60 protein-coding genes, 9 tRNA genes and 3 pseudogenes (1 of these 72 running past the window's edge) are annotated in these 56,987 nt (G+C 44.7%); 63 read left to right on the forward strand and 9 right to left on the reverse strand.

Features of this window, described 5'->3' with window-relative positions; all coding sequences use genetic code 11:
* The first annotated feature begins 66 nt into the window (after positions 1 to 66).
* From ABHN01_RS06045 to rocF, 10 genes are all read left to right on the forward strand, one after another.
* A tRNA-Asn gene (locus ABHN01_RS06045) sits at positions 67 to 141 on the forward strand.
* A 1-nt stretch (position 142) separates the two neighbouring features.
* A tRNA-Thr gene (locus ABHN01_RS06050) sits at positions 143 to 218 on the forward strand.
* 3 nt (positions 219 to 221) lie between these two features.
* Positions 222 to 296, forward strand: a tRNA-Glu gene (locus tag ABHN01_RS06055).
* 10 nt (positions 297 to 306) lie between these two features.
* A tRNA-Val gene (locus ABHN01_RS06060) sits at positions 307 to 382 on the forward strand.
* A gap of 20 nt (positions 383 to 402) precedes the next feature.
* Positions 403 to 478 (forward strand) — tRNA-Thr (locus ABHN01_RS06065).
* A gap of 38 nt (positions 479 to 516) precedes the next feature.
* Positions 517 to 600, forward strand: a tRNA-Tyr gene (locus tag ABHN01_RS06070).
* Between the two features lie 141 nt (positions 601 to 741).
* A tRNA-Lys gene (locus ABHN01_RS06075) sits at positions 742 to 817 on the forward strand.
* 58 nt (positions 818 to 875) lie between these two features.
* Positions 876 to 949, forward strand: a tRNA-Gly gene (locus ABHN01_RS06080).
* A gap of 4 nt (positions 950 to 953) precedes the next feature.
* A tRNA-Ala gene (locus ABHN01_RS06085) sits at positions 954 to 1,029 on the forward strand.
* Positions 1,030 to 1,274: 245 nt separating this feature from the next.
* Positions 1,275 to 2,177: an arginase gene (rocF, locus tag ABHN01_RS06090; RefSeq protein ID WP_429874820.1), complete on the forward strand. Its 903-nt coding sequence runs from the start codon at positions 1,275 to 1,277 to the stop codon at positions 2,175 to 2,177.
* A gap of 30 nt (positions 2,178 to 2,207) precedes the next feature.
* On the opposite strand, the gene ABHN01_RS06095 is transcribed toward rocF, so the two are convergent.
* On the reverse strand, positions 2,208 to 2,375 hold the full coding sequence (locus ABHN01_RS06095) for an aspartyl-phosphate phosphatase Spo0E family protein (RefSeq protein ID WP_290402192.1): 168 nt from the start codon (positions 2,373 to 2,375) through the stop codon (positions 2,208 to 2,210).
* Between the two features lie 211 nt (positions 2,376 to 2,586).
* Here ABHN01_RS06095 and sigW point away from each other — a divergent pair, with 211 nt between their 5' ends.
* From sigW to glmS, 6 genes are all read left to right on the forward strand, one after another.
* Positions 2,587 to 3,162, forward strand: coding sequence for an RNA polymerase sigma factor SigW (sigW, locus tag ABHN01_RS06100; protein ID WP_429874821.1), 576 nt, complete (start codon positions 2,587 to 2,589; stop codon positions 3,160 to 3,162).
* Between the two features lie 6 nt (positions 3,163 to 3,168).
* The gene (locus tag ABHN01_RS06105) at positions 3,169 to 3,786 is read left to right on the forward strand and encodes an anti-sigma factor family protein (protein WP_429874822.1); all 618 of its coding nucleotides are present in this window, start codon (positions 3,169 to 3,171) and stop codon (positions 3,784 to 3,786) included.
* Between the two features lie 227 nt (positions 3,787 to 4,013).
* Positions 4,014 to 4,844 carry a diadenylate cyclase CdaA gene (gene cdaA, locus ABHN01_RS06110; protein ID WP_429874868.1) on the forward strand — a complete coding sequence of 277 codons (831 nt, stop codon included), beginning with the start codon at positions 4,014 to 4,016 and terminating at the stop codon, positions 4,842 to 4,844.
* Positions 4,828 to 6,249 carry a CdaR family protein gene (locus ABHN01_RS06115; RefSeq protein ID WP_429874823.1) on the forward strand — a complete coding sequence of 474 codons (1,422 nt, stop codon included), beginning with the start codon at positions 4,828 to 4,830 and terminating at the stop codon, positions 6,247 to 6,249. The genes cdaA and ABHN01_RS06115 overlap by 17 nt, the downstream gene beginning before the upstream one ends.
* 3 nt (positions 6,250 to 6,252) lie before the next feature.
* Positions 6,253 to 7,593 (forward strand): phosphoglucosamine mutase, encoded by a 1,341-nt coding sequence (glmM, locus tag ABHN01_RS06120; protein ID WP_429874824.1) that lies wholly within the window; start codon positions 6,253 to 6,255, stop codon positions 7,591 to 7,593.
* Positions 7,594 to 8,056: 463 nt separating this feature from the next.
* Positions 8,057 to 9,859, forward strand: a complete 1,803-nt coding sequence (gene glmS, locus ABHN01_RS06125) for a glutamine--fructose-6-phosphate transaminase (isomerizing) (protein WP_429874825.1) — start codon at positions 8,057 to 8,059, stop codon at positions 9,857 to 9,859.
* A gap of 175 nt (positions 9,860 to 10,034) precedes the next feature.
* Here glmS and ABHN01_RS06130 read toward each other — a convergent pair whose 3' ends face one another.
* Positions 10,035 to 10,235, reverse strand: a complete 201-nt coding sequence (locus ABHN01_RS06130) for a hypothetical protein (RefSeq protein ID WP_429874826.1) — start codon at positions 10,233 to 10,235, stop codon at positions 10,035 to 10,037.
* Between the two features lie 117 nt (positions 10,236 to 10,352).
* Here ABHN01_RS06130 and ABHN01_RS06135 point away from each other — a divergent pair, with 117 nt between their 5' ends.
* The 5 genes from ABHN01_RS06135 to ABHN01_RS06155 all read left to right on the forward strand — a co-directional run bounded on the left by ABHN01_RS06135 (position 10,353) and on the right by ABHN01_RS06155 (position 16,883).
* Entirely contained in the window at positions 10,353 to 10,982 is a 630-nt protein-coding gene (locus tag ABHN01_RS06135; protein WP_429874827.1) for a YczE/YyaS/YitT family protein, read from the forward strand.
* 201 nt (positions 10,983 to 11,183) lie between these two features.
* Positions 11,184 to 12,989: a PTS mannitol-specific transporter subunit IIBC gene (locus ABHN01_RS06140; RefSeq protein ID WP_429874828.1), complete on the forward strand. Its 1,806-nt coding sequence runs from the start codon at positions 11,184 to 11,186 to the stop codon at positions 12,987 to 12,989.
* Between the two features lie 171 nt (positions 12,990 to 13,160).
* Positions 13,161 to 15,281 (forward strand): BglG family transcription antiterminator, encoded by a 2,121-nt coding sequence (locus tag ABHN01_RS06145; protein WP_429874829.1) that lies wholly within the window; start codon positions 13,161 to 13,163, stop codon positions 15,279 to 15,281.
* A 1-nt stretch (position 15,282) separates the two neighbouring features.
* Positions 15,283 to 15,717 (forward strand): PTS sugar transporter subunit IIA, encoded by a 435-nt coding sequence (locus ABHN01_RS06150; RefSeq protein WP_429874830.1) that lies wholly within the window; start codon positions 15,283 to 15,285, stop codon positions 15,715 to 15,717.
* Positions 15,717 to 16,883: a mannitol-1-phosphate 5-dehydrogenase gene (locus ABHN01_RS06155; protein ID WP_429874831.1), complete on the forward strand. Its 1,167-nt coding sequence runs from the start codon at positions 15,717 to 15,719 to the stop codon at positions 16,881 to 16,883. Before ABHN01_RS06150 ends, ABHN01_RS06155 begins: the two co-directional genes overlap by 1 nt.
* A gap of 37 nt (positions 16,884 to 16,920) precedes the next feature.
* On the opposite strand, the gene ABHN01_RS06160 is transcribed toward ABHN01_RS06155, so the two are convergent.
* The gene (locus ABHN01_RS06160) at positions 16,921 to 17,997 is read right to left on the reverse strand and encodes an FUSC family protein (protein ID WP_429874832.1); all 1,077 of its coding nucleotides are present in this window, start codon (positions 17,995 to 17,997) and stop codon (positions 16,921 to 16,923) included.
* Between the two features lie 431 nt (positions 17,998 to 18,428).
* Between ABHN01_RS06160 and proS the strand changes: the two genes are divergently transcribed.
* The 5 genes from proS to ABHN01_RS06185 all read left to right on the forward strand — a co-directional run bounded on the left by proS (position 18,429) and on the right by ABHN01_RS06185 (position 26,182).
* A complete protein-coding gene (gene proS, locus ABHN01_RS06165) occupies positions 18,429 to 19,865 on the forward strand; it encodes a proline--tRNA ligase (RefSeq protein ID WP_429874833.1) in 1,437 nt (478 codons plus the stop codon).
* A gap of 429 nt (positions 19,866 to 20,294) precedes the next feature.
* Positions 20,295 to 20,738 carry a DMT family transporter gene (locus ABHN01_RS06170; protein ID WP_429874834.1) on the forward strand — a complete coding sequence of 148 codons (444 nt, stop codon included), beginning with the start codon at positions 20,295 to 20,297 and terminating at the stop codon, positions 20,736 to 20,738.
* Between the two features lie 178 nt (positions 20,739 to 20,916).
* The gene (gene putP / locus ABHN01_RS06175; protein ID WP_429874835.1) at positions 20,917 to 22,383 is read left to right on the forward strand and encodes a sodium/proline symporter PutP; all 1,467 of its coding nucleotides are present in this window, start codon (positions 20,917 to 20,919) and stop codon (positions 22,381 to 22,383) included.
* A 189-nt stretch (positions 22,384 to 22,572) separates the two neighbouring features.
* Positions 22,573 to 23,028: a MarR family winged helix-turn-helix transcriptional regulator gene (locus ABHN01_RS06180; RefSeq protein WP_429874836.1), complete on the forward strand. Its 456-nt coding sequence runs from the start codon at positions 22,573 to 22,575 to the stop codon at positions 23,026 to 23,028.
* Between the two features lies 1 nt (position 23,029).
* Positions 23,030 to 26,182, forward strand: coding sequence for an MMPL family transporter (locus ABHN01_RS06185; RefSeq protein ID WP_429874837.1), 3,153 nt, complete (start codon positions 23,030 to 23,032; stop codon positions 26,180 to 26,182).
* Between the two features lie 82 nt (positions 26,183 to 26,264).
* Here ABHN01_RS06185 and ABHN01_RS06190 read toward each other — a convergent pair whose 3' ends face one another.
* Positions 26,265 to 26,543: a YjcZ family sporulation protein gene (locus ABHN01_RS06190; RefSeq protein ID WP_429874869.1), complete on the reverse strand. Its 279-nt coding sequence runs from the start codon at positions 26,541 to 26,543 to the stop codon at positions 26,265 to 26,267.
* A 244-nt stretch (positions 26,544 to 26,787) separates the two neighbouring features.
* On the opposite strand from ABHN01_RS06190, the gene ABHN01_RS06195 reads away from it, so the two are divergent.
* Positions 26,788 to 27,258, forward strand: a complete 471-nt coding sequence (locus tag ABHN01_RS06195; protein ID WP_429874838.1) for a DinB family protein — start codon at positions 26,788 to 26,790, stop codon at positions 27,256 to 27,258.
* Positions 27,259 to 27,333: 75 nt separating this feature from the next.
* Here the strand turns inward: ABHN01_RS06195 and ABHN01_RS06200 are convergent.
* Positions 27,334 to 27,634: pseudogene (locus ABHN01_RS06200) on the reverse strand (Mpo1-like protein).
* A gap of 196 nt (positions 27,635 to 27,830) precedes the next feature.
* Between ABHN01_RS06200 and ABHN01_RS06205 the strand changes: the two are divergent.
* The 8 genes from ABHN01_RS06205 (at position 27,831) to ABHN01_RS06240 (ending at position 33,638) form a co-directional block, all read left to right on the forward strand.
* A complete protein-coding gene (locus ABHN01_RS06205) occupies positions 27,831 to 28,124 on the forward strand; it encodes a hypothetical protein (protein ID WP_429874839.1) in 294 nt (97 codons plus the stop codon).
* A 67-nt stretch (positions 28,125 to 28,191) separates the two neighbouring features.
* Entirely contained in the window at positions 28,192 to 28,731 is a 540-nt protein-coding gene (locus ABHN01_RS06210) for a general stress protein (RefSeq protein ID WP_290402212.1), read from the forward strand.
* Between the two features lie 176 nt (positions 28,732 to 28,907).
* Positions 28,908 to 29,825, forward strand: coding sequence for a GNAT family N-acetyltransferase (locus ABHN01_RS06215; protein WP_429874840.1), 918 nt, complete (start codon positions 28,908 to 28,910; stop codon positions 29,823 to 29,825).
* 84 nt (positions 29,826 to 29,909) lie between these two features.
* The gene (locus ABHN01_RS06220; RefSeq protein ID WP_429874841.1) at positions 29,910 to 30,533 is read left to right on the forward strand and encodes a TetR/AcrR family transcriptional regulator; all 624 of its coding nucleotides are present in this window, start codon (positions 29,910 to 29,912) and stop codon (positions 30,531 to 30,533) included.
* Positions 30,534 to 30,823: 290 nt separating this feature from the next.
* Positions 30,824 to 31,369 (forward strand): RNA polymerase sigma factor SigX, encoded by a 546-nt coding sequence (locus ABHN01_RS06225; RefSeq protein ID WP_429874842.1) that lies wholly within the window; start codon positions 30,824 to 30,826, stop codon positions 31,367 to 31,369.
* Positions 31,356 to 32,687: a hypothetical protein gene (locus ABHN01_RS06230; protein ID WP_429874843.1), complete on the forward strand. Its 1,332-nt coding sequence runs from the start codon at positions 31,356 to 31,358 to the stop codon at positions 32,685 to 32,687. The genes ABHN01_RS06225 and ABHN01_RS06230 overlap by 14 nt, the downstream gene beginning before the upstream one ends.
* Before the next feature lie 110 nt (positions 32,688 to 32,797).
* Positions 32,798 to 33,256, forward strand: a complete 459-nt coding sequence (locus ABHN01_RS06235; RefSeq protein WP_429874844.1) for a C40 family peptidase — start codon at positions 32,798 to 32,800, stop codon at positions 33,254 to 33,256.
* A 187-nt stretch (positions 33,257 to 33,443) separates the two neighbouring features.
* On the forward strand, positions 33,444 to 33,638 hold the full coding sequence (locus tag ABHN01_RS06240) for a DUF4097 family beta strand repeat-containing protein (protein ID WP_429874845.1): 195 nt from the start codon (positions 33,444 to 33,446) through the stop codon (positions 33,636 to 33,638).
* Positions 33,639 to 33,684: 46 nt separating this feature from the next.
* Here ABHN01_RS06240 and ABHN01_RS06245 read toward each other — a convergent pair whose 3' ends face one another.
* Positions 33,685 to 34,611, reverse strand: a complete 927-nt coding sequence (locus ABHN01_RS06245; RefSeq protein WP_429874846.1) for a DMT family transporter — start codon at positions 34,609 to 34,611, stop codon at positions 33,685 to 33,687.
* Between the two features lie 132 nt (positions 34,612 to 34,743).
* Here ABHN01_RS06245 and uvsE point away from each other — a divergent pair, with 132 nt between their 5' ends.
* From uvsE to ABHN01_RS06280, 7 genes are all read left to right on the forward strand, one after another.
* On the forward strand, positions 34,744 to 35,709 hold the full coding sequence (gene uvsE / locus ABHN01_RS06250) for a UV DNA damage repair endonuclease UvsE (protein WP_429874847.1): 966 nt from the start codon (positions 34,744 to 34,746) through the stop codon (positions 35,707 to 35,709).
* Positions 35,710 to 35,865: 156 nt separating this feature from the next.
* Complete coding sequence (locus ABHN01_RS06255; RefSeq protein ID WP_429874848.1) at positions 35,866 to 36,591, forward strand: SDR family NAD(P)-dependent oxidoreductase; 726 nt, start codon at positions 35,866 to 35,868, stop codon at positions 36,589 to 36,591.
* Complete coding sequence (locus ABHN01_RS06260; protein WP_429874849.1) at positions 36,591 to 37,616, forward strand: S-adenosylmethionine:tRNA ribosyltransferase-isomerase; 1,026 nt, start codon at positions 36,591 to 36,593, stop codon at positions 37,614 to 37,616. The genes ABHN01_RS06255 and ABHN01_RS06260 overlap by 1 nt, the downstream gene beginning before the upstream one ends.
* A gap of 12 nt (positions 37,617 to 37,628) precedes the next feature.
* Positions 37,629 to 37,973 carry a VOC family protein gene (locus ABHN01_RS06265; RefSeq protein WP_429874850.1) on the forward strand — a complete coding sequence of 115 codons (345 nt, stop codon included), beginning with the start codon at positions 37,629 to 37,631 and terminating at the stop codon, positions 37,971 to 37,973.
* Positions 37,974 to 38,374: 401 nt separating this feature from the next.
* A complete protein-coding gene (gene lepB / locus ABHN01_RS06270; protein ID WP_429874851.1) occupies positions 38,375 to 38,923 on the forward strand; it encodes a signal peptidase I in 549 nt (182 codons plus the stop codon).
* Positions 38,924 to 38,999: 76 nt separating this feature from the next.
* Positions 39,000 to 39,527 carry a DNA-3-methyladenine glycosylase I gene (locus ABHN01_RS06275; protein WP_429874852.1) on the forward strand — a complete coding sequence of 176 codons (528 nt, stop codon included), beginning with the start codon at positions 39,000 to 39,002 and terminating at the stop codon, positions 39,525 to 39,527.
* 59 nt (positions 39,528 to 39,586) lie between these two features.
* Entirely contained in the window at positions 39,587 to 39,910 is a 324-nt protein-coding gene (locus ABHN01_RS06280; RefSeq protein WP_429874870.1) for a L,D-transpeptidase, read from the forward strand.
* Positions 39,911 to 39,946: 36 nt separating this feature from the next.
* Here the strand turns inward: ABHN01_RS06280 and ABHN01_RS06285 are convergent, their stop codons facing one another.
* Both ABHN01_RS06285 and ABHN01_RS06290 read right to left on the reverse strand, forming a co-directional pair.
* Entirely contained in the window at positions 39,947 to 40,126 is a 180-nt protein-coding gene (locus ABHN01_RS06285) for a hypothetical protein (RefSeq protein WP_290402226.1), read from the reverse strand.
* Positions 40,127 to 40,144: 18 nt separating this feature from the next.
* Positions 40,145 to 41,404, reverse strand: a complete 1,260-nt coding sequence (locus ABHN01_RS06290; RefSeq protein WP_429874853.1) for a helix-turn-helix domain-containing protein — start codon at positions 41,402 to 41,404, stop codon at positions 40,145 to 40,147.
* 225 nt (positions 41,405 to 41,629) lie between these two features.
* Between ABHN01_RS06290 and ABHN01_RS06295 the strand changes: the two genes are divergently transcribed.
* From ABHN01_RS06295 to ABHN01_RS06320, 6 genes and pseudogenes are all read left to right on the forward strand, one after another.
* Complete coding sequence (locus ABHN01_RS06295) at positions 41,630 to 42,517, forward strand: hypothetical protein (RefSeq protein WP_290402228.1); 888 nt, start codon at positions 41,630 to 41,632, stop codon at positions 42,515 to 42,517.
* 157 nt (positions 42,518 to 42,674) lie between these two features.
* Positions 42,675 to 43,108: pseudogene (locus ABHN01_RS06300) on the forward strand (NUDIX hydrolase).
* 13 nt (positions 43,109 to 43,121) lie between these two features.
* Complete coding sequence (locus tag ABHN01_RS06305) at positions 43,122 to 43,463, forward strand: hypothetical protein (RefSeq protein WP_429874854.1); 342 nt, start codon at positions 43,122 to 43,124, stop codon at positions 43,461 to 43,463.
* A gap of 26 nt (positions 43,464 to 43,489) precedes the next feature.
* Entirely contained in the window at positions 43,490 to 44,434 is a 945-nt protein-coding gene (locus tag ABHN01_RS06310) for a magnesium transporter CorA family protein (RefSeq protein WP_429874855.1), read from the forward strand.
* A 196-nt stretch (positions 44,435 to 44,630) separates the two neighbouring features.
* Positions 44,631 to 45,851: a D-alanyl-D-alanine carboxypeptidase family protein gene (locus ABHN01_RS06315; RefSeq protein ID WP_429874856.1), complete on the forward strand. Its 1,221-nt coding sequence runs from the start codon at positions 44,631 to 44,633 to the stop codon at positions 45,849 to 45,851.
* Positions 45,852 to 46,108: 257 nt separating this feature from the next.
* Positions 46,109 to 46,398 (forward strand): annotated as a pseudogene (locus tag ABHN01_RS06320) (antibiotic biosynthesis monooxygenase family protein).
* A 224-nt stretch (positions 46,399 to 46,622) separates the two neighbouring features.
* On the opposite strand, the gene ABHN01_RS06325 reads toward ABHN01_RS06320, so the two are convergent.
* A complete protein-coding gene (locus tag ABHN01_RS06325; RefSeq protein ID WP_429874857.1) occupies positions 46,623 to 47,225 on the reverse strand; it encodes a rhomboid family intramembrane serine protease in 603 nt (200 codons plus the stop codon).
* Between the two features lie 90 nt (positions 47,226 to 47,315).
* Here ABHN01_RS06325 and acpS point away from each other — a divergent pair, with 90 nt between their 5' ends.
* The 15 genes from acpS to ABHN01_RS06400 all read left to right on the forward strand — a co-directional run.
* Entirely contained in the window at positions 47,316 to 47,675 is a 360-nt protein-coding gene (gene acpS / locus ABHN01_RS06330) for a holo-ACP synthase (RefSeq protein WP_429874858.1), read from the forward strand.
* Positions 47,676 to 47,833: 158 nt separating this feature from the next.
* Complete coding sequence (locus ABHN01_RS06335; RefSeq protein ID WP_429874859.1) at positions 47,834 to 48,868, forward strand: LolA family protein; 1,035 nt, start codon at positions 47,834 to 47,836, stop codon at positions 48,866 to 48,868.
* 159 nt (positions 48,869 to 49,027) lie between these two features.
* On the forward strand, positions 49,028 to 50,158 hold the full coding sequence (alr, locus tag ABHN01_RS06340; protein WP_429874860.1) for an alanine racemase: 1,131 nt from the start codon (positions 49,028 to 49,030) through the stop codon (positions 50,156 to 50,158).
* 187 nt (positions 50,159 to 50,345) lie between these two features.
* The gene (locus ABHN01_RS06345; protein WP_053356092.1) at positions 50,346 to 50,627 is read left to right on the forward strand and encodes a CopG family ribbon-helix-helix protein; all 282 of its coding nucleotides are present in this window, start codon (positions 50,346 to 50,348) and stop codon (positions 50,625 to 50,627) included.
* Positions 50,628 to 50,631: 4 nt separating this feature from the next.
* On the forward strand, positions 50,632 to 50,982 hold the full coding sequence (ndoA, locus tag ABHN01_RS06350) for a type II toxin-antitoxin system endoribonuclease NdoA (protein ID WP_007200228.1): 351 nt from the start codon (positions 50,632 to 50,634) through the stop codon (positions 50,980 to 50,982).
* A 177-nt stretch (positions 50,983 to 51,159) separates the two neighbouring features.
* On the forward strand, positions 51,160 to 51,978 hold the full coding sequence (locus ABHN01_RS06355) for an STAS domain-containing protein (protein WP_429874861.1): 819 nt from the start codon (positions 51,160 to 51,162) through the stop codon (positions 51,976 to 51,978).
* 12 nt (positions 51,979 to 51,990) lie between these two features.
* Complete coding sequence (locus ABHN01_RS06360; RefSeq protein WP_007200230.1) at positions 51,991 to 52,347, forward strand: STAS domain-containing protein; 357 nt, start codon at positions 51,991 to 51,993, stop codon at positions 52,345 to 52,347.
* Positions 52,348 to 52,349: 2 nt separating this feature from the next.
* Entirely contained in the window at positions 52,350 to 52,751 is a 402-nt protein-coding gene (locus tag ABHN01_RS06365; RefSeq protein WP_290402238.1) for an anti-sigma regulatory factor, read from the forward strand.
* Between the two features lie 12 nt (positions 52,752 to 52,763).
* Positions 52,764 to 53,771 carry a PP2C family protein-serine/threonine phosphatase gene (locus ABHN01_RS06370; protein ID WP_429874862.1) on the forward strand — a complete coding sequence of 336 codons (1,008 nt, stop codon included), beginning with the start codon at positions 52,764 to 52,766 and terminating at the stop codon, positions 53,769 to 53,771.
* A gap of 61 nt (positions 53,772 to 53,832) precedes the next feature.
* The gene (locus ABHN01_RS06375; RefSeq protein ID WP_290402240.1) at positions 53,833 to 54,165 is read left to right on the forward strand and encodes an STAS domain-containing protein; all 333 of its coding nucleotides are present in this window, start codon (positions 53,833 to 53,835) and stop codon (positions 54,163 to 54,165) included.
* Entirely contained in the window at positions 54,162 to 54,644 is a 483-nt protein-coding gene (gene rsbW, locus ABHN01_RS06380; RefSeq protein ID WP_429874863.1) for an anti-sigma B factor RsbW, read from the forward strand. The genes ABHN01_RS06375 and rsbW overlap by 4 nt, the downstream gene beginning before the upstream one ends.
* Positions 54,610 to 55,401 (forward strand): RNA polymerase sigma factor SigB, encoded by a 792-nt coding sequence (sigB, locus tag ABHN01_RS06385; protein WP_429874864.1) that lies wholly within the window; start codon positions 54,610 to 54,612, stop codon positions 55,399 to 55,401. The genes rsbW and sigB overlap by 35 nt, the downstream gene beginning before the upstream one ends.
* On the forward strand, positions 55,398 to 56,006 hold the full coding sequence (locus ABHN01_RS06390; RefSeq protein WP_290402243.1) for a PP2C family serine/threonine-protein phosphatase: 609 nt from the start codon (positions 55,398 to 55,400) through the stop codon (positions 56,004 to 56,006). The genes sigB and ABHN01_RS06390 overlap by 4 nt, the downstream gene beginning before the upstream one ends.
* 84 nt (positions 56,007 to 56,090) lie before the next feature.
* Entirely contained in the window at positions 56,091 to 56,270 is a 180-nt protein-coding gene (locus ABHN01_RS06395) for a hypothetical protein (RefSeq protein WP_429874865.1), read from the forward strand.
* 108 nt (positions 56,271 to 56,378) lie between these two features.
* On the forward strand, positions 56,379 to 56,987 hold the 5' end (the start) of the coding sequence (locus ABHN01_RS06400) for a Tex family protein (protein ID WP_429874866.1). 1,572 nt of this gene lie beyond the right edge of the window; the window shows 609 of its 2,181 coding nt (coding positions 1-609); its start codon is at positions 56,379 to 56,381; the stop codon falls past the right edge of the window.

A 56,987-nucleotide genomic window follows, 5' to 3' on the forward strand; every position in this document is an offset into this window, starting at 1 on the left:
AGAGTAGGACGTTGCCAGGCTATCATTTCAAACAAACTCGTATGTGGATCTCTAATTTATCATTATTCCACAGTAGCTCAGTGGTAGAGCTATCGGCTGTTAACCGATCGGTCGTAGGTTCGAGTCCTACCTGTGGAGCCATGCTTCCATAGCTCAGTAGGTAGAGTGCTTCCATGGTAAGGAAGAGGTCACCGGTTCGAGCCCGGTTGGAAGCTCCAGTCGGCCCGTTGGTCAAGCGGTTAAGACACCGCCCTTTCACGGCGGTAACACGGGTTCGAATCCCGTACGGGTCACCATTTATAATACGGAGGATTAGCTCAGCTGGGAGAGCACCTGCCTTACAAGCAGGGGGTCGGCGGTTCGAACCCGTCATCCTCCACCATTCTTTAATTCCAACGGCAGGCCGGTTTAGCTCAATTGGTAGAGCAACTGACTTGTAATCAGTAGGTTGGGGGTTCAAGTCCTCTAGCCGGCACCACTATTTTCAATAGCAATACCTGAAGCTTTTTTTTATGTGGAGGGGTAGCGAAGTGGCTAAACGCGGCGGACTGTAAATCCGCTCCTTTGGGTTCGGCGGTTCGAATCCGTCCCCCTCCACCATCTATCTTTAAAGATTTTACACATTAGCTCACAGTCACGAACTTGGCGTCGTGATTAAACAGCGAGTTGTCTCGACGGATACACGTCTTGCTTTAACCTTTAGAGGAAGAGACAGGGAACCGACGGTCAAAATTACAATACGAGCCATTAGCTCAGTCGGTAGAGCATCTGACTTTTAATCAGAGGGTCGAAGGTTCGAGTCCTTCATGGCTCACCATTTGAACTTCTGAATAAAAGAAGAGATCAGTGGCAATAAAGAATAATAAGTTAAACATGCGGGTGTAGTTTAGTGGTAAAACAAGAGCCTTCCAAGCTCTGGTCGTGAGTTCGATTCTCATCACCCGCTCCAATATGGGGCCTTAGCTCAGCTGGGAGAGCGCCTGCCTTGCACGCAGGAGGTCAGCGGTTCGATCCCGCTAGGCTCCACCATACATAATAAGCACTGTCCTTAGACGAATGTCTAAGGGCTTTTTTTATTTTACAAAAACCTTAAATCCCTTGGGCTCTGATGGTGACAGTCCCTTTGGCCTAATAAATATCCATTGCCCCTATGGAAAGCGCTTACGAAACGGTATATCTATGCAAAATTCTGTCCAGTTGAACCAACCGGAATAGACAGGCTACAATGAATTTATAGAATTTTGAAACGCAGCATAAGGGGAGGCTACTACAGGATGAAGAAGGACATTACCATTATCGGAGTACCAATGGATCTAGGGCAAACGAGACGCGGGGTAGACATGGGGCCAAGTGCCATTCGATATGCAGGGATCGTGGAACGTTTAGAAAATATTGATTATAGCGTTAAAGATTTTGGAGATATTCAGATTGCCCGCCCAGGAACAATCGAAGAAACAATCGAAACGAATCTTAAGAATCTTGAAGAGGTGGCAACCGCCAGTGAGAAGCTGGCTGAGACGGTTTCCAATGTGATTTCGGAAAATCGATTCCCGCTTGTTCTTGGAGGAGATCACAGCATCGCGATCGGATCCCTTGCTGGTATTGCCCAACATTATAATAATCTTGGTGTGATCTGGTATGATGCTCATGGAGATTTGAACACAGCTGATACTTCACCAAGCGGCAACATTCATGGTATGCCTCTTGCAGCCAGTTTAGGAATCGGGCACGAATCCTTAACGGGTATTGGGGGATATGCAGACAAAGTGAAGCCTGAAAACATCGTGATCATCGGTGCCCGTTCTTTGGACGAGGGTGAGAAAGAGTTAATTAAAGATCGCGGAATTAAAGTATATACCATGCACGAAATCGATCGAATCGGCATGACAAAGGTCATGGAAGAGACCATTGAGTACCTTTCCAAGAAAACAGACGGGGTGCACTTAAGCCTTGACCTTGATGGGCTCGATCCGAGTGATGCCCCAGGCGTAGGCACGCCTGTTCTTGGCGGCATCAGCTACAGGGAGAGCCACTTGGCGATGGAAATGCTGGCTGAGTCTCAAATCATCACTTCTGCTGAGTTTGTTGAGGTTAACCCCATTCTGGATGAACGAAACAAGACAGCGACTGTGGCGGTCGCGCTGATGGGGTCATTGTTTGGTGAAAAATTATTATAATCGATAATATAAAAACAGCTGCTCAATTTATTATGAGTAGCTGTTTTTTACGTTGGCTTTTTGGAATTCATTTAATAGGGCATCTATATGTTGGCTGATTTCAACAATTTCGTCAGCGATTAATGGCATAAATTTGGACATTTCATTCATTTTTTTGCGCGAAACTTCAATTTCTCTCAGCAGAATATTGCGGTCCATTAGTACACGCTCCTTAAAAAGATCTTTAATCCCACTATTCCCTCTATTATCCAAAATAAAACTTGTTTTCTAAATTTTGTAGAAAACTTTTCCCTATGCGTGTCATGTTTCATGCTAAAATAAAAATTGCTTTATTTTTTATGGAATTTGAAACTTTTTTGAATACTAAACGTAGAAAAATACGAACCGCAACTGGTGGTGGAAAATTGAAATGGAGTCATTAATTAATAATCTGGTTTCCCAGGTGAAATCAGGAGACCAGGAAGCATTTGAAGGCCTGGTTGAAATCTATAAAGATAAGATCTACCGGCTGTGCTACCGAATGGTCGGTGACAGCCATGAGGCGGAGGATCTTGCTCAGGAAGCATTTGTCCGTGCCTACATCAACATTGATAAATACAGCGGAAGCTATAAGTTTTCAACGTGGCTGTATCGCATCGCCACAAATTTGTGTATTGATAAACTGCGGAAGAAGAAACCGGATTACTCGATGGATGCAGAGATTCCAGGAACTGAAGGAGCTACGCTGTACAGTCAGGTGGCTGGAGCCGATCCTCTTCCGGAAGAGGAAGTCGAGGAAAAAGAAAAGAGGGATCATCTCCAGCAGGAAATCATGAAACTTCCTGAAAAGTACAGGACAGCCATTCTGCTTAAATATGTCGAGGATCTTTCGCTTGAAGAGATCAGCTCTGTTATGGATTTGCCCGTTCCGACCGTCAAAACACGGATCCATCGGGGTAGGGAAGCGTTGAAAAAGGTGTATAAAAAGGTTGCAGAATTGAGGTGAACACGAATGTTATGTGATACAGAACAATATATGAGCCTGATTGATAAAGCACTGGATGGTGACATAACAGAGCTGGAGCTGAAAGAGCTCAACCTTCATCTGGAGGTGTGTGAAGCCTGCAGAGCCCACTATTATGCTCTGAAAGAGATCATTTCTGATATGAAGGAGTCTGCGCCGGTGGTTGCTCCTGATCATTTTACTGAGAACGTCATGAAGAAGCTCCCTGCTGTGAAAAAGAAAAGGATGCCGGCTCAATGGATCAGGCGATATCCGGTCCTGACAGCCGCTGCCGTGTTCTTAATTTTAATGTTCGGTTCAGTCATGGCGAATTGGAGTACGGGAAATGAGTTGTCTGTCGTTTCCGGCTCAGACGAAGTTCAGATCAAGCCATCCACGCATACGGTCATTGTCCCTAAAGGAAAGACGGTTAAGGGGGATCTTGTCGTGGAAAATGGTGATGTGAGAGTAGAAGGTAAGGTAGATGGCGATGTCGTCGTCATCAAAGGGAAAAAATATATGGCGTCTGCAGGACAGATCACAGGTGACAGCCAGGAAATCCACCAAGTTGTGGAATGGATCTGGTATAAACTTAAAACGTTCTTTACAGGAAAGGAACAAAAATAATATTTAGCATCGAACTAATATGAAGATCTTATAAAGCCGCCTAATGAGGGACGGCTTTTTACTTTTTCGGGACTTCATGAAACAGCTAAACCCAGCCGGCCAGCCAGCCTCCAGCTTTCAGCGGAGCGGTTGGGATATGCTATAATAAGGGATACCGAATAATTATGATCATTGTTGCACTACATTAACATTATAAGAGTAGTTCCCTGAAGTGGAGTGATGTCATGTTGTCTGTTGGAAGTTTTAGTTTAGGTAACTATATCAGCCAGATTGTAGACATCTTGCTGGTTACCTATGTTTTCTATAAATTAATCATGCTGATTAGAGGAACTAAGGCGGTGCAGCTGCTTAAAGGGATTGTAATCATTGTAGCTGTGTGGCTGGCGAGCAGTTTCTTTGAGCTGCGGACCATGAGCTGGCTGATGGATAAAGCCATTACATATGGATTATTGGCCATCATTATTATTTTCCAGCCTGAATTGAGACGGGCGCTGGAACAGCTTGGACGGGGAAAGCTGTTTTCCCGAACGGGATTGGCTGATGAAGAGGAAATGGAAAATTCAATCAATGCGATTGTAAAATCCACAAGCTATATGGCGAAGCGCCGCATTGGGGCGATTATGTCATTTGAGAGGGAGACGGGTCTTACCGATTATGTGGAAACGGGCATCCCTATTCATTCAAAGCTGTCTTCTGAACTGTTGACTAACATCTTTGTGCCAAACACCCCTCTGCACGACGGAGCAGTTATTTTAAGACAGGATGAGGTCGTGGCAGCCGGCTGCTTTTTACCGTTGACCGAAAGCCCGTTTGTATCGAAAGAACTTGGCACGAGGCACAGAGCTGCCATCGGTGTCAGTGAAGTGACAGATGCCATCACCGTCGTTGTTTCTGAGGAAACAGGCGGCATATCCGTTACAAAGAATGGAGAAATTCACCGTAACTTGAATGAGGAAATGCTAAAAACTTTATTGAATGCAGAATTACTGCTGTCGAGCAGGAATTCTTCCTCATCACGTTGGAACTGGAGGGGGAAGAAAAATGGACAAACTCCTTAAGAGCAACTGGTTTGTAAAAATTATTGCCTTTCTCCTCGCACTGATGCTTTACACTGTTTTATCCATGGAAACTCAGGAGCAATCGGACCGTCAATCGCTGTTTAATTCCGTGTCCAAAACAAGTGAGACGGTAAGCGGGGTTGCAATTACTCCTTATTTTGATGAAAATAAGTATGTACTGACAGATTTGCCCCGATCAGTGGATGTTAAGCTGACAGGTTCATCCAACCTGATGACGAAAGCATTAAAAGTAGATCGCCGGATGGAAGTTTATATTGATCTTACAAAAATGGGGCCTGGTACAAAAAAGGTTCCTGTAAAAATTAGAAATGTGCCGGAAAATTTAAAAGCCGTCCCATCGCCGAGGGAAGTGGAAGTAACGCTTCACCGGAAACAAACAAAACAGATTCCAATTTCGGTGGATATCAAGAACAAGAACAAGCTGCCGGAGGGTTATGAAACCGGAAAGCTCAGTTACTCGCCAAGAAGTGTGTATGTAACCGGCCCAGAAGATTATATTGGCGATATCGCGAGCGTTCGGGCATCAGTGGATGTTTCAAACGCCAAGGATAAGTTGGAATCAAGGCTGCCTCTGCGTGCTTACGACAGTCAAGGAAATCTGCTGGACGTACTGATTGATCCAAAGTCAGTCAATGTGACGGTCCCTATTTCTAAACCAAGTAAAACGGTGCCGCTGACTCTCGATGAAAAGGGCAGTCTTCCAGACGGGCTTACCCTTGCCGGCATAACGATGAACCCGCAGGAAGTTACGTTGACAGGACCATCGTCTGCTCTGGATAAAGTCAGTGAAGTAAGCGGTGTGAACGTAGATCTAGACAAGATTAAAGAAGATTCAACGATCGACGTCGATGTGCCTCTTCCCGAGGGCACGGAATCTGTAAATCCAAAACAAGTACAAGTAAAAGTAGATGTGGAGAATGACATTAAAACAAAGACGTTTAAGGATATCCCTATCGACATGAGGGGAGACACTCCTGAACAGCAAGCTTCCTTCATATCCCCTCCGAACGGAACAATGGATGTGACCATTACAGGAAGCAAAAAAGCAGTCGATGCACTGGCGGCTTCTGACATTTCCGCATATATTGATGTCAGCAAGCTTGAGTCTGGGGAGCATACCGTTTCTATCAAGGTTTCAAACTCCAAGAACCTGCAAATGAAAAAGGAGTTTACGACGGCGAAAATTAAGATCGAAGCCATACAATCCAGTACCGACTCGGATCAAACGACCGACCAATCCACATCCGAAAGCGGAGATAACAACGGCGATAGCGGAAATGAAGGCAATACAACGGGCAAGCCGAACGATAACCAAGCCTTTACTCAATCGAAGGCTGAGGGGAAATCCAATCGTACCGAATCAATTACTGAAGGAGAGAATTAAATCATGGGAAAATACTTTGGAACAGACGGGGTAAGAGGAGTTGCCAATACAGAGCTGACACCAGAATTAGCTTTTAAACTTGGCCGGTTTGGAGGATATGTATTAACCAAAGAAACCAAAAAACCCAAAGTGCTGATCGGCAGAGATACGCGAATATCTGGTCACATGCTGGAAGGAGCATTAGTGGCGGGCCTTTTATCTACGGGAGCTGAAGTATTGCGATTAGGCGTCATCTCCACACCGGGTGTAGCTTTCCTGACAAAAGCACTGGGAGCACAGGCAGGTATCATGATCTCGGCATCCCACAACCCTGTTGCTGACAATGGAATTAAGTTTTTCGGTGCGGATGGCTTCAAGCTTTTAGACGAGCAGGAAGCGGAAATTGAAGCATTGCTGGATCAAGAGAAAGACGAGCTTCCGCGGCCTTCAGGCGGCGATATCGGATCAGTGGGAGACTATTTTGAAGGCGGACAAAAATACCTTCAATATTTAAAACAAACCGTGCCGGGAGATTTCTCAGGCATGCACATCGCGCTGGATTGTGCCCACGGTGCCACTTCTTCACTGGCTCCGCATCTGTTTGCTGACCTGGAAGCTGATATTTCAACGATGGGTACCAGCCCTAACGGTTTAAATATTAACGATGGCGTCGGCTCTACTCACCCAGAAAAATTGGCGGAACTGGTCAAAGAAAAAGGCGCAGACATGGGTCTGGCTTTTGACGGGGACGGAGACCGTCTGATTGCGATCGATGAAAAAGGGAACATCGTGGATGGCGACCAGATCATGTTTATTTGTGCCAGCTACCTTAAAGAACAGGGCAGGCTTAAGAATGATACGATCGTTTCCACTGTAATGAGCAACCTTGGATTCTATAAAGGGTTGGAAGAAAAAGCAGTTACATCGGTACAGACCGCTGTCGGAGACCGATATGTGATGGAAGAAATGCGAAAGAGCGGTTATAATCTGGGCGGTGAGCAGTCGGGGCACATCATCTTCCTGGATCATACAACAACAGGAGACGGAATGCTTTCCGCCATTCAATTAGCAAGCATCGTTCAGCAATCGAAGAAGCCTTTGTCTGAGCTTGCGGATGAAATGAAAAAGTTCCCGCAGCTTCTGATTAACGTTCGAGTGGCTGATAAAACGAAGCTCGAAGGCAATACAACGATTCAATCAGCCATCGACAAGGTTGAAGCAGAAATGAACGGAAACGGGCGTGTCCTTGTCCGTCCATCGGGAACGGAACCGTTAGTGCGTGTGATGGTCGAGGCGCCAACGAAAGAACAATGCCAAATCTATGCAGATCAGATCGCTGATGTTGTCAAGGCGGAACTTGTCTAGACAAAGGCACCCTCATTCCTGAAGATAGGCACGAAACCTATGCATAAGTGAATCACCGGCTGGTTCGCTTATGCATATTTTATTAAATATTTATTAAGCTGCTTAGCAACCAATTGACGATGCAATTGAAACAAGATATCATTAGGTTTGAATTTACTTCGAAATGGGAAGGTGGATAGAGCGGTCAACTTAGTTACTTAGCGCCTGAACTATTTTCGGACGGGAGAAAATAGTTGACGAGGAAGAGGTTCATCGATTTTCGGCGGATGCCTCTCGGAACCAGTCACTTTCGTAAGCTTTTAAATAAAACAGGCAAGGCGACTTCCTGACAAAATTAAAAGCAGTGGCTAATAAAACTAAACGAAACATAGGTGGGGCTGTGAGCCCCGCTCACAGTCCCCCTGTTACAGAGGCAGGCTTCAGCCGTTTTAGGCTTGACCTGACCCAAGGGAGGATAAATTAAATGTGCGGAATTGTAGGTTATGTAGGAAATAAGGATGCAAAAGAAATCTTGCTTCGCGGACTTGAAAAGTTGGAGTATCGCGGTTATGACTCAGCAGGTATTGCTGTTGTCGACAACGACGGCGTTCAAGTGTTTAAAGAAAAAGGAAGAATCGCCGTATTGCGCGAGATCGTTGACCCTTCCGTCGAAACATCAATGGGGATCGGACATACCCGTTGGGCAACACACGGAGCGCCAAGCAAGGTTAACTCTCACCCTCACCAAAGCGCTGCAGAGCGTTTCACGCTTGTGCATAATGGTGTAATCGAGAACTACGAAAACGTTAAACGAGAATACTTGCCGAATGTTGAATTCGCAAGTGATACAGATACAGAAGTTGTTGTACAGCTTATCGAAAAGTTTGTTAACGAAGGAGAGAACGTGGAAGAAGCATTCCGCCACGCACTCTCTGTCATCAAAGGTTCCTACGCGATCGCGTTAGTCGATAACCAAGATTCAGACACCATCTATGTTGGGAAAAATAAAAGCCCGCTGTTGGTCGGTGTTGGAGAAGGATTCAACGTTGTTGCAAGTGATGCTATGGCAATGATCTCTCAAACAGACCAATATGTTGAACTAATGGATGAGGAAATCGTAATCGTCACTCGTGACACTTATACCATTAAAACATTAGAAGGCAAAGAAGTAGCGCGCAGCCCATACACAGCTGAACTCGATGCAAGTGACATTGAAAAGGGAACATACCCGCACTATATGCTCAAAGAAATCGATGAGCAGCCGTTTGTTATCCGTAACATCATCAAACAGTACCAAAACGAAGAAGGCAATCTTAAACTGGATGATGACATTCGCGGAGCGATGAAAGATGCTGACCGCATCTATATCGTGGCTTGCGGAACGAGCTATAATGCAGGACTTGTCGGGAAACAGCTGATCGAAAACATGGCGAATATTCCTGTAGAGGTTCACATTGCCAGTGAATTCGTATATAACATGCCGCTTCTTTCCAAGAAGCCATTGTTTATCTTTATTTCTCAATCCGGTGAAACAGCAGACAGCCGTGCCGTATTGGTAGAAGTGAAAAGGCTCGGCCACAAAGCGTTGACGATTACCAACGTTCCTGGCTCGACCCTTTCAAGGGAAGCGGATCACACGCTCCACCTTTATGCAGGACCTGAAATTGCCGTTGCGTCAACAAAAGCTTATACTGCCCAAATTGCTGTCCTTGCGATCCTCGCTGTGGACACTGCACGTGCTCAAGGCATCGAGTTGGATTTCAACCCGCTTCAAGAACTTGCGATCGTGGCAAACGCAATGGAAACATTAACCGACCAAAAAGAAACAATGGAACGCGTAGCACAAGAATACCTTTCCGTTACACGCAATGCTTTCTTTATCGGCCGTGCCGTTGATTACTTTGTTTGCTTAGAAGGTTCTCTTAAGCTTAAAGAAATCTCTTATATACAGGCAGAAGGCTTTGCAGGAGGAGAATTGAAGCACGGTACGATCGCTTTGATTGAAGAAGGCACTCCTGTTATCGCTCTAGCGACTCAAGAACATGTAAACTTGAGCATCCGCGGAAACGTGAAAGAAGTAGCAGCCCGAGGCGCTGACACTTGCGTGATCAGTACAGAAGCAACGAAGGATGAAGGAGACCGCATCGTACTTCCAGAAGTACATGAGTACCTTACTCCGCTCGTATCGGTAGTACCGCTTCAATTGTTGGCTTACTATGCAGCGCTTCACCGCGATTGCGATGTCGATAAGCCGCGTAACCTTGCGAAAAGTGTAACAGTAGAATAATTAGAAAACCTTCAAAAAAGACTGCTCCCCAGGGAGCGGTCTTTTTTTGAATGCTTAGATGAACCGGTTATGGGAGCGGTTTTTTTTAAAGATGCTGGTAAAATTTTTCCTGTATATAAACAACATAAAACAATGAAGAATGACAAGTATAACCGCTAAAGCAAGTAAAGAATGATCAACAAACAAATGAAGTAAGAATATGTTCGCAATGATCGGGGATAACATCGAAAGGGCCAGAGGTGAACATATCCATTGCTTCAGGACTTGTTTCGATAAAAGGGTCCAACCCCACGATAACAAAATATCCGTTCACACCTGCAATAAGGAAAATTAAACCAAGTAAAACTCTATTGATATGTAAAAGTGCTCTGGTCAATTTACACACCTCCTATTAGAGTATACTTAAAGTAAATATTTTTATGGTAACATAAGGATGGAATCGCTTGGAAATAAAAAGGCATCTTATCTGGAGAAGGGGAATGGACACAAAGAGATGAAAAAATCACTGCGAATCTTACGGCTTCTGTCTGGTCTTTTTTTATTTGCGTTAGGCTCGGTGCTCGTTATGAAAGCCAATTTAGGCTTTGGTCCTTGGGAAGTGTTTCAAGCAGGGTTAACCAACTTTCTGCCATTGACCATCGGGCAAGCCACCGTTCTAGTCAGTGTGGTTATTGTTGGATTGATCATCCTTCTGAAAGAGAAAATTGGAATCGGCACCTTGGCCAATATGACTTTGATTGGATTATTCATGGACTTCATTTTATGGACCGATATACTGCCGATGGCATTGGGCTGGCCCAGCGGCTTGGGCATGCTGATGCTCGGGTTGTTCACCACAGCACTGGGCAGTTATTTTTACATAAGCTCCGGTTTTGGAGCGGGGCCGCGTGATTCACTCATGGTCTCGATCCGCAGGCGCACCGGTCTTCCCATTGGGGTCTGCCGATCTTCACTCGAATGTTCCATTGCACTTGTTGGTTGGCTGCTGGGAGGTCCGCTAGGGATGGGAACAGTGGTGACAGCGTTTGGGCTTGGAGTGTTCGTTCAACTGGTCTTCCGTCTTTTTTCGTTTGAAACCACGACCATGAATCATGAGAACCTGCGGGAAACATTTAAAGCTTAGGCTGGCGAATCAAAAGAATAAATAAAGAGCTGCCAACCGAATTTAAGGAGGGCAGTTTTTTTGTTTTAGTGATGACAACAAGTTTCATGACAAAATACCCTTTTCTTTAAATTGAAGAATGGTGTGTAAACGCTTTATTATTAGAGCATAAGACCTATAGAAATATCGAACAGTACCATTTAGAAAGGGGTTACGATAGATATGGCGAATTCTGAACAATCAAAGACAGGCGTTAAAGTAAGAATACAGCGGTTTGGCAGTCATTTAAGCGGAATGATCATGCCGAACATTGGGGCATTTATCGCCTGGGGGCTGATTACTGCCCTATTCATCCCAACAGGATGGCTTCCGAATGAAGATATGGCAAAACTGGTTGGCCCGATGATCACCTACTTGCTGCCGCTGCTGATCGGGTTTTCCGGCGGACGAATTGTTTATGATCTGCGAGGCGGGGTCGTCGGTGCGACAGCAACGATGGGGGTTATTGTCGGGGCTGACATTCCAATGCTGTTAGGTGCCATGATCATGGGGCCACTCGGCGGATATGCCATTAAGAAGTTTGACAAATTGCTAGAAGGAAAAGTGAGATCCGGTTTCGAGATGCTCGTAAATAACTTTTCCGCAGGGATTATTGCCGCAATTCTAACCACCATCGCCTATAAAGGAATCGGGCCGGTTGTATTAACGTTAAATAAAACATTGGCTGCAGGGGTTCAGGCGATTGTGGATGCCCACTTGCTTCCTTTAGCCAGCATCTTTATCGAACCGGCAAAAGTATTATTCTTAAACAACGCGATCAACCATGGAATCTTAAGTCCGCTCGGAATCGAGCAAGCCTCTAAAGCAGGAAAATCCATTCTTTTCTTGCTCGAATCGAATCCGGGACCGGGTCTCGGTATCTTATTGGCTTATATTCTTTTCGGGAAAGGAATGTCCAAACAAACGGCACCAGGGGCGGCTATCATCCATTTCTTAGGTGGGATTCATGAAATCTACTTCCCGTATATCCTAATGCGTCCGCTCCTGCTTTTAGCGGTAATCGGAGGCGGTGCATCCGGGGTATTTACCTTCTTGCTGTTTGATGCAGGATTGGTAGCGGCTCCATCACCAGGCAGTATCTTTGCTCTTATTGCGATGACACCGAGAGGGAACTATCTTGGCATCATCTCTGGTGTTTTAATAGCGACAGCCGTATCCTTCTTGATTTCTTCAGTCATCTTAAAATCTTCCAAACAAACGGATGAAGACGACTTAACAAAAGCAGCGGAAAAAACATCTGCGCTTAAAGGAAAAGAAAGCCGTGCTTCATCTCTTGTTCAGCCGAAAGCACCGCAAGAAACTGAAATTCAAAAAACACCTGCTGCAGAAAAGAGCCGTGCAAACGTTGAAAAGATCATTTTTGCTTGTGACGCAGGCATGGGTTCAAGTGCGATGGGCGCATCGATCTTAAAGAATAAAGCGCGAAAAGCAGGGCTGGATGTATCGGTTTCCAATACATCGATAACGAATTTACCGGCTGATGCAGACATCGTCATCACGCACAAAGATTTAACCGACCGGGCAAAAGCAAAACTGCCGAACGCTGAACATATTTCAGTAGAAAATTTCTTAAACAGTCCCAAATACGAAAAGCTGCTGAATGAGTTAGTAGAGAGCAAAGGAACAGCAGCACCTGCCGTGGCTGAAGGTACGCAGGATGCAAAGAACGAGTATGAAGACGTTTCAAAAATTATTTTTGCGTGTGACGCAGGTATGGGTTCAAGTGCGATGGGCGCTTCTATTTTAAAGAATAAAGTTCAAAAAGCGGGGCTTGATGTCTCCGTTTCCAATACTTCGATTACCAATCTGCCAGCTGATGCAGACGTGGTCATCACACACAAAGACTTAACTGATCGTGCAAAGGCTAAACTACCGGGCGCAACACATATTTCAGTGGAGAATTTTTTAAACTCACCGAAATATGAGGAACTGCTTGAGAAGTTGAAAGCAGCAAAAAGCTTGCAGTAAACGAAAAGTCCGGTTCCCAGGAATCGGACTTTTCTATTCTTTTTAAATCATGGCAACAATGATCATGACGAAATCAGCTTTTTATTTCGTTGTAATGTGGGCCAGCTGGGATTTATGATTGCATTAAGGGTATACAAATTAAATATTGTCAGTAACCTGGAGTGAAAGAACATGTATATATCTGCAAGAGAGAGGCTAATAGTTGAAATCTTATTATCTAAAAAAGAAGAAATCACGGTCAAGGATCTTGCGGATGAAATTGATGTGAGCACCCGGACGATCCACCGTGATCTGAAGGAACTTGAACATACACTGAAAAAGTTTGATTTGGAGCTTATCAAAAAATCAGGAGTAGGCATACAGATCGCCGGTGAAGAGGGACGGATGGAAGACCTGAAGCTTTCGTTGTTTCATTTGTCTTATAACGAGTACACACCTGAAGAACGGCAGACGATGATTTTCTGCTCCCTTCTGGAGGCAAAGGAGCCGGTTAAGCTTGTCTCGTTGGCACATGATTTAAACGTGACGATCGCTACGATCAGCAATGATTTAACCAAGCTGGAAAGCAGGTTGTCCGAGTTTGATCTGAACCTTGTCAGGAAAAGGGGATATGGGGTAGAGATCACTGGAGATGAAAAAGCAAAACGAAGAGCAATGAGCCAGATCATCGCCCAAAATCTTAACGAAACCGAATTTTTGTCACTCGTGAAAGAAAACATTCAGAAAAAATCACTTCATACGACGGATTCCATATCGGAACGTTTATTGGGATTGGTGGAAAAGAACAGGCTCTTAATGGTAGAGAAAGCAATTGAAGAAGTGAATGAGGAGCTCCCCTATCCGATCGCGGACAGTGCATATATCGGCTTGGTCGTCCATCTCACACTGGCGATCGAACGGATTTTGCAGGGGGAGAACATCAATATGGATGAGGCTTTTCTTGAGACATTAAAGCTGACACCAGAATTTAAGGCTGCAGAGAAAATCATCGAAAAGCTGAAGAAAGTTTTTCATGCGGACATACCTGAAGCAGAGGTCGGCTATATCACCATGCATCTGCAAGGGGCGAAGCTGCGGCGAGACAAGGAATATTTGCTTGAAGAATCCAGTTTTCAAACCGCTATAAAAGCGAAAAGCCTGATCATGTATGTGAGCGAGCAAACCGGTACGGATCTTTTAGAAAACGCTCCCCTGTTTCAGGGGCTTGTCACTCATTTAAAACCGGCGCTGTACCGGATCAAGCAAAACATGGGGATCTCCAATCCGCTCATGCCCAAGATTAAAAAGGATTACGAAGAGCTGTTTCATATCGTACGGGACGGCACAGCCGCTATATTTCATGATCTGCATGTTCCTGATGAGGAAGTAGCCTACCTTGTTATGCACTTTGGTGCCGCTTTGATGACAGGCCGCCATGAGGCAGGGCTAAAAGCATTGATCATCTGTTCTACCGGAATCGGCACGTCTAAGATGCTTGCGACCAGACTGAAACGGGAAGTACCTGAATTAAAGGAACTGAAAAATGTATCTGTTTTTGAACTGAACAAGATGAACCCGGACGAGTTTGACCTTGTCATTTCTACCATTCATCTGCCGGATTACCACCGGCCCTATATTGTTCTCAGCCCCATTCCTTCTCAGGAAGAGATTCAGAAGGTGAAGCAATACATTGCAGAAGGTGCCGGAGCACAGCCGGAAGGGAAACGCCCGGTCCTGCAGGAAACCAATAAGAGGGAACAGGACCCTAAACAGCTTCTGGAAGGGCTGGAAGGGATCAAGAAGTATACGGATGCCATTGTGGATGTGCTGAAAGGATTCAAACTGGCACGAGTCAATGGTCCGGCTAAGGTTCAAAGCATCCTTGAGGAAGCATGCGAAGACTTAGCAGCCGAAGGTGTCCTGCAAAGCGGCGAGCAGGTGGCAGCTGCACTGTTTGAACGAGAGAAGCTGGGAGGCCTTGGGATACCGAATACCGCACTTGTCCTTTACCATGCACGGAGTGAACAGATTGTGAAACCTTCCTTCACCATCTATAGCCTGGAGGATGCTGTTACGGTACCCGCCATGGATCAGACCGTCATTGAAGCTGACAGTATGCTCCTTCTGCTCGCTCCAAGCGATTATTCAAGCCAGGGGCTGAAGGTGCTGAGCTTTATAAGCTCCATCATTATTGAGAATGAACAGAGCATTGCCCTGTTCGAATCAAAGGATGAAAAGAAAATATCATCCTATCTGGCAGATAAGCTTGATCAGTTTTATAAAGAGAAACTAACAGAATTAAGGAGAGGATAATATGACATCAGTGCTAACGAAAGATAACATCCTATTAAATGCGGAAGTGGACAGCAAGGACAATGCGATCCGTTTAACCGGAGGCCTGTTAGTGGAAAATGGATATGTGGAACCGCAATATATTGAAAAAATGCTGGAAAGAGAGCAGCTGACCTCAACGTATATGGGGAATTTTGTGGCCATTCCGCATGGAACAGAGGATGCGAAGCAATCGGTCAAAGAATCAGGGATCGCTATTATCCAAGTGCCGGACGGAGTGGAATTTGGGCCAGGGAATGAAGTGAAACTGCTCATCGGTATTGCAGGAAAAGGAGACGAGCATTTGGAGATCCTTTCGAAAATTGCTATTGTTTGTTCTGAAGAAGATAACGTCCTGGGAATCGTAAATGCCTCTTCCAAAGAAGAGATCCTGGCTTACTTTGAAGGTGAAATCTAATGCTGGCTGTACATTTTGGAGCGGGTAACATCGGCAGGGGATTTATTGGCAATCTATTGTTTCAGTCAGGCTATGAAACGGTATTTGTAGACGTGAACCAGGAGCTCGTAGATTTATTGAATGAAAAGAATCAGTATGCTGTTGTGCATGCAGATGAAAGCCAGGAAGAGCTCATCATCAGGAATGTTTCGGCGGTGAACAGCGGAAACGATCCAGAACAGGTGGTTGAGCTTATCGCAAAGGCTGACCTCGTAACGGCTGCAGTAGGGCCGAACATTCTTCCGTTTATCGCTGGCTCCATTGCGGAAGGACTGCGAAAAAGGATAGAAAAAAGTGATGCGCCTTTAAATATTATCGCCTGTGAAAATATGATCGGCGGAAGTACGCTGTTAAAAGAAAAAGTGTTTGAGAAATTGGAAGAGAACGAGAAGCCGCTGTTTGAATCCCGCTTTGGATTTCCGGATGCAGCGGTCGACCGCATCGTCCCCAATCAGTCCAATGAAGATAAACTGATGGTTAAAGTTGAACCCTTCTATGAGTGGGCTGTCGATGAGACGAAAATCATCGGCAAAAGGCCAGAGGTGGAAGGCATCACATATGTACAGGATTTGAAACCATATATTGAACGAAAGCTGTTCACGGTGAACACCGGCCATGCTGCTGCTGCCTATATCGGATATCAAGCCGGCATGAGAACCATCGATGAAGCGATGAACAACGGAGAAATCAAAGCGCTGATCCAGCAAACCCTGCAGGAAACAGGACGCATGCTCGTCAGTAAATATGCCTTTGCCCCAGATGAACATCAACAGTATATCGAAAAAATTGTGCATCGTTTTGTGAATCCCTATATCACGGACGAGGTAACGAGAGTTGGACGTTCTCCAATCCGTAAGCTCGGACATGCAGACCGGCTCATCAGCCCTGCCATTCAATTTCTTGAGCTTACAGGCGATATTCCAGTTACGTTAACAAGAGTCATTGCTTCAGCTCTTCTTTATGATTATAAGGAAGATCCAGAAGCAGTAAAGATACAGGAAACAATTCATGAAAAAGGAATGGAACAGGCAATTGAAGAGTTTACCGGCATTGAAGCCGGTTCCGCCCTGTCTGAAGCGGTAATGGAGCAGTACGAACAATTAAAATCTGCCTCCATGAGGAAGTAAAAAAAAGAGAGATCCCTTGCAGGGGACCTCTCTCTTTTTATTTAAACACCCTTCCGGTACTCACGATTGTTTGCCCGCCAGTCTCTTCTAGGATCCGGTTTAAATCGGTAAGAATCGCCCCGACATCCCTAAGGATCGTCAGTGACTCGTAACGCTTCAGGATTACGAGGCAATGAGACTGAATTTCCTGTGCTTCCTTTATACTGGAGATGAGTTTTAACAAATTTTCAGCAGATGGATCAATGACCGTCTTTCCGTAATGAGCCACACAGGCTGACGTATGCTTAATGGCTAAATTCAACTGCGTCATTTCTTCAGAGGCGACATGGTCATCAAGACTCATGACCAGATCACGTATCCCGCGGGCGATGCCGCGGATCTGCAGTGTAATATGATTGAGATGCTTTATTCCGGTTTCCAGGTGTTCCAGCCGGATGCGCCGTTTCGTAAAGAAAGGGGTAAATCGGAGATTCTGTCTGGCAAGAACGACAGCTTCAATCCCCTTTTCGTTCTGTTCTGTCAGTTCTTTTACCTCCTGCTGGATCTCCCGGCGTTGAGAAAGCGACCGGTCCCATAGAAGAACAAGATCTTTTAATGTGATGGATGCCTTTTTAGATAACTTTAAGAGCAGCTCTTCTGCGGCGGGTATGGTGTTTGGCGGTACAAGCAGAGCATTGGTCAGTACAGCGATCGCAGAGCCGATGATCGTTTCAATAATACGGCTGAGAGCATAACCCTGACCAAAGGCTAGAACAAGGATTGAACTTACAGAAACCTGGGAGGTGACCTGAGCCGGCATTTTGAAGGCGGTCGTCACCGCCATCCCGATCAATACGACAAGAAGAATGGAACCAGCGTTCAATTTTAAAAAGTATCCGATCAGCATACTGATGATTACGCCGCCGATCACACCGCTGACCCTGTAGATGGCTTTTTCCATCGATCCGGCAATCGTGACCTGCATCGTCAGGACAGCTGCCATCGGAGCAAAAAATGGATAGTCATTTTGTGATAAATGGGAGGAAACCATCCAGCTGATTGCTGCGGCGATTGCTGTTTTCATTACTTGTAACGTCAGTCCAAGACGTAAGAAGACTTCCAATCCTTTTCTCACTGGCGATTTCCTTTCTAACATCATCTTATTATTCTTTTTCCAAAACGGCTGAAGCTGAAACCTTTCAGCAGCCTTATTTGTATACAGTATAACCTTCCTGCTCGATGTTTGATGCAGTCCATCATTGTTCTACAGCGGCGCTTGACTTTTTCCAGAAAAATGAATATATTATTTCTTAATCTTAGATCGAAAAAACGTTGAAAAGGATTAGTAGAATGGGGGTTTTTCCCCTAGGAAAAAACATCAATTTTCTCCAGGAAAGCAACCATTTCTTTAAGGAAAAAACAACGAATTTCTGAGGAAAAGGGAATGGAATGTTATTTTTCTTTCAGAAAAAAACAGGGTGGTACCACCAATACCCGATCCTTTTTGTTGGATCGGTTTTTTTGCGCTCTTTTTACAGGTTTTACAATAGAAAGGAAGATAAAGTGATGGCTAAAGAAAAAAAGCTGGTAGAAGAAATTACAGCCATGGAAGATGATTTCGCACAATGGTACACGGACGTCGTCCGAAAAGCGGATCTCGTCGATTATTCAAGTGTCAGAGGATCGATGATCATCCGTCCATACGGATATGCGATCTGGGAACACATCCAAAAGGAACTCGACCGCCAAATTAAGGAAACCGGTCATGAGAATGTCTATCTTCCGTTGTTCATTCCAGAGAGCCTGCTTCAAAAAGAAAAAGATCATATTGAAGGTTTCGCACCCGAGGTAGCCTGGGTCACACATGGCGGAGAGGAGAAGCTTGCTGAACGCCTCTGCGTTCGTCCGACTTCAGAGGTACTCTTCTGTGAGCATTATGCCAACATCATCCATTCGTACCGCGACCTTCCAAAACTGTATAACCAGTGGGGGAATGTTGTGCGATGGGAAAAAACGACACGCCCATTCCTGCGATCACTTGAATTTCTTTGGCAGGAAGGGCACACGTGCCATGCGACAGATGAAGAGGCGGGAGAGGAAACCCGCAGGATGCTTGAAGTGTATGCCGACGTATGTGAAGAGCACTTAGCAGTTCCTGTTCTCCGCGGCAGGAAAACAGACAAGGAAAAGTTTGCCGGAGCGAAATTCACGCTGACAATCGAAAGCCTGATGCATGATGGTAAAGCACTACAGACTGGAACCTCCCATCACCTGGGGAGCGGATTTGCGGAGGCGTTTGGCATTCAATATACCGATAAGCAAGGAAAACATCAGCATGTACACCAAACCTCCTGGGGAATCACAACTCGTCTGATCGGAGCATTGATCATGGTCCACGGAGACAACAGAGGGCTTGTTCTCCCTCCAAAGATTGCACCGGTCCAAGTGATGGTCATCCCGATCGCTCAGCATAAAGAAGGGGTGCTCGACAAGGCCCATGAGCTTAAAGACCGGCTGAACAGAAAAGTAAGAGCAGGAATTGACGAGAGCGATAAGTCGCCGGGCTGGAAATTCAGTGAGCATGAAATGAAGGGCGTACCGCTTCGAATTGAGATCGGTCCAAAGGATATCGAAAAAAAGCAGGCGGTTGCGGTCCGCAGGGATACAGGAGAGAAGATCGTTCTTTCCCTTGAGGAGCTGGAGACACATATTCCGTTTCTGCTGGAAGACATTCAAAAGAGCCTGCTGCAAAAAGCGAAGGCACATTGCCAGGAAAAAACGACCATTGCCCGCACAATGGATGAGTTCAAACAGGTGCTGGAGTCGAATCCTGGTTTTATTAAAGCGATGTGGTGCGGCGAACGGCAGTGTGAGGATCAAATAAAAGAAGAAACTGGCGCCACTTCCCGGTGCATGCCTTTTGAGAAGGAGGAAATTTCCAAAACATGCGTATGCTGCGGAAAGGAAGCGGAGCAGCTTGTCTATTGGGCAAAAGCGTACTGATGCCTTCCTTTGGTTTCTATCTAAAATTAAAAGGTATGTAATGAATGACAGTTGAAACAAATTGCTTCTAGAAGTCAGGGCAGCTCAATACACTACAGATATCCATCAAAAATACTTTACGAAATATTTTGACTGTTTAGGCGACAGGCGTTATAATCATTGAAAAGGAAGTGAGAACAATGAATACTTTTAAAAAGATAGTTGTTCGCGTAATAGGATCTAATCTTCTCGTGCTCTTCGCCATTTTACTTCTTCCGGTGTTCCTGTTGACTGACAATGTAAGTGGGTTTCAAGAACTTGTCGACTATATTTTCAAGCCAGATTAATAATGAAACACCACCTCATGTGTGGTGTTTTTTGTTGGAAAGAAAAGCTAACAGTAATGTACATATGCGATATTAATAAAAATACATGCTAGGGGAGAATGCTATGGCTAAGGTGATCGTTCTCCTGCTTGCTTTGTTTTCCGGTATGGGGCAAAGCATGCAGGCTGCTGTCAACGGAACGCTTGGAAAGAAGATAGGGTCGATCGAAGGTGCTTTCGTTTCCTTTTTTACGGGAACCGTAATGCTCCTTATTTTTATGATGATCTGGGGACACGGAAGCCTCAGTACGGTAGGGAACGTGCCGAAGTGGAATCTGATCGGAGGCATCCTTGGGGCGATCTATGTTTTTATTGTTATTTTGGCTGTACCGAAGATTGGAGTAACGAGTGCCATTACGGCTGTCATCATTGGCCAGCTGATCATGAGTGTGATCATTGACCATTTTGGTTGGTTTGGCAACGCACCTTTCCATTTTACGTATAAAAGGATGATCGGACTCGTGCTGATGTTTGCGGGCCTCTATTTTGTCTTCTCGGACAAGCATTAAACACAAATGGTGACTAAATAAAAGCATTGTTTAAACATTATTGCTGTGATAAATTTTTAAGTAGAGTTATTTTTCAGTCACGAAAATATCAAGCCTAAAGCTGAAAAATATCGAAACTTGCTTGCGACTGTAAGCGTTAACAGAGAGAAGTGGAAAAGGGGATAAAGGGGGAGAAACAATGGAATATGGGGTACTCGTGTCCATCGGCATTTATATGGCCGGGATGCTGCTGATCGGCTGGTTTGCTTACCGCAGAACAGCGAACTTATCCGATTATATGCTGGGAGGCAGGGATCTGGGGCCTGCTGTCACGGCACTGAGTGCGGGGGCATCTGATATGAGCGGCTGGCTGCTCATGGGCCTTCCGGGAGCAATGTATGTGTCCGGCTTAAGTGCAGGGTGGATCGTCGTTGGTTTAACAGCGGGTGCCTATTTAAACTGGCTGTTTGTTGCACCGCGTCTGCGAACGTACACGGAAATCGCGAATAATTCCATCACTATACCGGATTATTTTGAGAACCGGTTCAAAGATACATCCCGAATTTTAAGAATTACATCAGCAATAGTCATATTAATTTTCTTTACGTTTTATACTTCATCTGGAATGGTTTCAGGAGGAGAGCTTTTTAAGACGGCATTCAATCTCGATTACACGTGGGGAATTTGGCTGACAGCCAGTGTGGTCGTTGTGTATACGCTGTTTGGCGGTTTTCTGGCCGTCAGCTGGACGGATTTTGTTCAAGGAACGATCATGTTTGTTGCGTTAATCCTCGTTCCGGTTGTAACCATCTTTGAAATTGGCGGAGCAGGGCCGACTTTTTCAGAAATTCAATCGATCGATCCGAAATTGCTTGACGCCTTTAAAGGGACAAGCCTGATCGGAATCATTTCTCTTCTAGCCTGGGGTCTTGGGTATTTTGGACAGCCTCATATTATCGTCCGGTTCATGGCCATTTCATCTGTTAAACAGATGAAAAGCGCCCGAAGGATCGGTATGGGGTGGATGATTTTCTCCATAGGTGGAGCGATGTTCACAGGTCTGGTTGGTATTGCCTATTTCAATCTGAACGGTGGATCGCTTGGTGAAAAAAAAGCAGAAACCGTATTTATCGTCTTATCCGATGTGCTTTTTCATCCGCTCATTACCGGATTCCTGCTGGCTGCTATTTTAGCAGCGGTCATGAGTACGATCTCCTCACAGCTGCTTGTCACATCAAGTGCTGTCACAGAAGACTTTTACAAAGCGTTCTTTAAGCGGTCAGCTTCAGACAAAGAACTAGTGTTGGTTGGACGCCTTTCTGTATTGGCGATCTCAGTGATCGCTTTGGTCCTTGCTCTCAATCCGAATAAAACCATTCTTAATCTCGTTGGATATGCGTGGGCCGGATTTGGAGCAGCATTCGGGCCAGTTGTGCTATTAAGCCTGTACTGGAAGCGGATGACGAAATGGGGAGCCTTTTATGGCATGCTTTCTGGAACTCTGACCGTTATTATCTGGGAGCAGATCAAGGCATTTGAAGCAGTTTACGAGATTATTCCAGGCTTCATCGTTTGCTCCGCCGTTATCGTCGCAGTCAGCTTGATGACAGCTAAACCGTCGGCTGAGATCGAATCTGAATTTACGGAAGCACAAAATATTGCATAAACATTTTTATGGACCGTCCTGTCTGCAGGGCGGTTTTTTTTTATTGAGCGTTGAAGTATTGTCCTGCTCAAATCGAACTTCAGTTTTCAGCATACTTGACCAGAGCTCTATTCTGTCATATAGTTATCATCGTGAACAGTTCAACTCTTGAACTAGTTATTAGTCTAAGACGGAAAACGGGTGAATAGAATGGATGTTGGAAAATGGCAAACCATATTTGGCAGATATGAAGCGTCTTCATTTACCGTGAACAAAAGGTTTGGTTCTCTCGTAAAAGAAAAGCTACAGGATGTCCTAACGATCGATCAGCAGATGACACTGAGCTATATTAAGCGATTTGGATCCTGCACGACGACAGAACTGGCGGAAGCCTTCTGCGTCAATAAGAGTGCGATCACAGCCATCGTAACGAGGCTTAATGAAAAGGGGTACATTCATCGCGACCGAGATGAAAAGGATCGAAGGATTGTTTATTTAAGGCTGACAGAAGAAGGGGAAAAGGTTTTTCAATGGGCCGATGAAAAGGTGTTTGAGGTGGTCTCTCCTTACCTGAAAATATTCTCCGAAGAAGAGATCGAAACATTCCTGAAGCTGTATGAAAAACTGGCGTCTGTCTCGAACGAGGGAGCAGGAGAGGAGAAATAGAATGAAGGCCGTATTAAAAGGAAGATGGGGAATCGCGGCAATGTGGCTGGTCCTGGTTGTCGTAATGGCTATACTGGCGCCAAACATGGCTGATCTTGTACGGGAAAAGGGGCAGATCAATGTTCCGGATGGATATTCATCAAGCTATGCCCAAAAACTGCTGAAAGATCTGGACAAAAAAGAGAAGTCGGCGGACGAATCACAGGTAGCCCTTGTTTTCCACAGCGGAAAAAAGCTGACGGAAGATGAAAGGACCGAGGTCAGGAGCGCAATAGCGAAACTGGAGCAGGATAAGAACGGCCTCGGAATCAGCGAGGTGTTAACGCATTTTGAAAATAAAGAACTGAAAGACCAGCTCGCTTCAAAGGATGGGAGGACGATCCTTGCCTTAGTTACAGTCAATACTGATGGCAAAGAGCCGGCTGAAATCTCTAAATCACTGTACAGTGAGTTGAATGGCGTAAAAGTCGATCACTATTATACGAGCAGCTGGATGATTGACGAGGATGTGGTGGCGAGTTCGCAGGAAGGGCTCAAGAAAACCGAATACATTACGGTTGTCTTCATTCTAGCCGTCCTGTTTGTTGTTTTCCGCTCGTTAATTGCACCGCTTGTCCCGCTCGTCACCGTGGGGATCAGCTATGTTGCGGCACAATCGATCGTTGCTTTTTTAGTGGATAAATGGAACTTTCCGCTTTCTACGTTTACACAGATCTTTCTCGTCGCGGTTCTTTTCGGTATCGGAACGGACTATTGCATTCTGCTGCTAAGCCGCTTTAAGGAAGAGATGGGCCGAAATGAGAGTTTGCAAGGTGCGATTGTCACTACTTATAAAACCGCGGGAAGAACCGTATTTTTCAGCGGACTCGCCGTGATGATCGGCTTTGCGGCCATCGGCTTTTCAACCTTTAAACTCTATCAGTCTGCTGCCGCTGTCGCGATTGGAGTAGCGGTGCTGCTGCTGGCGTTATTTACACTCGTTCCATTTTTCATGGCGGTGCTTGGCACCAAGCTGTTCTGGCCGGCTAAAGGTGCGATGGAGCATAAACAAAGCAGGATTTGGGGAGCGGCAGGTTCGTTCTCCTTCAAACGCCCGCTCGCCACGCTTCTTATCGTAGCCGCCATCGTCACACCTTTTCTTGCAACCTATGACGGAGATCTTTCATTTAACTCCTTGGATGAGATCGGTGATAAATATAACTCCGTAAAAGCCTTCAATGTCATCTCTGAAAGCTTTGGTCCAGGAGAATCGCTTCCTGCTAAAATAGTCGTCAAAAATGATGAACCGATGAACCGCTCCGAATACTTGGCAACCATTGAGAAGATCAGCCGTGAAGTGGAGCAGATTCATGGTGTGGACCGGGTGCGCAGTGCCACACGTCCAGTAGGCGAGGAGCTGAAGGACCTCCAGGTCGCGCATCAGGCAGACTCTCTCGATAACGGGTTGGAAAAAGGGAACACTGGATTGAAAAAAATAAGCGGAGGCCTGGCTGAAGCAAGCACGCAGCTGAGCAGTTCCCAGCCCAAGATGAAGCAGACCACTGATGGAATCGGTGAATTGGTGACAGGCACCAACAAGTTAAAATCAGGCATCGGTGACTTGTCAGGCGCGCTTTCCCAAGTTGAAAAGGGGGTGCGTGACGGTTCCAAAGGAGCAGGAGACCTGAAAAAAGGGGTACAGCAGGCGAAGTCGAGCGCAGAACTGCTGTATCAAAGCAATCAGAAACTTCTTTCCGGCTACAAAGAAATGGAGAACGGCCTTGGGCAGCTGCAGGGCGGGTATGTCCAAACAGCAAAACAGCTGAGCACCACGTCCAAAAGCCTTGCCCAACTAAAGGGAAGCTTCACTCGTTTAGAAGCAAAATATGCGAGTTCAGATAAAAACAAAGACATTAAAAACGATTCTGATTACCAGGCCATCAAGGGAACATTTAATGAGCTGGAAGGCGGTTTGAACCAGATGGCGGCAGTTCTCAATCAGTTGAATGGGAAGCTGAATATAGTAAAAAACAATATGGGGAAAGCCAATGATGGTCTAAGCAAGGCAGTAAGCGGCCAAAAACAGCTGGCGGACGGTCTCAGCTCTATTTCAGCAGGGCTTGGACAACTGGAAACAGGAATGGATAAAGCTGCCGATGGGCAGCGGCAGGTCATCGGAAAACTTCCTGAAGTACAGGGCGGATTAGCCAAAATTGCAGGAGGACAGGTGCAGCTGAAGAGCGGTTTTTCACAGATGAACTCCCAGCTGTCACAGCTTTCTGACGGGCTAGACCAAAGTGCAGCAGGCATCAAAAAGGTATCAGGGGGAATTGATTCAGCCAGCGATTACCTTCACTCCCTGTCCTCCTCGCCTGATCCCGAGATGGCGGGCTGGTTTTTGCCTGAAGAGGTACTGAACAACAAGGATTTTCAACAGGTGTTCAATACGTATATGCCGGGTGACCATAAGCTGACGACATTAGATGTTATTTTTAAAGAAAACCCTTACTCTAAGGAAGCACTAGGCCAGGTGGATGAGATCGGGCAGGCGGTCAAACGGGCTACAGCCGGAACGAATCTTGAGAATGCCCAGTTTGGAATCAGCGGTGTAACGAGCATCTATTCGGATCTGAATGATATTTCTGCTGCTGACTACTCCAGAACGGTTGTACTCATGCTGATAGGCATTGCCATCATTCTCGTTATCATACTGCGGTCCTTTATCATGCCGCTCTATATTATTGCGTCATTGATATTAACGTACTTTACAGCGATGGCCTTTACAGAAAGCATTTTCGTTAATCTGCTCGGTTATTCCGGAATCAACTGGGCCGTACCGTTCTTTGCCTTTGTCATCCTGGTGGCGCTCGGCGTAGATTACAGCATCTTCCTTATGGACCGGTTTAACGAATACAAGGAGCTTTCCGTCAAAGAAGCGATGCTTTCCTCCATGAGGAATATGGGGACTGTCATTATCTCAGCGGTTGTCATTCTCGGTGGCACATTCGCGGCGATGTACCCTTCAGGGGTCTTGTCGCTGCTGCAGATCGCGACGATTATTTTAAGCGGTCTCCTGCTCTATGCGTTTGTCATCCTGCCGTTGTTTGTCCCGGTTATGGTGAGAACCTTTGGAAAAGCAAACTGGTGGCCATTTATGGGTTCAAAAAAAGAATAAGATAACAAGCAGCGTACACAAGGTGTAGGCTGTTTTTTTACAAAAAAAAGAGACAAGATCCTGGTCTTGTCTCCAAGGGCTGTTAGCAGCCGCCTTTACCGCACCCGCTGATGAAGTCATCATGATGACCGCCGCCAAAGCCCCATGAGCAGCCGATGATGATCAAGAGGATGAACAGGACAACAACGATGGCAAATCCGCCTCCGCAGCCATATCCGCAGCCGCCGAATCCAGGATAGCCGTAGCCATAGCCGAATCCGCCGGCTCCGCCGCCAAACCCGCCTCCGAATCCACCAACTGCACCTGGGTAACCGCCGCCATACCCGTATCCATAACCAAATCCTTGACGCCTATTTCTAATTCCAGACAATGTGTAGATCTCCTTTCTTCCAACATTTAAAAAGTTACTTGCCCTATAGAGTATGTGGGAACGGAAGAAGGGTTTGGACAATTGGCGGGACAATGGCGGAATTTGTTATATAATAAGGGGGCTGTTAGTTTTTTGAAAATTTAGATAAGGGTGAAACCATGCTTGAAAAAGTTCAATCAAACTCTGCGGCATAATGGCCTTGCTGCGCTAAAAAATCAGATAAAGGAGGAGTAATATGAACCCTTTGAGGTCATTTGCTGAGCACGTTGAATGGCTGGAGGAACTCAAGACGGTAGAAGAGGAATGGTGGCTTAAGCCTATTGCAAACGGAAAATGGTCAATGGGTGAAATAGTGTCTCATTTTGTATCGTGGGACTTATTTGTGATCCATCATCGGGTTCCTTATTTTTTGGAACACCAAGCCTTTCCGGAGGACGTGGCGGAAGCAGAAAAAATGAACCAGGATGCTTCTCGTTACGCCAAATCTGGTGTTTCCAAATCTCAATTGCTTGAGGAAGCGATACGAACAAGGAACAGGCTGGTCCAGCAGGTGGAAATCATCCCAGAAGATTGGTGGATTCATCCTTTTAAATACAAAACAAAGACAATGACGTTCGCTTCCTATATTGAAGGCCTGGTCCAGCATGACAAGCATCATCAGGATCAGATCATCCTCTTCCTGAAAAAGTCAGCCAATCATGCCTAATCGTTGCTCTTTAAGCAGAATGGTAGCGCAGAAGATCGAATTTCCCCGGAAATGATCGAACATAAGCGGGAATTTTTAATACAGCTTTTTTAATTCCTGTTCCAGCCTTCCTGTTAAAGTAAAGAAGAACATCTTGAAATCTGCTCGCGAAGACCATAGGGGATGTCCGAATGCTGCCGGCTTGTTGCCTTCGATAAAGAAATGGATGTACCACGCAAGACCATAAGCGGTAAAGGGCCGCCAGCAAAAACCAGGCACTGACTGAGGCCCAAGAGCCGATAAAGACAAGAGAGGTGCCTAGAAAATGCCATGCTCTTGTGCTTTTCTTGGAATGCTGTGTTAAATAGAACACCCAAAATTCATCAAAAGTCTTCAGTTCGTCTTTGTGGTATACGTGGCTGCATCAAGCTCTGCTTCCTCATCCATTTCTTTAGTGCATTCGACACAGACAGCTATTTTCCTTTACTAAGCTCCGCCACTCGAGGCGGGGTTATTTTTTAAAAAGATTAGTATTTTGTCAGACGGGTAAGTTATATAAGACATACGCCAGAGAATAAAAGGAAGGTGCAAAAATGTTAAAAACTCAAACAGCTGAACGGGTAGATATGCTGTATTCATTATTAGGCCAGCAGCTTGAAGAAAGGAAATATAACAAAGAACGTGTACAAAAGATAACCGAACTTTGCCAGCTATTAAAAGAAGATGTCGAAGTGGGCGAACAAACTACAGAAGTATTTGATGATATTGTGGCAGTAGGACAGGATGCTCTGGAAACCCAAGGGAATAAAGAGAGCTTTCTGCAATCGAAGGAAAAAGAGTTAATCGAGTATTATGAGCACCTCAAAAAACTGCTGGAGAAGCAATAACGTTTTAGATGCATTGAACAAGGGTACATTTGAAAAAGAACGATATTAATCATTTGGAGGGATTACGATGGATCAGAAAAAGGTCATTGGTGTGTTTTCCACAGAAGAAGAAGCCGTATCAGCGATTAATTCTTTACGTGAAAGAGGCTATGATGAAGAAGACATCTCAGTAATCGCCCAGGATAAGGAAGAACGGCGCCACATTGAAGACGAAACAGGAACAAAAGCCGGTGAAGGAGCAGCAGCGGGTGCTGCGACTGGCGGTGTGCTTGGCGGTGTAGGAGGTTTGCTCGCAGGAGTAGGTGCACTTGCTATTCCGGGAATTGGTCCAATTGTTGCTGCGGGTCCGATCGCAGCCACCCTTGGCGGAGCAGCGATCGGCGCAGGAGCAGGGGGACTTGTCGGTGCATTGGTCGGTATGGGCGTTCCTGAAGAGGAAGCAGAAGAATACCAGAACTACGTAGAAAGCGGGAAAATCTTAGTTTTGGTGGATGCTGATGCTGAGCGCCGGGAGCATGTGTACGACACATTCCAAAGCAACAATACGTTGAACTCCCGCTATTATGATAGAGGTTTGCCTGGAGAAGACAGCGGCAAAATCTATTAACAAATACGCGCCAGAGCGGAACAACCGCATAATTTGGATTGGAGCTAAAGCTGAATGCTTTAGCTCCTTTTTGTTTGTTCACCGGTGTATTTGTCGAAGGATTATAGTTGAAGAAGGTGGAAGGTTATGTAAAAATAAAATAAACCAACTAGTCATTTTTATTGGAGGGATAAAATTTGGTTTCCATTAAAAGGTTTGACACACTCAGTTTTCAAGAGGCAGTTGATTTATTTAATGAAGGATTCAAGCATTATTTTACGGACATTACATTGACTGTTGATTCGCTGATTAAAAAGCTCGCTAATGAAGACCTGTCTCCTGAAAAGTCAGTGGTCGCCTTTGATCAGGAGAAACCTGTGGGCTTTGTCATGAACGGCTTCAGAACCGTAGATGGCCAAAAGGCATCCTGGAATGGCGGGACCGGCATCATCCCTGAATATCGCGGAAACGGTGTAGGAAAAGAGATGATTTCTGCGTGTATGGGTATTTATGAAGAGGAGGGCGTTGATCTTCTTCTGCTTGAAGCGATCTCTGAAAATACGAGAGCGATCAAATTATATGAGAGCATGGGATACAGCGTGTTTGATGAACTGGCCTTTTTCGTCAATCATGAGTCTCTCTCTGAAAGAGCCTTTTATCATGAAGGAGATTATGATTACATTCACGGCATTCCCCAGGATGTGAAAGATATTGAATTTTATCAGCATATGACACCATGGCAAACACAATATCAAAGTATTAAAGATGGTGAATCGATGACTGTAAAAAGTGGTAGAGAAACGGTTGGGTATGCTGTATTTAAACGTACGATCAATGCATCAAGAAAACGGGAGGGCATTGCACTGTATCAGTGTGAAGCAAAACCGGGTCATGATAAAGCGGCTGATGTGATCCAATTTATGCTTCGTGAGATTTATCGCCCGGCTGAAGGTGCCTGCCGCCGCATGACGGTAAACTTTTCAAAGAGCAATACGCTTGTTTGTGAGTCACTTTCTAAAGAGGGATTCACTGTAATGATCGAACAGGTGCATATGTCAAAAACGGTGCGTAAACCGTCTGGCAGCGAAACAGGGATAAAAGCCGTACAATCATAAATCAAAAGAAATAAAGGGTTTCGTTCATTCGTGCAGAAAAAGGTGTGCATACAACCACGAGATCAAAACATTGGGGGAAAGAGCATGCCAAAAGTTTCAGAAGAATATAAAGAGGAAAAGAAAAACAGGATTCTTGAGAGTGCCATCCGCTGTTTTGGAGAAAAAGGGTATGAAGCGACCATCATTGATGATATTGTGAGAGAATCCAATTTGAGCAAGGGCGCCATCTACAATTACTTTAACAGCAAGGAAGAAATTTACCTTCAGCTCCTTCAGGGGAAAACGAAGGATTTTTTCTCAGAGGTAGAGAGTGAATATCATAAGCGCTCGAGTGCGACAGATAAACTGCGTTTTTTATTTGAACGGTACCAGGACCAGCCGCTGAGTGACGAGCGCAGAAAATCCATGAGGTTATATACTGAATTTTGGCTTTATAGCGCCCGTCAGGAAGATTTAAAGAAACTGATGGAAGAACGGTACAACCGATTTACAGGTTTCATAAATGACATCATTAAAGAAGGACAAGCGACAGGAGAGTTCAGAGAACAGATCGACCCTGAATTTATTTCACAAATCTTTTGGGCGTTAAGGGATGGCAATGTTCTTCATTATTCTCTGCTTGGGGAAGAAGAGCAATATAAAAAAACGTGGGTGATGCTTGAGGAGCTATTTATCAGCTGTTTAACCACGCCAAAAAATCGGGAGTAGAATCCCGATTTTTTTATGTGCAGAAAAAGAGAATAATTTCCCGGGTTATAAACGATTTTGTCGAACCATCCAATTCGAAACAACGGTAATGCTATAGAGAGTGGAGGCAGGAATGATGGAACGTTAATCAACAGTAGGAACGTGTCGTAATACCCCGATATTTCTATATTATTAGCGACTGGTTATCCATTGTAATTTACAAAAATTGGAGTACACTTAAATTTGGGATTTTTGAAACCTTTTACTTCAAAACATCGACTAAAACAATAGATAGATAGGGGGGCAACGCAGTGAAAGACTCGTTTGACCGGTTATATGAGGAATACCATCATTCCTTGTTTCAGTTTATTTACTACATGGTCAGGAACAGGGAGGCGGCAGAAGATATTGTACAGGAAGTGTATATAAAAGTGCTCAAAGCCTATGAAGCATTTGAAGGGAAAAGCTCTGAAAAGACATGGCTTTATTCCATTGCAAGGCATGTCACCATCGACTGGATCCGGAAGCAGAACCGCCGGAAAAAGAAACTTCTGTTTTTTACTTTATCAGAGAACGAGAGCGAGCTTGTGGATCAGCAGTCCCTGCCGGAAGAACTGGTCAGCCAGAAGGAATCGGTCAAAGAGTTATATCATGCGTTAAAAAAATGTACGATACAACAGCAGCAAGTGCTTATCCTGCGTTACATCCAATCGCTCTCCATCGCGGAAACCGCTGCAGTGCTCGGTTGGACAGAAAGTAAAGTGAAAACGACACAACACCGGGCGATCAAGGGACTAAAAGGTCTTCTTGATCAGACGTCAGGCCTGGAGGAGGAATGGAAAGATGGAATCGTCTAAATGGACAGAAGAAGAAATACAAAAGCAGCTTGAAAAGATGCCCTCTGTCAAAGACAAGCGCTCCCGTGAATTAATATTTCATGAGATAGAAGGAAGACTCGAAGAATCAAAGCTTAGCAAAAAGACGACAAGAACCTGGATCATGCCGGGACTGGCGACTGCCTGCCTGCTGGCCATCATCTTGCTCCTGGTGCCAGGCACCTTAATTAAAAACGATGTGTCTGCCCCTTCCTTGCATGAGAAGCCTAAGAACAACACCCTCGTCAGAAAAGAGAAAGACGAGGTCAAAGAACCGAGTCCGGCTCCCGAGCCCAAACAGTCAAAGAAAACTGTACGTGTAGAAGAGCAGAAGAAGCCTGCAGCTCCCGAGAGAAGTGTGAAGCCTTCAGGGCCGGCAAAGCTGGAGCCAACGGCAGATCCCCCTGTCCAGAGATATAAAGTAAAGGTTCCAGAACCATCAACCGCTTCCATTATGGCTGCTGTAGAAAGCGGGAAATATCATCCTCCGATGACCAAGGCAGATCTTGCGGAGCAGATGTCTGCGGGAAAATCGGTTGTAACTGTAGCGTACAGTGACGAACAGGCCCAATTCGTCGTGCCGGTCTCATTTCTTGTGAACGGGAAGGGAACCTACGCCGATAAGGTTCAGAATGTGCTTGGCAGCTTTAAACCAGAGCGAGTGGGACTACAGCCGACCATGCTGAACAAGGCAAAGCTGAAGGAAAAAGAAGGAGCCGTTGTTGTTGATCTGCCGCCTGGATCGGTGTCTTCCGCAGAAGAAGCATTGCTTCCCAAGATCTTGGGTTATACATTTGCTTACAACCATGAATACTCGAACGTAAAATTCATGACAGGAGATCAGCCTGGCTATAAATTTTCGAACCTGGGCCCGAAAGAGGAAATGGATATAACCAAAAACAGTGGAGGAGCAAACTTTTTGTATACCTCTCCATCAGGGGATGAGTTCCTCGTCGACAGCAACGCGACAAGTTTTGCAGGCTCAGCGGGAAGCATGCAGGCAGCGTTGGATGAGCTGAGCAAAGGATACAAAGATCAAAAATTAATGCCGGCTGTTCCCGAGGATATAAAGCTTACAGCTTCCAGTTCGGGAGCACTCACAACGATCCGTGTAGAAGGAAATGGCTTAAAAAATGACGAGAAAACCAGAAAAATGATGGATGCCCTGTTAATGACCGCTAAGAACTATGGAAGCCAGTCAGTTTCGGTTACCAATACCAATCTTGAAGCGATCGGCCCTTATGATCTGGAACAGCCGATAGATAATCTGGTGGGTGTTAATTTTATGAATGTAAAATAATTTTCCAATATATGTAACTATTTTATCAGCAAGGCGTCTAATGCATTGGAACGGAGAAGAGAACTGGACCATCCTTCATCTTCCAAACCATTTTCAGGAGGTAAATGATGATGAAACGATTTGTAATGGCGCTTGTTTCATTGGGAACAGCTGTAGGAATCTTATTGGGAGGCACTCATGTTGCCAACGCCTCGCCGTCTTATGACCAGGAGGTAGCTGCAACAGCCCGGAACTTGATTGGATCGCCTTTCAAATGGGGAGGAACGACACCAAAGGGTTTTGACGCTTCAGGATACACACAGTATGTATATAAACATTCTGCAGTGAAGATGAGCTTGCCGAGGACTTCTGCTGATCAATATAAAACCGGCACAGCCGTAAAAAAAGAGAATTTGAAACAGGGAGATCTTGTTTTCTTTAAAACGGATGGGAAGAAAGTCTCCTTTTCCGGCATCTATCTTGGGAAAAATCAATTTGTCGGTGCGACTTCCAAAGGAGTAAGAATTCAGTCCCTCACTACAAAGTACTGGAAAGATGCTTATGCAGGCGCTAAACGTGTATTAAAATAAGCGGTAAAGTAATCAGGCTTAAAGCGGAGCCTGATTATTTTTTATTAGCAACGGACACAGGTGATATTCAAACCGGCCGTATCTCCAGTAATGCGAAGGTGATGATCAAGACCTCGACAGGAGATGTTCAAGACTTTACGATGGAAAGTGCCAGCAAAGATGTTCACGTTGAATCGGAACAGGAAACGTGGAACTTCGAATGGAGCAGCCCCCATCTGCGTTTGAACTGCATGCATCTTCTGACACTGGTGATGTTGACGTTTCCAGGAGATGGAAAGTGGATTATGAAGAAAGGAGCGAGCATTCAGCGAAGGGGAAAGCAGGTAATCGAGGGCCAAGCATCGAGGTTAAAACAGATACGGGAGATATTTACTTAAAATAACTGAAATAACATGGAAAGCTCCAGATCAGTTCTGGAGCTTTTTGTACTATATCGCTTTATTGATGTTCACTTTCTTGGAAAGGGCACCCTTTTTTCTAGACAAACCCAGGCAGATGCCTGCCACGATCAGAAGAAGGGCGATGGCGTGGTACCAATGGATCTTTTCATTCAAAAAGAGTGAAGCGAAAAACAGGGAGCTGATGGGCATTACGTTTAAGAACAGAGTGGTTTTACTAGGACCAATTTCTGAGATGGCCATGTTCCACCATGACGTACATAGAGCCGTCGCTATACAGCCTGAGAACGCCATGACACCATATGAGAACCAGTGAGCCTGATAAACAGGAGGATGGACAGGATGGACGGCCCACATGATCATCAATAGCAAGGCACCGAACAAATGGCTGAATGCCGTCACTTGAAAGACGCTGGCTTGCTTGACCGCCTGTTTGATGAACAAGCCTCCGGCCACATAGGCGAGCATGGAAAGGAATACGAAAAGGTTTCCTTTTATCGCATCTGTACCTGTCGCACCAGGATGGCCGACGACAAGGATAACGCCGACAAACCCCATACCGATCCCGATGAACCGTTTGAGTTCAAACCTATCACCGAGAAACAGCATAGCCAATAGAGCTGTTGTCAGAGGATTGAGCCCCAGAATGAGGGACCCGGCAGAGCCTGTCGTATAGCGCAAGCCTTGGGAGATCAGGAGCTGATGCAAAAAGATCGACGTAAACCCGACAAGGAAAATGAGGACCCAGGAAGAGGCAGTCAGCTGTTTGATTCCCAGCTTCCACTTGCCGTATGTAAAGAGCAAAAGGCCGGCAGCCGCCATGGAGATCCTCCAGGCTGAAAGCTGTACCACAGGGAAAATCCCCGACAAATATTTGATCATAATAACATTTAAACCCCAAATAACGGTAACCACACTTAATAAAACGAGCAATAAATAATAGCGTTTTTTCTCCATAGTCATATCCCTTTGTGTTGGTAGTATGCTGCTAACCGAATATAAACCCATTTCAAATATTTGTCCATAACCTGGAAGCTGATCGAAGAAAAATTTTTGGGGAATACTGTTAGAAGAATGGAGGTGAACGGTATGACCCTAGTGCGTCTCGGATATGTAGCGATGAGCATGGAGCTTCAAAACGCCTCCCCGTCGCAAACAATGACATATGCCCGTTTTTCTCAGATCGAGGACCGGGAAGCAGCATTAAGAAAGCTGGAGCGGATCGCGAACTCCAACCTGAAAAATACGCTGCGTCTCCTTAAGCACAATGCAGCCAACGATATTCAGTTTTACAGGATGACATCAAGGCTCATCCCATTGGCCAATCATAAAGAACTGCTGGATTGGAAGTATATGCTTCCGCTAAAAGAATCGCTGTATGAAATCGGTGCTTTTGCTAAAAAACATGAAATGAGGCTGGACTTCCATCCGGATCATTTTGTCCTGATCAATTCGCCAAAAGATGAAATCCTGAAGAATTCCATACAGACTTTAAATCTTCATTATAAGATTCTAAAAGGGATGCATATCGATCCCGTCCACCGGTGTGTCATGCATGTTGGCGGCAATTACAAAGAAACGGATGTTGCTCTTGAACGCTTCATACATAACTGGATGTATGTTCCCCATCCTATTCAAAAGATGATGATACTCGAGAACGATGATTCATCCTTTACAATGGACGATACCCTTTATCTGTGTGAGAAGCTGGGTATACCGCTCGTTTTTGACTACCATCACCACTTGGCGCATCATCAGGACATCCATTGGGAAGAGAACTGGGAACGTGTCGTCCAGTCCTGGTCGCATTCCCCACTACCGCTTAAGATCCATATATCGAGTCCTAAGAGCGATAAAGAATACCGCCATCACGCAGATTTTGTGGACCCTGATATGTTTTTCCGTTTCCTTCAAGGCATAAAAGGAAGCGTTGGGCAGGTTGATTGCATGATCGAGGCGAAACAGAAGGATGCAGCGCTGTTTCAGCTGATGGAGGACATTAAGAAAAGGAACGATACAGAGATAGTTAATGGGGCTTCTTTTTATTTAAAATAAATAACACGGAAAAAACCTCTTGGCTGCAAGGGGTTTTTTCATTTGTCGAAAATTAGCGGGCGAAAGATATTGACGTTTGAAATTTCACGCAATTATAATAAAGATACTTAATAAACAAAAATGTATAAAAAGTATAAAATCCAAGGAGGAACAATCATGAAGAAGGTAGTGATGATTACTGGAGCATCTCGAGGATTAGGAAAGGCGCTTGCTCTTTACTTTGCAAAGAAGGGGTTTAACTTAGCGATCTGTGCCCGAACAGAAGAGAAGCTGCTTAAAGTGAAAGAGGAGGCGGGAGCATACGGTGCCGACGTTCTGGCTGTAACGGCCGATGCTTCCCATGCGAGGGATGTTGAACGGTTCGTAGCGCTGACAGAAGACTATTTTGGACATATTGATGTTCTCATTAACAATGCCTCCATGCTCGGACCTAGCCCGATGCCATATTTACTCGATTACCCTGAAGAGGACTTTGCAGAAGTCATCCGGGTCAATTCCATTGGTCCGTTCCTGGTCACACGCAGAGTCCTGCCTGCCATGCTGCAGCGGAACAAAGGAAGCATCATCAATGTGACGTCCGAGGCCGGAAACGTAGGTTACGCTGGCTGGGGAGCCTATGGGATATCGAAGTTTGCCCTTGAAGGGCTGACAGAAACATGGGCAGACGAAGTATCCCAAACTGGAGTGCGGGTTAACATGGTAGATCCAGGGGAAATGGATACCGAAATGCACGCCCTTGCTGTACCGGACTGTGATTATGAGCTGGCTGATCCGAATGATCTGGTTCATGTATTTGGCTACCTTGCTTCCGAGGCTTCATCTAAAGTGAATGGAGCACGGTTCAGTGCTCAGGAATTCACGATGGAAGGGAGAGAAAGCTGATGAGTGCGGAAGCCCTTTCCTTTTTCCTCCCAGAGGAGTTAAATGCCAGCATGCCTCCAGAACGAAGGGGGCTGCGCAGGGATTATGTAAAAATGATGGTTATTGACAGAACTACCGGAGAGACCTCCCATAAACAGTTCTATCAGCTGGATCATTTTTTGAAAGCAGGAGATGTTCTTGTATTGAATGCAAGCCGAACAATTCCTGCTGTATTGCAGGGGGAGTTCGATGGCGGGACGGAGGTGGAAGTAAGGCTCGCACACAGGAAAAGTGAGAGGATATGGGAAGCCTTGATCCTCTCAAATCAAGTGAAGGCAGGGGATAGAATCAGTTTCTCATCGCTTTTATCCGCAGCTGTCTTAACTACAGAAAATGACAATCCATTTGCTGTCCTTGAATTTAATCTGTGCTGCTCGGATCTGTATGATCAAATCTATCAGATCGGCCAGCCGGTACGTTACGAATATATAAAAACACCGTGGGAACTGGATTACTATCAGACAGTGTTTGCGACCTCACCCGGATCTGTTGAAATGCCGTCTGCAGGCAGAGCGTTTAGCTGGGAGCTGCTTTTCCGGCTTCAGAAAAAGGGAGTGAAAATTGCCTATATCCAGCTGCATACGGGGTTAAGTTATTTAATGGATGATAAATGGCATGTAGAGCCGCGCGAGAATTTGGAAGAATACGTGATATCCGAAGAAACGGCACAGGCGGTTCAAAAGGCAAAGGTGAATGGCAATAAAGTAATTGCTGTTGGAACGACGGTGGTCCGTGCACTGGAGTCGGGTGCCGACCAAGAAGGCCGCATCACGGCGGTAAACGGATGGACGAATTTATATATTACTTCTGAAACCAAACTTCAAGTCGCAGACGGATTGATCACAGGCCTGCACGAGCCTGAGGCGAGCCATCTTGATCTGCTGTCTGCTTTTGTTTCTCCAGAGCGATTGAGGGTTTCATATGAAGAGGCCATCATCCACAAATACTTTTGGCATGAGTTTGGTGACATGAATCTGATCTTATAAGGCGGTAAAAACATGAAGGTCCATCATTACGGGATTTCAGTAAGAGATATGGATGCCGCATCGGAGTTCTATAAAAAAGCCTTGGGGATGAAGGAGCGGTTTCGATTCCATTGGATGGGTGAGCATCTATTATTCTTAGACAACGGGAGCATAAAAATTGAACTGGTGGAACGAATCGATGGAACGGATGAAGCTTCCCATATTGCTTACGTGACACACCATTTAGAAGGATTGGCGGACAGTCTCCGGGAGAGGGGAGTCTTGCCGTTAGAAGGCCCATATCAATTGGAGAACGGATGGCGTACCGTTTTTTATGAAGGGCGGTCTGGTGAAGTGATTGAGTTCGTGGAGGAATGAATGATAAGGCAAAAGGCCGGAGGTGAAAGGTTCCTCCGGTTTTTTTAATAAGAGTGATCCTGGGTATTATAAACTGTTATAAAGTAATCCCTCAAATAACTTTGTAAATTTTTTCAAAAGTGTTTCGGCATTCGCTGTTTTTGCTACAATAAAAGACAGCGGGCTAAAATCGCTAACAAGCCTTCACAATATGAGCGGAATGAGCACGGCTACGCTTAATACGCGCAATCGTGGCTGCTTTGGCTGATTTACGCGCCAATCCTCCCGAAATACGCGCCAAACCATATAACTGGCATCCCGGGAACATGAACGCCCATAATTTGCGTGACCGCAGAGATCTACTTACGGTACAATAATAGAAAAAAGCTTGGAATCATCTTACTAAGGAAGGTGTGAACATTATGGAGCAAAAAGCTAAAAAAGGGAATGAACTCTTCAGCTGGATCAAGTCTATCGTATTTGCTCTTGTCCTTGTCTATATCATTAAAACCTTTTTCTTCGCACCATACATGGTAGAAGGAGCATCCATGTCTCCGACGCTGCATAACCATGATAAATTATATGTGAATAAAATTATCTATTCGCTATCCGAACCGAAAATAGGAGATATCGTGATCATCAAAGGCACCGACAAGCGTTATGTAAAACGTGTAATCGGAGTGGAAGGCGACACGATTCAAGTCCACAGTGATAAGCTTTTGGTAAACGGCAAACAGGTGAAAGAACCGTACCTTTCTAAAAACAAAAAGGATGCACGAAGCCTTGGCGTGTATTTAACGGAAGACTTCGGCCCGATTAAAATTCCTAAAGGAAAAATCTTTGTAATGGGTGACAACCGCCTGAACAGCATGGATTCTAGAAATGGCCTGGGCCTCATTAACATCAGCTCAGTTGAAGGCCGCTCTGAAGTGGTCATCTATCCGTTCAAAGACATGCGACAAACAAAGTAAGCTCAAAAACCTGACCACAACGGCCAGGTTTTTTCCATTTTAAAGGTGCCAGGCACCCAGGAAAGGGAGTATAAAAGTGGATGAGACAATAAGATGCAAATGGAGCCGAGACAGTGAGCTGCTGACGGCCTATCATGATGAAGAGTGGGGACAGCCGGCCAAAGAAGACACAAAATTATTCGAGTGCCTAACGCTCGAGATGTTCCAAGCCGGCCTCAGCTGGAGAACCATTCTGCACAAGCGGGAGAATTTCAGAAAAGCATTCTGTCAGTTCCATATCGAGGGGGTCATGGCCTTCACAGAGGAGGATATTGAACGGCTGTTACAAAATGAAGGTATTGTCAGACACCGAAGAAAAATTGAAGCCACCATTGAAAATGCGCGAAGGTGTAATGCCCTGATTAAGGAGCACGGGAGCCTTTTGGCCTTTTTTGAGCAGCTGCCGGTGGATTCAATCGAGAAGCGAAAGGCGATCAAACAAACCTTCAAACATATCGGATTGACAACGGCGGAAAGCTTTTTGATGGCAACTGGAATGATGCCTCCACAACATGAAGAAACATGTCACCTCTACAAGCAGCAAGTAAAGGAAACGGCCAGATAAACAGAACCACCTCCACTGACATAATGTAACAGTGGAGGTGGTTTGAAGTGGCTTATCAAATATTTATTTCAGTTGGCCGCAAGCGGCTTGCGTTAACACAAAACGGGAAAACCATTAAACGATATCCAATAGCAGTGGGGAGGATGTTAAGCCCCACTCCGGTGGGAACGTACCAAATAATCAATAAAAAGCGCAATCCGGGCGGTCCTTTTGGTGCCATGTGGATGGGCCTCTCTGCGCCCCACTATGGCATCCATGGAACCAACAACCCGTCTTCCATCGGGAAAAATGTATCAAAAGGATGCATCAGAATGTTTAACAAAGATGTGCTCGAATTGTCCAGAATTGTCCCAGTTGGTACGAAAGTATATATTGGGAGATGAAAAAAGAGCCCTTTTAGAGCTCTTTTTAAAAACTTTTTAGGCCATACCGTTAGATGCTGGATTTTGATCATGAGCGTAGTATTGAACATTAGATGCAGGGTTTTGATCATGTGCAGATTTTTGGAAATTTCCAGGAGGGTTTTGATCATGGAAAAGAGACGCACCTCCTGCTACTATTACTCCTGTTAAAAGTAAAGATAATCCAAGCTTTTTCATATTTATTCCTCCGTGTTTTTAATAAATGTTCTTTCTAGAATTATTAGCAATTCTGTAATACTGACTTGCTTTCTTATATTGTGACTGTTCAAAGTACCAATCAGCAAGTAGTTCCGAATAAGAAGACACATATTCCCAGATATTCTTTCTCTCGAAGAAGGGAATAGCCTCTTTACTCATGAATGTTTCGAATTCTGGTGCCTTCATTCCCTCAAGCTTATATGATGTAATCCTTAAATGATAGTACAGGTCCTCATCTTTATTTCGATTTATTACTTCAAATCCTTTATCTATCCAATGTTTTGTTTCTTTATAATTATTTAATTTATAATATTCTTGTGCTAAAAGGAAAAATGTACTGGCTTTCCTTTCTGGCAAATCATTGTTTTTATGAAGTAAACTTTTTTTGAAAAAATCAATAGCTTTTAAATGTTCTTTGGTACATGAAGCGACATAACCTAAATTGTGATAGATTACTCCTGATGCGAAACTATCATTAAAAGGCAGCGAATATTTTAATGCTTGATTGAGGTGATACTCTGCTTCAGCATAATTATTTGCTCTCCTAAAGCTTATTGCAATTAATATTTGACAATCAGCACTCCTTGAAAAATTGTACTCTTTATCAAAGATGGTAAGAGCTTTATATGCATAAGTATTAACAGCACTAATCCGCATTAAATAACTGTAATTTAGAGCAATTAGATAATATAAAACAGCTATTTCAATTTCTTTAATACTAGTGTCAAGTTTGTTTAAATTTTCGGCTTTATGCAGATTTTGAACAGCAGTTTTGTAATTGCCGACAAGATTATAATACATCCCAGTAAACAAGTAATAATAAAATTTAAGTTCACTGCTTAATTGTTCATGAAGACTTTTTATTTTCTTTAAGTATTTAATAGCTAATTCTAAATTAGGTGGTTGGCTAATAAGGTAATATCTTATAAGAAATAATTCATATCTCAATATTATTTGGGGATCATGAACTATTTTTACCTTTTCTGTATTTTCCTTATAAAGCTTTTCCGCTTCTTCAAATCTACGGTTAACAATCATTAAATTCCACTCATTGAGCATTTCAAGGATCTCGTTGCTGTCGACTTCCTCAGCCGAAATACCTAAACGTTCACAAAGGAGATTAATGACTTCTTCACTGGATTTCGCATCCCCCTTCTCAATCTTGCTCAAATAGGATACAGAACAGATTCCCTGAGCCAGTTCTTCCTGGGTTAGGCCTTTGGTTTTCCTATAATATCTTATTCTTTGACCGACCATAAAATCCCCCTTTCCGAACTTGGGAAAATTGTCATGCTAACCCCCTACTCATCCAGTACCATTACTACTACTTTTCCCAATACATACCTACAGAATTGTCTGTTAAGATAAATATAACAGAAAATAATAAGTTTTTGCTAGAATTACACAATTTTAAAATTTAAATGACTTGACCGGATGGTAAGAAAGTTATAACCGGCCAAAAAAGAAATGGAGGAGAACATAATGGCGAAAATGTATACATTATCAGCAAAAGAATCAGACATCCAGAAGCTGCTTTATGTCTCGAATGATCCAGGTTTAGCCGGAAAGCCTTCCACCAACCACCTTGAGGATTCTACTCCATATACTGATGTGTTCATGGATAATCATAAAAATTACTGGTTTGCCAAAGCGGATGACACAAAACAGAAACGGCACACCATTTATATCTTTGACCATGAAAATGGCAGGCTCATCTCACATAAAGTCAACGGCCGACCGAATTTTTATGAGTTTGATGACAGTGTGGTCATCGCTTGTGAAGGTGATGGGTCAAAAGGCTCGCTCCTTATTTTCTCCAAGGAACAGCCTAAACTGATAAAAGAGTGGAAAGTGAACGGTTATCTGTGGGAAGTGGAGAAGAACCAGGGAGCCATCTATGTTTCCTGTTACATCGTCGAGGAAGATCAGGCCGTCCTGTACGTCATTAAAAACAATAAGAAAAAAAGAGTAAACTTGGGAAAGAATATAGCTCCTACCGATATCCTCTGCATTAAGGATGAGGTGTACATTTCAGCGGCTCCCATCCTAAATGGAGATCCGAAGAAAATTATTGTCTTGAACAGTAAAGAGAAAGTGGTAAGAGAATATCCGCTTAGCATATCACCGAGGACACTCTACCATGTAGAGGATGAGATCATGGTGTATGAATTGGACCTCGCCACAGGGAAAACAGAAAAAATCGTGTACGTTAACTTGCATACGGGGGAGCAGTTCACCCATGCCATTCCGAATTCACAAGTGGTGGAATGTACGAGCCGTTCCCTTTCTCTTTTGCAGCAAGACAGCAAGACTTTGTTTACGTGGGACCATACGAATCGCAAAATTGTGGAAAGCCGAAAGATTTCTTAAATCGAATACACATAATGTTCAATCCTGTGGTAGAGATACTGCAGGATTTTTTTGTACCCGGAAGAAGTGGTTAATGAAAGAAAGAATGGATCCGGACGGATATATTCTGGAGGTCGCTCATACGCCTCACATGAAACTATAAAAAGGGAGAAATGATATGGACAAGGTGTGGTACGGTGCAGCTGGTGTTTGCCGAAATGATAAAAATCAAATCGTCATGGTGCTGCAGGGGCAGAAGACAGAAGAAAAGAGATGGAGCGTTCCATCCGGACAAATTGAACCCGGGGAAACGTTTCAAGAGTGCTGTGCCCGGGAATTTTGGGAGGAAACAGGGTATTGGGCGAAGGACACCACCTCTTTATTAAAAAAGGGACCAGCTGCGGTGTTGAGGCTGAGGTCCATTGCTTTGAGGTGTCCATTCTATCAGGTATTCCGTCCATACAGGATCCTGATCAGCTAATCTATGCGATCGATTGGAAAACGGCTGAAGAAATCAGCCCTTTTCCAGAGGATCGACACGTTTTGATGGAGATGGCTGAACGGTCTTCTGTTTCTGATGTTAATGAGCTTTCTGCCTTGAAATACGCGTGATGGGAGGAGAAAAATGAGCAGGACAATTCGAATGGGTACGGTGGCTGATTTTCAAAATATTAAAGAATTAGTGGGGAATCCTGATAATTTAATGGACGAATGGTCAAAAGAACAATGGGTCTCCGCGCTGGAACGGGATGATGTAGGAGTGTTTGCTGCAGAAGAAGAGGGAGTGTTCCATGGTTATGCGGTGGTCAGGCTTAATAAAAAAGATCCGGTATCTTTAACAGAAAAGCCAAGAGCCCTCATTACCCATCTGTGTACGACGTCTGGGGAAGGCCAGCTGCGCCAGATGCTTGTTCAGCATTGTTTGGCCTGGGCGAGAAGAAAAGGTGCCAGGGATTTTGAAATGTAACAGGAGGACAGGAAGGGAGTGATCTCGTGAACCACCATTTTATAGAGAATTGGAACTGGTATGAAATTGAGACGATCGGAAAAAAAGAGGAAGCGGTCATGAAGATGGTTCACGAACTGCCGGATTGTGCTCGATGGATGAACGATATTAGTGAGGATACGACCAATTATTTACGTATTGAGAACCATGGCGAATCAGTCCTGAACGGCTGCCTGCTCTACGAGAGAGAAGACCTGGGAGAAGTTGAATACGACAACGATTTTTTTTACTTCTATGTAACGAAGAACTATTTTGTTACAGTGGGGCTGGACATTCAGAAGCTGAAGCGTATGGATAAGAAAGGCATGCTGGGACAGATGCATCAATGCGGGACGGCTGCAGAGGGCTTTTTTATTCTTCTGGGTGAGATATTGAACAATTATCTCGATGGAATTGATGAGTTTGAGCATAGGCTCAAAACGCTTCAGCGTGACTTGAAGAAAAATAACAACAAATATCTGTTGGATCGTATTTATGATCTGCGCGAGGAGCTATTGATATGGACAGACCTGACCATTCCAGTCGAGGAAATCAAACTGGCAGCGGAAGAGGCGTTTTTAGATGGCATTACAGAAACAAAAGAATTTAGGAGAACAAGTGTAAGGATTGACCGAACACTGAATTTGATCCGCCACTACAAACAGGATATTGATACAATGATTAACCTTGAGGAGGTACTTTCATCGCATCGGGGAAACGAGATCATGAAGACGCTGACGGTGATGACCGTCATCTTCACGCCAGGTATGATGCTTGGATCGATCTGGGGCATGAATTTCAAAAACATGCCGGAGCTTGATTGGAAAACAGGCTATTTCTGGGCGCTCGGTCTTATCGGTTTATCCATCCTTAGTATATACCTGTGGCTGAGGATGAAGGGATGGACAGGAGACCTTCTCGAGAGCCGCAGCAAAAAGCACCGTTTTAAATAAATACACCCCTTCGGAAAAATTAAGATAAACATTCGCCGCAATCCTCCGATAGAAAAAAAGAATTTGTCTGCTTTTGTCGACGGTTAAACCTATCGGAAAAAAATTTCAATTAAAAACCAACAAACTTACCATTAATAGTAGGATATTTCGTTCGAACAGTTATAGGGAGTATGTAGACGGGAGTTGTCAGCGGCGAATGAAGAAAATTTTTCAAACCCTTTTGTCCTTAAGTTTGGTTTCAGGAATTCTGGCACCAGCTTTGCCTGCGCACGCCAGCATGCAGGAAGCACCGCAAGTGAAAAGCAAGACCGCCATCCTGATTGATCAGAAAACAGGCAACGTTCTTTATAATAAAAAGGACAGCAAGAAGATGTATCCTGCGAGCATTACCAAGATTGTAACTGCCATCCTTGCCATCGAGTCCGGTAAGATGGATGAAATGGTAACAGTGAGCAGGGACGCCACCCTTACAGACGGCACAAGGGTTTATTTATCCGAGGGGGAACAGCTTCCGTTAAGAAAGCTTGTCGAAGGGATGATGGTAAACTCCGGGAATGACGCAGCGGTAGCCATCGCAGAGTATCTTGCAGGAGACATACCTTCATTTGCCGATCAGATGAACGAATTTGCAAAAAAGGCGGGAGCAGTCCATACCCATTTTGTAACGCCTAATGGATTATATGATCCTGAACACTATACGACGGCAGAGGACATGGCCAAGATTACGCAGGTCGCCATGAAAAATAAAGAATTTCAAAGAATTGTAAGTATAAAAAATCTCCCCTGGCATGTAAAAGGGTGGGATACGACGCTCGTCAATCACCATCGTCTTCTTTGGGATTACCCGGGAGTAACAGGTGTCAAAAACGGGTATGTCAGTCAAGCGAAGCATACGCTGGTGACTTCCGTTTCGAGAAATGGAATGGATTTCATTGCGGTGGTCTTAAAGGCACCATCTTCCAAGGCTGCCTACAGAGATACCATTTCGCTTTTTGAGTATGGATTCACACACTTTCAGAGGCAAAAGCTTTCCAAAGGAACGAAGATTGAGGACAGCACTGGAAAAGAACATGCATTGAAAAAAGATCTTGAATTTACCCTGCCCATGGGAGAGCATTATACAAAAAAGGTTTTTTCAAATGGGGATTTAAGGGTGCAGGACGGTAATGGCAAAGAATTGGCCACAGTAAAGCTGTTCCATCCAAGTCCCAAGAAGGCCACCAGCAGAATGGCTTCAAGCACGGCTCAAAAAGTAAAAGAAATAACGCCGCTGCAATTAACTACAAGAACAGCAGTCTTCTTTTACAGTCTTTTTCTGCTTCTTGTTTCGTGTATGGTTATCGTTCGCATGAGGAAGAAAAAGAGAAAAGCACAGCGGATGAAGAGGCTGTCCAAGAATTATACGTATGTTAAATGACACCTTCTTTGGACAGGTAAGCCGAAAGAGATATAATAGAAGAAAAAATAAGGGTGCTGATAGGTGGGTTTTATGGATATCAATACGAAAATCAGGATACTCGTTGTAACGGTGTTTCTTTTGCTGATGATGACAGCCATTCTGTCGCTCGGCAATTGAAAAAATATAGCGTGAGTCGATCAAAAGAGAGGACAACCTCTCTTTTTTTACGATGAAAGTGTGACTGGTTGAACATTGTAGTAGCTAATGATGACACTTTGTATATTGTCCATTCCACTTTTGCAGTGCCGGAAGAAAAGGCAGAAGAAGTGATCAGCATATATAAGAACAGATCTCGGCGTGTAGATGAGGCAAAAGGGTTTCAAAATTTCCTGCTGCTTCAAAAACGACAAAAGCCCTGGTGAAATTACCGTCCAATTAACGTTTGATACGAAAGAGCGTTATTTAAGGGTGGGTAAGAAGCCAGGAGTTTAAAGAGATTCATGAAATGGAGAAAAAATACCCCGACCAGGAACTGGCAGGCATTGTTCCTGCGGTCCGGCAATAACACCATGTCCTCAAGCACTCTATTGTTCTGATCCTTTTTTATGCAGACCACATGTCCATTTGTCATTGTCGGAGTGAAGCCAGAACATGCGAGACAAATGAACGAGCTACATGCAGATGCGGATTTCTCTTTCTTGTCGACACTGCAGGAGGCGATGAAAAAGTATCTATAAAAAAGACACCAGTAAGGAAGTAAAATCCCTTCTTGGTGTCTTTTCGTTTTTTTTACCGGTATTTATGCTTTCGTACGAACGCCATTAAAATGGGAGCGAGTGCAGCACCGGCGATGAGGCCGAATAGATGGCCGTATATGTTGATTCCTTCCGTAGTAAATGTGGTGATCAAGCTGAAGATGAGGACGACAAGCAAAATCTGACGATTGCCGGCGCCCAAGTATTCTTTGCGTGCATACATCAAATAAAGATAGATGCCGAACAGGCCGAAAATGGCGCCTGATGCTCCGATATGCGCAAAGTTAAGGGGAAGGATAAGATAGGTTGCCAGATCTGCCAGGATCCCGGCCCCCATATAACCGATCAAAAATTTCCCTTTGCCGAGAATCCTCTCGAGGGCAGGACCGAAAATGACAAGGGAAAATGTATTAAACAGCATGTGGGTAAGACTTACGTGTGTAATAATCGGTGTAGCAAGGCGCCAATATTCTCCCTGTGAGATGTAATAGTTAGAGCCCGCGAAATAATAATAGAGAAACTCTGCCTGCGGCCCAATATTAAGCAGGAGAAAAATGATCAAATGAAGAGCTGTTATGATGGAAACAACAGGATAAAGCCTGATGAACGTCTTAAAATTTTCCTCCCTGACAAACAACCAGCATCACCACCTGTATGTAGTATATTTATCTTAGCACAACGGCAATACAAATAAGAACTATGAAAAGCGGCAAGAAAGGATGCACTGATGATTATTGGCACGGGAATTGACATTGTGGAGATAGAACGGATCGGAAAGGCCTGCCAAAAGCAAGCCCGGTTTCCACGCAGGATCCTCACGGAGAATGAGCTGAAAACATTTGGCCTTTTAAAAGGAAGGAGGCAGGCGGAATTTCTTGCAGGGCGTTTTGCGGCCAAAGAGGCCTATGCAAAGGCAATGGGTACAGGAATCGGAAAGCATCTGTCATGGCAGGATATCGAAGTAACTAAAAATGATAACGGAAAGCCCGTCATATTGGGCACATCAGATCAAATCATCCATCTTTCCATCTCGCATTCCAGGGAGTTTGCGGTGGCCCAGGTCGTGGTGGAGGCTCCTCCGGAGTAAGAAGTGATTTTTCAAGGCTCGTCATGCTAGTCTGCATATTGTCCCATCTGCCCACATATATTGTAATGCGGTCGGGAAGGACATCCTGTTTGCTTGTTTGAGCGGTTAAATGCAGGATGCCCTTCCTTTGTAAAATAAAGGGCAAAGGGGATAAGAACATGAAGAAGACACTGTCAATCACCTTGATGGCGTTTCTATTCATATTCGGATTGGCGGGCTGCGGAGCGAAAAGCCAGGAAGATGTAGTAACGTCGCTGGATAAGAAGATGGAGGAAATGACGGGATACAAAGCCGATGCCGTCATGACGCTGAATACGGGCGAGAAGCCGATTCGATATCAGCTGGAAGTGTGGCATAAGAAACCGAACTTCTATCGTGTAAATCTAAAAAACGCGAAGAAGGATCAAAGCCAGATGATTTTAAGGAACAAAGAAGGTGTCTTCGTATTAACGCCTGCCCTGAATAAAAGTTTCAGGTTCCAAAGCGACTGGCCGGAAAATAACAGCCAGGTGTATTTGTTCGAATCGCTGGCAGCAGATATCCTGAATGACACAGACAGAGGGTTCAAAGCCAAGGAAAATTCGTATGTCTTCCATACAAAAACAAACTATCAAAACAAAAACCTGTATCAGCAGGAAATTACGCTCAATAAGGACTTGGCGCCACAAAAGGTAAGGGTCATGGATAAGGATGCCAAGGAACTGGTAAAGCTCCAATTCTCCAACGTAAAGTTTAATGCGAAGTTTGATAAAGGCGCTTTTGATATGGAAACCAACATGACAGGCGCTCAGCTGGAGCTGCCGGCAATGAGCCAGTCGAGCAGCCCAAAAGCAATGGAAGTCCTGTATCCGAAATACAGCGGCCCAGGGAATATTGAATTAACGAACGAAAAAGAAGTCACCTTGGCCGATGGAAAAAAGGTGATTCTAAGTTTTACTGATGAAAACAATAAAAAATCCTTTACACTGATCGAAAGTAAACATGAAGCGGTACAGACAGCCGCAGGGAAACCGGAAAGGCTGACGATGCCAGGAGGAGAACCGGTCGATCTTGGCTACACGGTGGGCGCCATGAATGATAAATCCATTTCATGGACGTATAAGGGAGTGAACTTTTTCCTCGCATCCAACTCACTTGGCCAGGAAGAACTGATGGCGATCGCCCGCTCTGTGTCTGCACAAGGATCAAAATAATAGCAAATAAAGAGCATGGCTGATTTCGCACTTTGTGAATCAGCCTTTTTTATTCTGTATTAGCCCTTACGAAAATGGAGGGTTTGCTGTAGAATAACGAATAGATGATTTTCTAATGGAAGAACTTAGAGATAGTACAGATAGATGGGACGGATTTGTTTGGATACTCGGGAGTTTTACAGAGACACTTGGGCAGAGGTTGATCTGTCCTGCATAAGGGATAATATTCGATCATTCAGCGGCCTTCTGGCAGATGGAACTGAAATTATGGCTGTCGTTAAAGCGGACGGCTATGGACATGGGGCATTGCCTGTCGCCCTTGCCTCACTTGATGCCGGAGCCTCCTATCTGGCGGTAGCATTGCTGGATGAAGCTCTGTCTCTTCGACAACAAGGCATCGAGGCGCCGATTCTCGTACTCGGCCGGACAAGACCGGAAGATGCACCGCTCGCCGCAGAATATCATATTTCCCTAACCGTTTTTCAGGAAGACTGGGTGGAGGAGGCTTCTGCCCGGCTTCAAGGACAGGAGAAGGTCAATCTTCACCTTAAAATTGATACAGGAATGGGGCGGATTGGAACGAGGGAAGAGGAGGAAACGAAACGTCTCGCTTTAAGAATAGAGAACGATCCTCAGTTCTGTCTTGAAGGCGTGTTTACGCATTTTGCAACGGCAGATGAACTGGAATCCGATCTGGTAGACAAACAATTTCAAAGGTTTGACAAGAGTCTGGAATGGGTTCGCCAAACAGGTGCATCGCCGTCCCTCGTCCATTGCGGAAACAGCGCGGCTTCACTAAGGTTTCCTGAGAGACTATTTAATATAGTAAGAATCGGAATCTCGATGTACGGACTTGCACCTTCACCAGAACTAAAGAGCGTGCTGCCTATTCCATTGAAGGAAGCCTTCTCACTTCACACACGGCTTGTTCATGTGAAAAAAGTTCAGCCGGGAGATACGATAAGTTATGGAGCAGCGTATACCGCCAAAGAAGAAGAGTGGATCGGCACCCTTCCGATCGGTTATGCTGACGGCTGGATGAGGCGTTATGCCGAGAACGGGCACGCATTGGTCCGGGGAGAGAGGGTTCCGTTTGCAGGAAGGATCTGTATGGATCAATGCATGATCCGGCTTCCTTATGAAATGGAGGCAGGCGAGCTGGTGACGCTGATCGGCCGCCAGGGGGACGAGAAGATTGCTATAGATGATCTTGCGGCGCAAATCGGTACGATAAACTACGAAATTCCCTGTTTAATTACAGGCCGTGTACCCCGTATTTATAAAAAGTAAGGTCGAATTTTATAAAAAATGAATGTAATTTTAAATTTTTAGCAGAATATTAGCAGGACTATTAAAAAACTTGAAGAATATTTACTCTGAAATCGTTTTGCAAACCCTTATCTGAAGTGATAAGATTATATTTGGTTAAGAATGATCGTAGCAAATTGCTGAAATGCTTTGCTCTGGAGGTGTAGGTGTGTCCGAATTGGCTAACACAAAGAGGATTGTAATTAGTCTTCCTCAACAGATTATCAATGAGGTAGACCGAATGATTAAGAATGAGAATTTGGACCGCAGCGAATTTATACATCAAGCAACAAAGATGTATATCCGCGAGAAGAAGAAACGTCACATTCGTGAATCTATGAGACAGGGTTATATGGAAATGGCAAAAATCAATTTGAACATTGCATCAGAAGCCTTTCTTTTAGAGGAGGAAGCTGAAATTACCTTAGACCGCTTAGTTAGCGGGGTGTAGCCAGTTGATCGTTAAACGCGGAGACGTTTACTTTGCAGATCTTTCCCCGGTTGTCGGATCGGAACAAGGGGGAATCAGGCCGGTCTTGATCATTCAAAATGATATCGGTAACCGATTTAGTCCTACTGTTATTGTCGCAGCCATAACCGCTCAAATCCAAAAGGCGAAACTGCCGACGCATGTGGAGATCAATGCGAAGAAGTACGGATTCGAACGGGATTCTGTCATCTTGCTGGAGCAAATTCGTACGATAGATAAACAAAGGCTGACCGACAAAATTACGCATCTTGATGATGAGATGATGCGTCGCGTTGATGAAGCGTTACAAATTAGTCTTGGTCTTATTGACTTTTAAAAAAACTGCCGTTTCTCCTTGGGAATTGGCAGTTTTTTTCATTGGGAATCATTTACTTCCGAAAAATGCACAGCTTTTGGGTATTGCGGGCGAACTATATAGCAAAAGATTGCAAGAATGAGTGAGAAATGGAATAATAAACATAGTGTACCGATGCCGATCATAAGGGGGTATAGGATGAACGCGGCCATCATCAATATTATTAAAAATAACCGCAATGAAATAGATAAGCTTTGGTCCAGAGAGCTTGATGCTTTCAAAAGTCAGACAAGCATAATGACACCCCATATGTATAGTCAGCTGAACAACGAATTTTTATCTTTGCTCATCCATCATATCAGCCATGGGGATATTTCAGCAGATGGAACATTGGAACGTTTTTTCGATAAAGTACTGCGGTCAAACATGTCTCTTGAATATTTGACACAGGGTCTTCAGTCTTTCCGCAGGATCATTCTGGAGATGATCTTTCAGGAAGAAAACCTTGAAAAGGATACCGCAGTAGATATATATAGGGAACTCGACCGCTGGATGGATCCTATTTTACATTCAATGGTTCAAAATTCTTCTCAGATATGGGAGCGGACCGTTTCCATTCAAAAATCAGCGTTGCTCGAATTATCAGCACCGCTTATTCCGGTATTCCAGAACATCAGTGTCATGCCGCTGATCGGAACCATTGATACCGAACGTGCAAAACGGATCATGGAGAATTTGCTTGAAGGCGTTATTCAATACCGTTCTGAAGTAGTTCTTATTGATATTACTGGCGTCCCCGTTGTCGATACAATGGTGGCTCACCATATCATCCAGGCAGCCGATGCAGTCAGGCTTCTTGGCTCCACTTGTATTCTGGTAGGGATCAGGCCGGAAATTGCACAGACGATTGTAAGTCTCGGCATTGATTTAAGCTTATTCCCTACAAAAAGCACATTGCAAAAAGGGATGGAAAGAGCTCTGGAAATCACAAACCAACAAATCGTTAAAGAAAAATAGGGAGTGGGGAAAATGAGAATTCCTATTTTGAAACTGCATGAGTATCTTCTTATTACGATTCAAGTAGAGCTCGACGATCAGACAGCTCTACAGTTTCAGGAAGATCTTCTGAATAAAATTCATGACACCGGCGCAAAAGGTGTAGTTATTGACCTGACTTCCGTAGATATGATCGATTCCTTTATCGCAAAAGTACTGGGAGATGTCGTCCGCATGTCAAAACTGATGGGAGCGCAAGTCGTTCTGACTGGTATTCAGCCCGCGGTAGCCATTACTTTGATTGATCTGGGGATTTCGATGAGAGAGGTTCCAACAGCACTTGATCTTGAACAAGGGCTTGATAAATTGCGACTGGAACTGGAGGGATGAGCATGGACATCCAATCCTGTGTAGAGGTTTGCAATGAATGGGATATCGTCAGTGCCCGGCAGTTAGGCAGAAACATGGCAAAAGAACTGGGGTTTGGCAATGTGGACCAGGCTCGTATTACGACCGCCATTTCTGAGTTAGCCCGTAATATTTATTTGTACGCCGGCAACGGAAAGATTTGCCTCGAGCCTGTAGAACAGATGGGAAGAAAAGGGCTCCGCATCATCGCCGTGGATAACGGCCCTGGAATCCGGGACATCCGCAAGGTTATGGAGGATGGATATACGACTTCTGGCGGACTGGGTGCTGGACTCCCTGGAGTGAAGCGTTTAATGGACGAGTTCTCCATTGATTCTACGCTTGACAGCGGGACGGAAATCCTTGCGACGAAGTGGCTTCGTTAGGAGGGGTTTTAAATGAACGACAGAGAAATGATCATCGATCGATATAAAGACTTGCTGACTACCTATCTTAAAGGGAAAAGCGAGACTGCATTATATAAAGGCCAGCAATTTAGCAGGAAACTGATTGAGCAGCAGATCTCACCCGATGACGTGATCAGCCATCACGTGAATGTGCTGAGTGAACTTTTCCCCGACATGTCAGAAGGAATGAGGGATTCCTTTGATTTTCTTCTGGAAGTCATGATCGGATATGGGTTCGCATATCGGGAGCATCAGAGTTTAAGGACCCGTCAGCGCCAGCTTGAATCGGAAATAGAAGTGGCGGCGAGCATGCAGCAAACCCTTCTGCTCAGCGATGTGCCTGACGTGGACTCTCTGGATATCGGGGTGATCAGCGTCCCGGCCAAGAAGATGAACGGTGATTACTTTAATTTTGTGAAAGACGATAAATCAATCAGCGTTGCAGTGGCAGATATTATCGGCAAGGGGATTCCGGCTGCGCTCTGCATGTCCATGATCAAATATGCCATGGACAGTCTGCCTGAGCAGCGGATGCAGCCTAACCTGCTGCTTGAAAATTTAAATAGAGTTGTGGAACAAAACGTGCATCCTAACATGTTTATCACTATGTTGTATGGGCTTTATGACACAGATGTCCATAAGTTTTATTTTGCCGGTGCGGGACACGAACCTGGCTTTTTTTATAAAGCGGCGAATGATAAGTTTGAGGACATGTTTGCCAAAGGGCTCGTTTTGGGTGTTTCCCGTACAACGAAATACAAGGAATTTGAAAAGCAGGTCGACCCGGGTGATATGATCATTCTGCTTTCTGACGGTGTGACAGAGTGCCGCACCAGCAAAGGATTTATTGAAAGAGATGAAATCGTCGGCTTGATTCGTGAGAATATGCATAAGCCTGCACAGGAAATCGTGGACTGTGTGTTTGCAGAGCTTGAGAGACTTCAGGAATTTGAACTACGAGATGACTTTACACTTATTATTTTAAAAAGAAGGGTTTGACCGTTTTTCGAAAAGGGTAAATAATTTTATGGGTTTATGATAATATCCTGGGGGGAAAAAGATGAATCTGCAAATCAAACATGAAGAGAACAATGGAATTCATTATTTATTACTAGCCGGAGAAGTAGACGCGTACACTGCACCAAAGCTAAAAGAAGTGCTGGTTCCTCTGACTGAGGTGGAAAATGTGCAAATCATCATCGATCTTCAGCACATTGAGTATATGGATAGCACTGGGCTTGGGATTTTCGTCGGAGCTTTAAAGTCGACCAAAAAGAACGAAAGCACGTTAAAGCTGCGCGGAATGACGGACCGAGTGAGACGCTTGTTTGAAATTACCGGCCTGACTGAGGTTATGGATATAGACAATGAGGTAAAGGGGGAGGCCAGATGAATAAAGCCTCTGATTTTATCGAAATGACCGTACCCGCCAAACCCGACTATGTCGGAGTGGTGCGTCTGACGATATCTGGTATTGCCAACCGGATGGGTTTTGCTTTTGATGAAATAGAAGATATTAAAATCGCTGTTTCAGAAGCCTGTACGAATGCAGTGAATCATGCGTACACGGAGTCAGAAAAAGGACAAATCCGAATTGGCTGTGGCGTATACGATGACCGGCTCGAAATTATGGTTGTGGACCATGGGAAGAGTTTCGATTATGATGATGTGAACGAATCACTCGGACCTGTTGAAGGAAAATCCGTAGAACAATTGAACGAAGGAGGTCTGGGCCTCTTCCTAATTGAATCATTGATGGATAAAGTGGAAATCAGCGGTGAAGCGGGTGTAATCGTAATGATGACGAAGTATCTTCACAGAGATGAGGTGGAGGAAAATGTCGACAGGACCTCACCAGCACCTACACAATAAAGAGGAAGTTTATCAGTGGATAGATGAGCTTCAGAACGACCCGCAAAACGAAATTCTGCAAACGAAACTCGTGCAGCAGTACCAAGATCTTGTCCATTCTCTTGCACGGAAGTTTTCAAAGGGAAAAAGCATTCATGATGATTTAGTTCAGGTCGGCATGATCGGACTGCTTGCTGCACTCCGCAGATATGATCCCGACTTTGGCCGTTCGTTTGAATCTTTTGCCGTTCCAACCATCATTGGTGAAATCAAACGGTTTATCCGGGATAAAACCTGGAGTGTACACGTACCGAGACGAATTAAAGAGCTTGGGCCGCGTATTAAAAAAGCCGTAGAAGAATTGACGAACCAGCTTCAGCGATCACCGAAAATCCAGGAAATTGCCGATTACCTGGAGGTTACGGAGGAGGAAGTGCTGGAGACGATGGAGATGGGCAAAAGCTACCAGGCTCTTTCGGTCGACAGTTCCATTGAAGCCGATCAGGAAGGAAGCACGGTAACTTTGCTTGACCTCGTCGGGTCACAGGATGCGGGCTTTGATCAGATAGATAAAAGGATGCTCTTACAGAAGGCTTTTGCCGTTCTTTCTGAAAGAGAACAAGAGATATTGAAATGTACGTACTTTGAAAATTTAAGCCAGAAAGAAACAGGAGAAAGGCTTGATATTTCACAAATGCATGTTTCTCGCTTGCAACGGAGAGCACTTGAAAAACTTCGGGAAGCAATTCGCGTTGAACCATCGGAGGCTTTAAAATGATCCAGGACTATTCCTATGACAAAATAGCTGTCTCTTCTTTTCAAAAGCCTAAGAATGGGAATGATTTATGCGGAGATAGTTTTTATGTCACGGAAACCCGTGATTATTTTATTTGTGCAGTCGCGGATGGACTGGGGAGCGGAAGTATGGCGAAAATGGCTTCTCAGGCCGCTGTTACTGCAGTTGAGCAGAATCATCAATTAGATGTTGAGTCGCTCATGCAGGTGTGTAACGAGGAACTGAGGGGAACGCGCGGAGCGGTTCTTTCCATCTTTAAGATCGATTTCCAGCAGCGAACGGTCTATTATGCCGGCATCGGAAATATTCGGTTTATGATGGCAGGGAAAGACCGCAAGCTGATTTATCCCCTTCCAACTGTAGGTTTTCTTTCCGGGAAACCGCAGAAGTTCCGAATCCAGCAATTTCCTTTCGATGATCAGACCGCTTTTATTATTTATTCTGATGGAATGGAAATTCACACACAAAGCCGTATCATCTTGACGAACATGGTTTCGCCCAAAGAGTCTGCGGCTTATCTTGGAAACTTATCTCAAAAATTAATTGATGATGCTACCTGTCTCGTGGGAAAAGTATCACATGCATGATTGAAGCCGAGCATTGTGTCTCGGCTTTTTTTTGTGGTATTTAGGATGGATCTTCATATACTAATTGAAAAGGGGTGATGTGTGTTGAATCCTGGTTTTTGGATTTGGATTGCCCTTGGTCTGATTGCTTTTTACTACGTTGTACGTTACGTCAGCGTGGCCAAAAGAACAGAAATTGTTTTGGAAAGCCCGTCTGTCAGCCGCCAATATCGTTCCACTCATGCATCCCGCGTCATAGAGGAAGAGGAGATTGAGCACCTGTAAAAACAGGTGCCTTTTTTATTGCCTCGCTCACGTTTTCTTAAAACGATGGGAAAGTGTTAAACTAGAAGAGTACACGATATTTTTACAGTAATGAAAGGGGTACTTCTATTGGAAGGAACAATCGAAAAAGCGGATATTGGCTATTCGGAAATTGCAAAAGAAATCGGGATCAAACAAAAACAAGTCGTAAACGTGATCGATTTATTAAAAGACGGAAATACGGTCCCCTTTATTGCCAGGTACCGAAAAGAGCTGACAGGCGGACTGGATGAAGTTCAAATCAAAGAAATCATGGATAGATGGCATTATTCCGAAAACCTGAAGGAACGCAAAGAGGAAGTACTTCGTCTGATCGGTGAACAGGGAAAACTGACGGATGATCTGGCTGCATCCATTACAAATGCAAAAAAACTTCAGGAAATCGAAGACCTTTATCGCCCCTACAAGCAAAAGCGAAGAACCCGTGCGACTGTGGCAAAAGAAAAAGGGCTTGAGCCTTTGGCTGATTGGCTGATGAGCCAGCCTTGGCAAGGCAATGTGCTGGAGAAGGCCGGAGAGTTTTTGTCTGAAGAAAAAGAAGTACATACACCGGAAGAAGCCATAGCGGGTGCACAGGATATCATTGCAGAACAGCTGTCAGATGATGCTTCCATCCGAACCTGGATCAGAGAACTGACGTTTAAGGAAGGAAAACTTCAGACATCGCTAAAGAAAAAT

Origin of the sequence: Fictibacillus sp. NRS-1165 (genome assembly GCF_050468105.1) — a bacterium.
Classification (GTDB): domain Bacteria; phylum Bacillota; class Bacilli; order Bacillales; family Fictibacillaceae; genus Fictibacillus_C; species Fictibacillus_C terrinigri.

Coding starts and splice junctions, on each gene's coding strand:
- ABHN01_RS06295 (WP_290402228.1), top strand. CDS start 41,630: ATGGCGAAAATGTATACATTATCAGCAAAAGAATCAGACATCCAGAAG.
- ABHN01_RS06285 (WP_290402226.1), bottom strand. CDS start 40,126: ATGAAAAAGCTTGGATTATCTTTACTTTTAACAGGAGTAATAGTAGCA.
- ABHN01_RS06170 (WP_429874834.1), top strand. CDS start 20,295: ATGGCTAAGGTGATCGTTCTCCTGCTTGCTTTGTTTTCCGGTATGGGG.
- ABHN01_RS06315 (WP_429874856.1), top strand. CDS start 44,631: ATGAAGAAAATTTTTCAAACCCTTTTGTCCTTAAGTTTGGTTTCAGGA.
- lepB (WP_429874851.1), top strand. CDS start 38,375: ATGGAGCAAAAAGCTAAAAAAGGGAATGAACTCTTCAGCTGGATCAAG.
- ABHN01_RS06140 (WP_429874828.1), top strand. CDS start 11,184: ATGGCGAATTCTGAACAATCAAAGACAGGCGTTAAAGTAAGAATACAG.
- rocF (WP_429874820.1), top strand. CDS start 1,275: ATGAAGAAGGACATTACCATTATCGGAGTACCAATGGATCTAGGGCAA.
- ABHN01_RS06255 (WP_429874848.1), top strand. CDS start 35,866: ATGAAGAAGGTAGTGATGATTACTGGAGCATCTCGAGGATTAGGAAAG.
- ABHN01_RS06335 (WP_429874859.1), top strand. CDS start 47,834: ATGAAGAAGACACTGTCAATCACCTTGATGGCGTTTCTATTCATATTC.
- acpS (WP_429874858.1), top strand. CDS start 47,316: ATGATTATTGGCACGGGAATTGACATTGTGGAGATAGAACGGATCGGA.
- ABHN01_RS06390 (WP_290402243.1), top strand. CDS start 55,398: ATGATCCAGGACTATTCCTATGACAAAATAGCTGTCTCTTCTTTTCAA.
- ABHN01_RS06205 (WP_429874839.1), top strand. CDS start 27,831: ATGTTAAAAACTCAAACAGCTGAACGGGTAGATATGCTGTATTCATTA.
- ABHN01_RS06265 (WP_429874850.1), top strand. CDS start 37,629: ATGAAGGTCCATCATTACGGGATTTCAGTAAGAGATATGGATGCCGCA.
- ABHN01_RS06095 (WP_290402192.1), bottom strand. CDS start 2,375: ATGGACCGCAATATTCTGCTGAGAGAAATTGAAGTTTCGCGCAAAAAA.
- ABHN01_RS06290 (WP_429874853.1), bottom strand. CDS start 41,404: ATGGTCGGTCAAAGAATAAGATATTATAGGAAAACCAAAGGCCTAACC.
- proS (WP_429874833.1), top strand. CDS start 18,429: ATGGCTAAAGAAAAAAAGCTGGTAGAAGAAATTACAGCCATGGAAGAT.
- ABHN01_RS06155 (WP_429874831.1), top strand. CDS start 15,717: ATGCTGGCTGTACATTTTGGAGCGGGTAACATCGGCAGGGGATTTATT.
- ABHN01_RS06195 (WP_429874838.1), top strand. CDS start 26,788: ATGAACCCTTTGAGGTCATTTGCTGAGCACGTTGAATGGCTGGAGGAA.
- ABHN01_RS06145 (WP_429874829.1), top strand. CDS start 13,161: ATGTATATATCTGCAAGAGAGAGGCTAATAGTTGAAATCTTATTATCT.
- uvsE (WP_429874847.1), top strand. CDS start 34,744: ATGACCCTAGTGCGTCTCGGATATGTAGCGATGAGCATGGAGCTTCAA.
- ABHN01_RS06360 (WP_007200230.1), top strand. CDS start 51,991: ATGAGAATTCCTATTTTGAAACTGCATGAGTATCTTCTTATTACGATT.
- glmS (WP_429874825.1), top strand. CDS start 8,057: ATGTGCGGAATTGTAGGTTATGTAGGAAATAAGGATGCAAAAGAAATC.
- ABHN01_RS06185 (WP_429874837.1), top strand. CDS start 23,030: ATGAAGGCCGTATTAAAAGGAAGATGGGGAATCGCGGCAATGTGGCTG.
- ABHN01_RS06235 (WP_429874844.1), top strand. CDS start 32,798: ATGAAACGATTTGTAATGGCGCTTGTTTCATTGGGAACAGCTGTAGGA.
- ABHN01_RS06220 (WP_429874841.1), top strand. CDS start 29,910: ATGCCAAAAGTTTCAGAAGAATATAAAGAGGAAAAGAAAAACAGGATT.
- ABHN01_RS06260 (WP_429874849.1), top strand. CDS start 36,591: ATGAGTGCGGAAGCCCTTTCCTTTTTCCTCCCAGAGGAGTTAAATGCC.
- ABHN01_RS06245 (WP_429874846.1), bottom strand. CDS start 34,611: ATGGAGAAAAAACGCTATTATTTATTGCTCGTTTTATTAAGTGTGGTT.
- ABHN01_RS06375 (WP_290402240.1), top strand. CDS start 53,833: ATGAATCTGCAAATCAAACATGAAGAGAACAATGGAATTCATTATTTA.
- sigW (WP_429874821.1), top strand. CDS start 2,587: ATGGAGTCATTAATTAATAATCTGGTTTCCCAGGTGAAATCAGGAGAC.
- rsbW (WP_429874863.1), top strand. CDS start 54,162: ATGAATAAAGCCTCTGATTTTATCGAAATGACCGTACCCGCCAAACCC.
- glmM (WP_429874824.1), top strand. CDS start 6,253: ATGGGAAAATACTTTGGAACAGACGGGGTAAGAGGAGTTGCCAATACA.
- ABHN01_RS06305 (WP_429874854.1), top strand. CDS start 43,122: ATGAGCAGGACAATTCGAATGGGTACGGTGGCTGATTTTCAAAATATT.
- ABHN01_RS06355 (WP_429874861.1), top strand. CDS start 51,160: ATGAACGCGGCCATCATCAATATTATTAAAAATAACCGCAATGAAATA.
- ABHN01_RS06115 (WP_429874823.1), top strand. CDS start 4,828: ATGGACAAACTCCTTAAGAGCAACTGGTTTGTAAAAATTATTGCCTTT.
- ABHN01_RS06370 (WP_429874862.1), top strand. CDS start 52,764: ATGAACGACAGAGAAATGATCATCGATCGATATAAAGACTTGCTGACT.
- putP (WP_429874835.1), top strand. CDS start 20,917: ATGGAATATGGGGTACTCGTGTCCATCGGCATTTATATGGCCGGGATG.
- ABHN01_RS06105 (WP_429874822.1), top strand. CDS start 3,169: ATGTTATGTGATACAGAACAATATATGAGCCTGATTGATAAAGCACTG.
- ABHN01_RS06150 (WP_429874830.1), top strand. CDS start 15,283: ATGACATCAGTGCTAACGAAAGATAACATCCTATTAAATGCGGAAGTG.
- ABHN01_RS06230 (WP_429874843.1), top strand. CDS start 31,356: ATGGAATCGTCTAAATGGACAGAAGAAGAAATACAAAAGCAGCTTGAA.
- ABHN01_RS06365 (WP_290402238.1), top strand. CDS start 52,350: ATGGACATCCAATCCTGTGTAGAGGTTTGCAATGAATGGGATATCGTC.
- sigB (WP_429874864.1), top strand. CDS start 54,610: ATGTCGACAGGACCTCACCAGCACCTACACAATAAAGAGGAAGTTTAT.
- ABHN01_RS06135 (WP_429874827.1), top strand. CDS start 10,353: ATGAAAAAATCACTGCGAATCTTACGGCTTCTGTCTGGTCTTTTTTTA.
- ABHN01_RS06210 (WP_290402212.1), top strand. CDS start 28,192: ATGGATCAGAAAAAGGTCATTGGTGTGTTTTCCACAGAAGAAGAAGCC.
- ABHN01_RS06180 (WP_429874836.1), top strand. CDS start 22,573: ATGGATGTTGGAAAATGGCAAACCATATTTGGCAGATATGAAGCGTCT.